The following is a 56,768-nucleotide window of genomic DNA, read 5'->3' as shown; positions in this document are numbered from 1 at the left end:
ACGCCGCGGGCGCGTACCAGGTGTTCGTGCCCGCCAAGCGCACCAACGCCTCCGGGATCACTTGGGGCGCCGGCCAGCCAGGATCCTCGCTGCCGATCAGCCGGTTCTTCATCGCGAAGCCCGGCACGACGGCGGCGCAGCTCAACGCCGCCCTCGCCGAGGGCAAGGACCTCCTGATCACCCCGGGCGTCTACCACCTCGACGAGACGCTCCGCGTCACCCGGCCGGACACCGTCGTGCTCGGCCTCGGCCTGGCGACGCTGATCCCGGACAACGGCATCACCGCGATGACGGTGGCCGACGTCGACGGTGTCAAGATCGCCGGGGTGCTGATCGACGCGGGCACGACGAACTCGAACACGCTCATGGAGGTCGGCCCGGCGAACTCCGCGCAGGACCACGCGGCCAACCCGACCTCGCTGCACGACGTGTTCTTCCGCGTCGGCGGAGCGGGCGTCGGCAAGGCCACGAACAGCCTGGTGGTCAACAGCGACGACGTCATCGGCGACCACCTGTGGATCTGGCGCGCCGACCACGGCAGCGGGGTCGGATGGAACACCAACACCGCCGACACCGGCCTGATCGTCAACGGCGACGACGTCACGATGTACGGCCTGTTCGTCGAGCATTACCAGAAGTACCAGACGATCTGGAACGGCGAACGCGGCCGGACGTACTTCTACCAGAACGAAATGCCTTACGACCCACCGAATCAGGCCGCCTGGATGAACGGCTCGACGCGGGGCTACGCGGCCTACAAGGTGGCGAACTCGGTGACGAACCACGAGGCGTACGGGCTCGGCAGCTACTGCTACTTCAACGTGAATCCGAGTGTGGTGGCCGATCGCGCGATCGAGGTGCCGAACAACGCGAACGTCCGGTTCCGCAGCATGGTCGCCGTCTCCCTCGGCGGGAACGGGACCATCGCGCGGGTCATCAACGACCGCGGTGGACCGGCCAATTCGGGATCGACCGTGGCCAACCTGGTCGCTTATCCCTGATGACCCCGGTGCGCGCCGTGATGGCGGTCGCGGCGCGCACCGGCCTCACCCCAACGGGTGGCGTGCCGCGCGGCGCCGCGCAGGCGCTCCGATACTCGGGACATGCCTCTCGTCGGTCTCACCGTCGTCGAACCCCGCCTGGCCTGGCCGCTCGCCGCCGTACGCGGGGTTTTCGCCATCCTGTTCGGCATTCTCGCGTTGGTCTGGCCGGGCGCCACCGTCCTCGCCCTCGCGATCATTTACGGCATCTACGCGATCATCGACGGTATCGGCGGCCTGATGCAGGCCTTCCGGCCGGGCGACGCCGCTCATCGCGCCGCCTACGGTGTCCTCGGCGCGTTCGGGATCATCGCCGGTGTCCTCGTCCTGATCTGGCCGGGGATCACCGTGCTCGTGCTGGCGCTGCTGGTGGGCTTCTGGGCGATCTTCACCGGCATCGTCGAGATCGTCGCGGCGATCCGGCTGCGCAAACAGATCGAGGGCGAGGCGTTCCTCATCGCGGCGGGCGCGCTCTCCCTGATCGCGGGCATCGTGATCGTTTTCAACCCGATCGCCGGCGCGTACGGGATCGCCCTTCTGGTCGGGATCTACGCCTTGCTGTACGGCGTGATGCTGCTCGTGCTGGCCTTCCGGCTGAGGAAGCTCACCCAAGCCTGAAGGCCCGCCGGACCTGGACCCGTGCTCCGATACGGCGCAGGTTCGACAGGCTCGGCGAACCTTCCACCGCGGTCGCGACGGCGAACCGGTGACCTTCGCGAGCGGCCACCGCCAGACCGTGGACGAGCAGCCTGGCCTGCGCGCCCTTGCCGCGGTGAGCCCGTGGCGTGGCCGAGCCGCCGAGGAGGACGCCGTACCCGTGCGAACTCAGGGCCGCGGCGGAGATCGGCACCCCGTCTTCGACCAGCAGCGAGCGGCGGATCCGCGGGTCGGCGTGCTCGGCGGCCACGAACGCCTTCACGGCTTCTCCGCTTTCGTATCCGTCGAGCAGGACACGGAGGAAGACCTCTACGTCGGGAGAGTCGTCGACGTCCGATTCCGACTTCGCCGAGGTGAGCGGAAGTGTCGCGATCGGACGGACACCGGCGGGCACGAGACCGGTGCCGCGGGGGACCAAGCCCTCCGGGAGCACGAGCGTCGGCGGGTCGCCGTCCCAGCACGACGCCTCGGCCAGCCGGACGGCCCGCGGCAGGTTCTGCTCGGTGATCCCGGAGATCGTGCGCAGGAACCGCAGGTCCGGCGCCGTGGCCAGGACCGCCAGCAGGCCGTCTTCACGCCATGCCTCGAAACGGCCGGGAAGGCCCGCCGCGGTGGCCGCCTCGCAGGCGACGGCGGCACGGGCGTGGATCACTTCTTCGGCTTCGGTCAGCACGCTCCCAACGTAATAGGCTGATCCGGTGAGCCAGCCGATCCTGTTGACCGTCGACGACGATCCCGCCGTATCCCGCTCGGTCGCCCGTGACCTGCGCCGAAGGTACGGAAAGGACTACCGGATCATCCGGGCCGATTCCGGTGCCGACGCTCTCGACGCGTTGCGCGAGATCAAGCTGCGCGGCGACGCCGTGGCCGCGATCCTCGCCGACTACCGGATGCCGCAGATGGACGGCATCGTCTTCCTCGAGAAGGCGATGGACCTGTTCCCGAACGCGCGCCGCGCGCTGCTGACCGCCTACGCCGACACCGACGCCGCGATCCAGGCGATCAACGTCGTCGACGTCGACCATTACCTGCTCAAGCCGTGGGACCCGCCGGAGGAGAAGCTCTATCCGGTCGTCGACGCGCTGGTGGAGACGTGGCGCGCGGTGGGGGAGCGGCCGGTCGACGAGATCAAGCTCATCGGCCACCGGTACTCCTCGCCGTCGTTCCACCTGCGCGACTTCCTGGCGCGCAACGCCGTGCCGTACCGCTGGTACTCCGTCGACGACGACGAGGGCCGCCGGATCCTCGAGGCGGCGGACGCGGCGCCGCACGACATCCCGGTGTTGGTCACCCCGGGCGGCACGGTGCTCCGTCAGCCGTCGGGGCCGGAGCTCGCCGACGCCGTCGGCCTCTCCACCCGGCCCACCCAGGACTTCTACGACCTGATCGTGATCGGTGGCGGACCCGCCGGGCTCGGAGCGGCCGTATACGGCGCGTCGGAGGGCCTGCGCACGGTCATCGTCGAGCGCAAGGCGACCGGCGGACAGGCGGGCACCAGCTCCCGCATCGAGAACTACCTCGGCTTCCCGGACGGCGTTTCGGGCGCACAGCTCACCGACCGCGCGCGGCGGCAGGCGCTCAAGTTCGGCGCCGAAGTGCTCACTGCCCGCGACGTCGTGGGCCTGGAGGCCCGCGGTTCCGCCCGGGTGGTCATGTTCGGCGACGGCACCGAGATCTCCGCGCATTCCGTGGTGCTGGCAAGCGGCGTCACCTACCGGGCGCTGGAGGCCCCCGGCGTCGCCGAGCTCGCCGGCCGCGGCGTGTACTACGGCTCGGCCGCGACCGAGGCGCCCGAGTGCAAGGGCGAGCACGTCTACATCGTCGGCGGCGCGAACTCGGCGGGGCAGGCGGCCGTGTTCTTCTCCAAGCACGCCGCCGACGTCACCATCCTCGTCCGCGGCCAGTCGCTCGAAGCGTCGATGTCGCACTACCTGATCGAGCAGATCGCCGGGATCGAGAACATCCACGTCCGCACCCGGACCACCGTGGTCGAGGCGCACGGCGACGATCACCTCGAACGGCTGACCCTGTGCGAGAACGGCGGCGCGACCGAGACCGTGCCCACCGGGCACCTGTTCATCTTCATCGGCGCCGCCCCGCGCACCGACTGGCTCGGCACGGAGATCCAGCGGGACGACCACGGTTTCGTGCGCACCGGGCCCGATCTGCTCACCGACGGCGGCCCGCCGCCGGGCTGGCCGCTGGACCGCGACCCGCACTACCTGGAGTCGTCCATCCCGGGCGTGTTCGTGGCGGGCGACGTGCGGGCCGCGTCGGTGAAGCGTGTCGCGTCGGCCGTCGGCGAAGGCGCCATGGCGGTCACCCTGGTCCACCGGTACTTGGAGGAGCAATGAGCGTTCTGCCCAGGGAAGAACTGCGCGGGCTCTTCCTCTTCGAGCACCTCAGCGAGGAACAGCTCGACTGGATCGACGAGCACGCCGTGCTGGAGCAGTACACCGGCGGCACCACGGTCATGCGCGAGGGTGAACCGGCCACCTGCTTCTATCTCCTGCTGTCGGGCGCGCTGCGGATGACGCGGCTCGTCGGCGGCACCGAGGTCGAGACGATCCGGTCCGATCAGCGCGGCGCGTACTGCGGCGCGACGCAGTTCTTCGTGCACCAGGAGACCGAACACACCTACGGCGCTTCGGTGCACGCGGTCAGCGACCTCACCTTCCTGACCCTGCCCGCGGCCGAGTTCGCCACCGAGTTCCGCCGCTGGTTCCCGATGGCGACGCATCTGCTGGAGGGCATGTACCTCGGCTGGCGCAACAGCGACACCGTCATCGGTTCGCGGCGGCGGCTGCTGGCGCTCGGTGAGCTGTCCGCCGGGCTCACCCACGAGCTCAACAATCCGGCGGCCGCCGCCGTCCGCGCGACGGCGTCGCTGCGGGAGCGGGTCGCCGGGATGCGGCACAAGCTCGCGATGCTGGCGAAGAAGAACGTCGACCCGGCGCTGCTGGAGCAACTGCTCGACATCCAGGAACAGCTGGTCAAACAGGTCGCGTCGGCGCAGAAGCTGACCGCGATGCAGCAGGCCGACCGTGAGGACGAGATCGGCGACTGGTTCGACGACCACGGCATCGACCAGGGCTGGGATCTCGCCGACATCTACGTCCGCGCCGGGCTGACGGTGCCGGATCTCGACCGGTTGCTCGACGCGGTCGGCGAGACCTTTCTCGACGGCGCCGTCCGCTGGCTCGCGTACGCGCTCGAGACCGAGATGCTGATGGGCGAGATCGAGGATTCGACCACCCGGATCTCGGTGCTGGTCGGCAAGGCCAAGCAGTACTCGCAGATGGACCGCGCCCCGCACCAGTGGATCGACGTCCACGAAGGCCTCGACTCGACCCTGGTGATGCTGGCGGGCAAGATCGCGCCCGGGATCCGCGTCGTGAAGGAGTACGACCACACGATCCCGAGGATCCCGGCGTACGCGGGCGAGCTGAACCAGGTGTGGACGAACGTCATCGACAACGCGCTCGGCGCCATGGGGGCCGAGGGCACGCTGACCCTGCGGACGGCCAGGGTGGACGACCATGTGCACGTCGAGATCGGTGACACCGGGCCCGGTATCCCGGCGGAGGTGCGGCAGCGGATCTTCGAGCCGTTCTTCACCACGAAACCGGTGGGGCAGGGGACCGGCCTCGGCCTGGACATCTCCTGGCGGATCGTCGTCGAACGGCATCAGGGCGACCTGCGGGTCGAATCGGCGCCGGGTGACACGCGGTTCACCGTGTGCCTACCGGTCTCGGAGCAGTCCGTGATCTGATTTTCCTTACGCCCCAGCACTTCGCCAGAAACTACCGACGGCTTCCGTTCATCGATCGTTCACTTCGAAATGGCTCGCCCGCGCGTCAAAAGAGTCGAACGGGCTGAAAGATCGAGCCTGTGAACGAGGGGGTGGGCGGGTGAAACGCCGTCTGTCGATCGGCCTGGCCGTGGTGTTGCTGCTGGCCGTGGCCGCGGTGATCGTCTGGGGCCGGGACGGTGACGAGAACACCGCGCAGGGCACGGATCTGACCACCGTGCGCGGGGTCATCGGTTCGGAGAAGCTCGCCTTCTTCTCCGACAAACGGGTGGCGGACGCGTTCGCGAAGCACGGGCTGAAGGTCGAGGTCGACACCGCGGGCTCGCGGCAGATCGCGAGCATGGACCTCGGGAAGTACGAGTTCGCGTTCCCGTCCTCGTCGCCCGCCGCGCAGCGGATCCAGCGCGATCACCAGGTGACCGGCGTGCACACGCCGTTCCAGTCGCCGATGGCCGTCGCGACCTTCGAGCCGATCGTGAACCTCCTGAGCGCCAACGGGACCGTGCGCAAGGGTGCCGGCGAGTACCAGGTGCTCGACATCGCGAAGTACCTCGAAGCCGCGCAGAAGGGCACGCGCTGGGACCAGCTTCCCGGCAACACCGCGTTCCCCGCTCGCAAGAACGTGCTGGTCACGACCACGGACCCGCGCGAATCGAACTCGGCGGCGATGTACCTGTCGATCGTCTCGTTCGTCGCCAACGGGAACAACGTCGTCAGCACGCCGGAAGCCGAGGCGAAGGTGCTGCCCGCGGTGTCGAAGCTGTTCATCGACCAGGGTTACACGCAGAACAGCACCGAAGGCCCGTTCGAGGACTACCTCGCGGCCGGGATGGGCAAGACGCCGATGGCGCTGATCTACGAGTCGCAGTTCGTCGACAGGCTGGTGCGCGCCGACGGTTCGATCCGGCCGGACATGCGCCTGCTCTACACGGCACCGACGGTGTATTCCAAGCACACGCTCGTGCCGCTGAAGCCGAACGGCGACCAGGTCGGCAGGCTGCTCGCGACCGACCCGGAACTGGGGAAACTCGCCGCCACCTTCGGTTTCCGCACCGGGGATCCGCGCCTGTTCGCCGACGTCGTCGCCGCGGCCAAGGCGCCGGTGCCCGCGGATCTGGTGGATGCCGTCGAGCCGCCGTCGTACGAAACGCTGGAGCGGCTGCTCGACGCGGTGAAGAAGCAGTACTGATGGACGATTTCACGCTCACTCCACCCGAACCGGTGGAGGCGATCCCGGCCGAGCGGGCCGCCGGCCTGGTCACCCTGGCGCCGGAGGTTCACGCTGAGATCGCGAAGCGCGCGGAGGGGTTCGCCCGGCGTCTCGAAGCGCTCGACGTCCGGTCGCCGGATTTCACGCGCGTCTTGGACGAGCTGCTCGCGGTCGGCGAGTCCGACATGCGTGCGGCGGCGACCGTCGCCGGAGCGCTGCTGGACCGGTCGACGCGGGCGCTCACGGAAATCGGGTCGCCACAACACCAGGCGACGGTGAGCCTGGCCGGGCTCCGGCGGGCCGTGGCGGAGATCGACCCGGCGAAACTGCCGATCACCGGCCGGAAGCTGATGGGACTCATCCCCGTCGCGGGCAGCGCGAAGAAGGCGCTGGACCGCTATCGCGCGGCCAACGAGCCGGTGAACGCGCTCGTGCTGGACCTGCGTGCGCGGCAAGACCTCCTGCGACGGGACAACGCCGCGCTCAAGGGCGAGCGAGAACGCCTGTGGGCGACGCTCGGCAAGCTGTCGGAAGCGGCCGCGTTCGCCGAAGCCGTGGACACGGCCGTCGACCGCCAAGCCGGGATCTTCGACTTCACCGATCCCGTGCGGGCCAAGGCCTTGCGGGCGGACGCGCTGCATCCGATCCGGCAGCGGCATCAGGATCTGCTGACTCAGCTCGCCGTCAGCGCGCAGGGTTACCTGGCGCTGGATCTGGTGCGGCGCAACAACGACGAGCTGATCCGCGGGATCGAGCGGGCGGTGTCGACCACGGTCGCGGCGTTGCGGGTCGCGCTGGTGGTGAGCGGAGCGCTCGCCGGGCAGCGCGACGTCCTCGACGAGATCCAGGCCGTGCAGGCGACCACCGACGGGCTGATCAGGGCCAACGCGGAAATGCTGGAACTGCGCAGCGCCGAGATCCAGCGCGCGGGCAGCGATCCGGCGGTGGCGGTGGCGACGATCCGCGAGTCGTTCGAGCGGATCTACCGGAGCATCGACGCGATCGACGAGTTCAAGGCGGGGGCCGTCTCGACGATGGCGGCGACCGTGGAGGCGCTGTCCGGGGAGATCCGGCGGGCCGAAGACCATCTGCGCCGGTCTCACGAGACGGCGGCGGCCGAGGGGGCATCGTGAAACGCTGGGCTGTGCTCACGGTGGCGGCGATCTGCGCGCTGTCACTTGTTTCCTGCGATTCGAGCGAAGGCGGGACGGGACTGGGGGAGGCCGAAGCCGGCACCTTGCGGGTGCTCGCGGGCAGCGAACTGGCCGACCTGCGGCCGCTGCTGGAGCAGGAGGCGGCGGCGACCGGCGTCCAGGTCAGATTCCAGTTCACCGGCACACTGGAAGGCACCGAGTCGCTGGCGAACGGCAAGGCGGACGGCCAGTACGACGCCGTCTGGTTCTCGTCGAACCGGTATCCGGCGGCGGTTCCGGAGGCCGCGAAACGGCTGGGCGAGCAGGTGAAGATCATGAGCTCGCCGGTGGTACTCGGGCTGTCCGCGTCGTCGGCGCAACGGCTCGGCTGGACCGGCAGGCCGGTGGGCTGGGGCGAAATCGCCGAACAGGCCGGGAAGAAGGCCTTCACCTACGGCATGACCGACCCGTCCGCGTCGAACTCCGGGTTCTCGGCGCTCGTCGGGGTGGCGTCGGCGCTCGCAGGGGCGGGCAACGCGATCGACGCGCAGCAGATCGCTTCCGTCACCCCGAAACTGACCGAATTCTTCAGCGCGCAGGCGATGTCGGCGGGTTCGTCGGGCTGGCTTTCCGAGGCCTACCAACGACGGGCGAGCGGCCAGGATCCCGGCAAGAAGGTCGACGGCCTGATCAACTACGAGTCCGTCCTGCTGTCGATGAACGCGAGCGGGAAACTTCCCGAACCGCTGACGCTGGTGTATCCCTCCGACGGTGTCGTGACCGCGGACTACCCGCTGACTTTGTTACAGAGCGCGAATTCCGACGCGCGGGACGCGCACCGCAAGCTCGCCGAGAGGCTGCGGACGCCGGACGCCCAGCGCAAGATCATGGAGACCACGCAACGCCGTCCGGTCGTGCCTGGGGTCCAGCTGGGGCAGCAGTTCGCGCGGAAGGACCTCGTCGAACTGCCGTTCCCCGCGACGCAGCAGGCGGTCGACGCGTTGCTGGGCGCCTACTTCGACAAGATCCGGCGGCCGTCGCGGACGCTGTACGTGCTCGACACCTCCGGCTCCATGGCGGGCGACCGGATCGAGTCGCTGCGCGCCGCGCTGATCGGGCTGACCGGCGCCGACGGTTCGCTGACCGGGCGGTATCGCCGGTTCCGCAGCCGGGAGGAGGTCACGATGCTGCCGTTCGACACCGTGCCCGGCAGCCCGGAGACGTTCACCGTCCCGGACGGCGATCCACAACCCGCGCTGGACAAGATCAAGCGCTTCGCCGAGGGCCTTGACGCGAACGGCGGCACGGCGATCTACGACAGCCTCCGGCGCGCGTACGACATCATGGGGCCTTTGATCGCGCGCGACCCCGATCGCTTCAACTCGATCGTGCTGATGACCGACGGGCAGAACGCGAACGGTTCGAAGTTCTCGGACTTCCAGCTGACGTTCCCGTCGCTGCCGGAGGCGATGCGGCAGATCCCGGTGTTCACCGTGATCTTCGGCGAAGGCGACTCCGCCGAACTCGGCGAGGTCGCGAAACGCACCGGGGGCAACGTGTTCGACGCGCGAGGCGACGTGCTGCCCAAGGTGTTCCAGGAAATCCGCGGGTACCAGTGATCGGGTACCTCGGCTCCACGAAGAACCTCGCCGGTTGCGTCGGCGGGCTGATCGGGCTGGCGCTGTACCTGACCGGCGTCGTCGGTGGGTTGTGGCCGCTGGTCGTCGCCGGGCTGTACGCGGTGTTCGCCCTGCTCGCGCCGCCCGAGCGGGTCCGGCTGGTGTCACCGGACGCCGTCGCCGAGGCCGGGCAGCTGCGGGCCGACCTCGAATCGTTGGTGGGCAAGGTGACCGAGCGAGCACAGCGGATGCCGGGGTCCTCTGTGGACAGTGTGCGACGGATCGCCGAAGTGCTCGAAGACCTGCTTTCGCGGCCGGAGCGGTGGGCGGCGAACCCGGACGTCCAGCACGCCGTCACCCGGTTGGCGCGCACGGATCTGCCGCTTTCGGTGGAGACCTATCTGAACCTGCCGTGGTGGTTCGCCGCTAAAAGGCCGGCCGACGAACTCCTCGCGCAACTGGAGCTGCTGGAAACCGAAGCGCACCGGATAGCGGAACGTTTCTATGCCGGCGACGTCCATCAGCAGGCCGACCACACGCGATATCTGCGCGAGCGCGGGGAATCGGCCTAGCGGTCCCGTTCAGTGGTAAGCGAAAACAGTCTGCCGGTCATTCTGCATGGGCAAACCGGTTTTCCCGTGGTGAACTCGTGACGCCGATCCGATCATGGTCGGTGATCCGTCTTCCCCAGGGAGTTCAGACGTGCACAAGTACAGACTCGGGGCGGCCTTCCTGGCCGCTGTGGCGATGTGTCTCGCCGTCGTCGTCCCGGCGAACGCCGCGGAACGTGACGAGCACTGCGTCGCCGACACGATCACCGGAGCCTTCCGGTGCTTCGACAGCGTGGGCGAGTCCCTCGCCGCGGCGTCGGCGGGCGAGGTCGGCGCGTCCGCGACAGTGATCAGCGTTCTCTACGAACACGCGAACTTCGGCGGCGCGAGTGTCGCCGTCACCGGAGCGCCGTGCGTCGAGGGGACGAACCAGACCATCGGCTACCTCGGCTCCATGAACGACAAGGTCTCCTCGTTCAAGACCTTCCACAACTGCTACATCACGATGTACGAGCACGCCGAATACCAGGGCGCCACCCAGGAGTGGTATGCCAACGACAGCGCCAACTACGGGTCGGACATGAACGACAAGGGCAGCTCCGTGGTGTATTCGCGCGGGCCGTCCCGCGCCGAACTGCTCAAGGACTGCGGCCGCGCCACCAAGACCTGCAACGCCCACGTCGACCAGCGCGGCCAGGACTTCTACGGCGAGTGGAACCGGGTGGACACGGTCTTCAACTGCAGCGCGAACAAGATCACCCAGGTGATCGGCAAGCGGGACACCCGCAGCGGGAAGAACACGGTGTCGAACGAGATCAGCGTGAGCGCGGGCTTCGAATTCCTCGTCCAGTGGACGGTCGCCTACAAGCGCACGTGGGGCCAGGAATGGGGCTGGGAGACCAGTGAGAACGTCGAGACCCGGATCGAGGTGAATCCGGGCTATTGGGCGGGTCTGGACCGCTCTCCGGTGATGCGCGTGGGCTACGGCTCGTACGACATGTGGTACGACAAGCGTCGCTGGGGCCACCACCAGTGGTACGTCTGGAACTTCAGCGGTGAGGGCCCGGCGCCCGGTGTCGTCGGCCAGACCAGGACCGTCGGCAAGAAGATGACCACGGACGAGAAGAAGAGGGTGTGCGGCAAGAAGACCGGTCTCGTGCGGTCGTCCGCCCTCGCGGAGGCGGAAACCGCCGCGGCCGTCGCGAAGCCTGCCGCGCCCGCGGTGAGCGTCGCGCAGGGCGCGTTGCACAGCTGACCCGATGATGGCCCTCGTCATCGCGGCGAGGGCCATCGCCGGTCAACGTCCGGCGAGCCGCGGCAGGGTCAACGTGGTCACGGCCGTCGTCACCCAGCCCAGCAGGTCGCCGAGCGGGATGGTGGACAGCTTCTCCGGCCATTCCTCGGCCAGTGCGTGCAGGACCAGGTGGCCGTCGTGCGCCTCGACCGCGGTGAGCCGGATCCCTTGCGGGAGTTCGGGTAGCGGCAGCACGATCGGTTTGAGCCGGGACGGCGGGCCGAACCGGCGGCGTCCGATGTGGACGGACATCGGCCGGAGGACGACGGTGTCGTGCTCCACAGTGGACTCCAGGGTGAGGTGACCCCAGCGGGGCCGCTTTTCCCAGCGGATGTGGAAATGCCCGTCGTCGCCGGGGGTCACGATGATGCCCGGCCGGACCTCGGCCACACGTGCCTGGAGGACTTCCGGTGCTACCCGGATCGCCATCTTCACCTGTTCGGGGATGGCGGCAGGGGAGGGGAGCGAGCGAAGGCGGACGTTGGACGCCAGCACGGTGATGCGTTCCAGCGGGGTGTCCGGCCAGTCGACGTCCTCGACGACGATGCGGACGTCGCCGACCCGGCCGGTGGCGGCCAGGCTGAGGCTGTCGGCCTGGTAGTCGAGCCCGGTCAGGGTGAGGCCGACGTCGTGCCCGTCCACCTTGGCCGTGAGCCTCCTCCCGACCAGCTGCTCGGTCACGGTCTTCAGGATCGCGGCCGGGGTCACGGGCACGTTCGGCAACAGCGCCCGCCCGGCGGCGGCCAGGCCGAACAGCTCGGGAAGCGGGTTCAGGTCGAACCATCTGCCGTCGCTCATCCGTCCAGTGTCGCCGAACGGGACGCCGATCGCCGCCGCAGGGGGTCAGCGGGCCGCGAAACGGGCGATCACGCCCGCCAGGATCACCCAGAACGCCGCGGCCAGGCCGTAGTCGAGGATGACCGCGAGATTCGGGTCACTCACCGGGAAGAGGCCCGGCCAGAACAACGCCAGCGGCCTGGCCAGCGCCTGGATGAAGATGAAGAAGCCGTTGCCCGCGTTGGCTCCCGCGAGCACCATCACCATGTACAGCAGCTCGATGAAAGCGAACAGCGCGCCGATGCCGGTGATGACGCGCACGGCGGTGTTGCTCCTACTGGTGGTTCGCCATCTGGACATACTGGAAAAGTTCCCGGCCTTCGTGGCGGCAAACGCGTCAGTAGCCAAGTTGCGCCGATCGGCCGCACCTCGGCTACTGCCTGGAGACGCTTCGCGACACAGCGCTTACTAAGTGATATCGATTATCATTACTGATATGACTACTGGGGACTGGAACGACAGCTGGGAACGCCTCATGGCGAGGTATCAGCCGGGCCGTGAGCAGGCGATCGAGCGGGTGATCGACCTGATCGCGGCGCGCTGCGACGGCCGGGCGCCGCGGGTTCTGGACGTGGGTGGCGGCACGGGCACTCTCTGTTCCCGTCTGCTCGCGCGTTTTCCCGAGGCGGAGGTCACGCTGGTCGATCTCGACCCGGTGATGCTGGCGATCGCCGGCGCGTCGCTGCCGTCCTCGGTGGAGGTGGTCCGGGCCGATCTGCGTGATCCCGGCTGGACCGGCTTGCTGCCGCACAGCGGCTACGACGCCGTTCTGGCGATCATGGCGTTGCACTACCTGCCGCCGGACCGGTTGACCGCGTTGTACGCCGAACTCGCCGGGCTGGTGCGGGCGGGCGGATTCGTGGCCAATGTGGACGACATGCCGGAGACGGAAGCCGTGGCGTCCGCGAGTGACGACGGCTCCTGGGACGCTTGGTGGGACCAGGTCGCGGCGGATCCGGTGCTGGGCCCGGCCGTGGTGGAACGGGCCCGGCTGTTCGGCGATTCGTCTTCGGCGGAATGGCATCCGCCCGCCGCGTGGCATCTGCGGGCCTTGAAGGCCTGGCCGGTCGGCGAGCCCGCCGTGGCGTGGCGGGACGGCGCCCAAGCCGCTGTGGTGGCCTTCAGGCCTCGCTGAACGGTGGATCGTCGAGCGGGGCGCCCCGCCATTGCCACCCGGCCCGCGACGGCCGCCCCGGTAGCTCCACGCGGTCCGTCGCCCACAGCAACGCCGTCCAGGGATCGACGCCGGCGACGTCCACTTCCGGGAACATCCGCGCGAGCACGCGCGAACAGACGTCGCGCGGCGGATCGAGCGTGACTTGGAGGCCTCTGGCCATGTCCTCGCCGTGGACGAGGACTTCGACACAGCCCATCCCGGCGAAACCTTCGAGGTCGGCGCGACCGCTCGGGTGGTACGCGCGGACGTCCGGGGCCACCGTGCGGAGCGTGGCGCCCAGGATGCCGCCGGCGACCGTGACGAACTCCAGCATCTCCGACGGAGTCGCGTCCTTGTCGGCGACGGATTCGAAGCAGACGAAACGCGGTGTCGACGGCCGCGCGATCAGCAGGCCCGCGTAGGAGATGAGGCAGTCGCCGAGGTGTTCGGCCGTGCGCCAGGCGTTCAGCTCGCCGGTGCCCGGCGCCGCCGACCAGTCACGGCCCGACGCCTGGCGCAGTTCGCCGACCACGCTCGTGATCGCGGCGTCGAGGTCGCCGGGGGTGACCGTCATCGTGGCATCAGCTCAGCGACCTCAACTCAAGGGCGTCGGAAACGCGACCGGACCGCGGTGGCCGTTCTTCCCGACCGCGCGGACACCGAAGAACACGTTGTCCTTCGACAGATCCACCTTAGCCTCGGTCGTGTCGCCGACCCTGACGACGTGCGTCCAGTCGGCCGCCGTCGTCTCCCGCCAGACGACCTCGTAACCGGCGAGGTCCGGGTCTGTCCCGCGCCGCCACACCAGATCCGTCTCGTTCGTCAGCCGGTTCGTCCGGATCCTGACGTCTTCGGGGGTACCGGGCGCGGTCGCCAGCGACCACATCGTCGCGGCGTTCACCCGCGCGACCCTGGCGATGAACGGGAAATCGCAGAACTGGGGCAGATCGCCGAATTGCTTGCCGTTCTCCACCCGGACGTCCTGGTGCTGATGGGCGTAGTCCTCATGCGGTTCGGTGAACCGCGCTGCTGGAAATCCCTGCTCCAGGAAGGGGATGTGGTCGCCGCCGCGGAGGTAGCGGTCGCGCCGGTGGATGACCCGTACGGTCATGCCGGTCGCTTCGTTCTCCGCGACCGAGCGCACGAACCGCGCCAGCTGACGGGAGGGCGAATCGTTTTCCCCGCCGACCGCGCGCCGGATGTCGGCCTGCGCCGGGGTTTCCGATGTCGGCACGCCCTCGGCGAACAACCGGATCGTGCGCGGGTCTCGCGTCCCGTCGTCGGCCCGGCTCGAACCGACGATGTCGTTGGTGAACATCGCCTGCACTTTCGTGCCCGCCGCCTTGAACAGCGTGGCCATATGCCGTGCGCCGAACAGGCCCTGTTCCTCACCGGCGACCGCGGCGAACACGATGGTCGCGGCCGGACGGCGAGTGGCGAGCACCCGGGCGAGCTCCAACGCGACCGCTACCCCGGAGGCGTCGTCGTCGGCGCCCGGCGCGTCCTTCGTCGCGTCGAGTGGATCCGAACAACGCGAGTCGTAGTGGCCTGACACGACGTAGACCCGTTCCGGGGTGGTGGAGCCGCGCAGGGTGGCGACGACGTTGGTGATGGTGGTCGCGACCGGGATCCGGGGCGGCGCGGGCTGTTGCAGATACGACTGTGCCTGGACCGTCATCCGGCCGCCCGATCGCTCCGCGGATTTCGTCATCTCCGCGAGGATCCAGTCGCGGGCGGCGCCGATCCCCCGGGCGGGGTCGGTCTGCGAGGACAACGTGTGCCGGGTTCCGAAAGCCGCGAGCCTGCGTACGGTGGCCTCGATGCGGTGTTCGTCTATCTCCCGGAGAATCGCCCGGAGTTCCGCGCCGGGGCGTTGTGGGGTGAGTCGTTCGCCTGGTTTTTCGGCGTCGGCCGGGACCTCGGCGCCGGCGGTCGGTGCGAGTGCCGTTGATGACAGTGCCGTTGATGACAGGGCGGCCGCCGAGAGCGCGGCCGACGTGGACAGGAAAACTCGTCTGGACCTTTCCTCAGCCATTCTCTCGTTCCTACGCGCCTTGTGGTCGGGCGTCTACCCGCGAAAAGGATGAGCGCGGTGGGCGGCGGATCGGGGAAGATCGCCGGGTGATCTTCGAGAGAAGGAAGTCCGTGGCCGAGGCACTCCAGGAAACGCTGGAGAGCAGGGGACATCGCGTCGGCGTACTCGTCGATGCGCTCATGCGCGTCGACAAGTCCGGCGACGCCGCCGAAATCAAGGCCGCCTTCGAGACGATCACCGAGACACCGGCGCTCGTCACGACTCTCGACGTGTATTGCCGGTCTCAGCGGGCCTTGGTCGACGTCGGTCTACGACTCACGGGACGTGGAGCCGGACCGTTGACCACGGCGATCGCCGCTTCACACGGTAACGGTCGGGTCCGGGAGTTCGCGATCACGAAGATGCTGGCGAGCCCGCGTCCGGAGATGCTTCCGTTTCTGCTGGTGCGCATGACGGATTGGGCGTCTCCGGTCCGTGATGTCGCCCGCATGGGTGTCGTCCGGCTGCTCCACGACGATCCGGCGACGTATTTGCGGCCAGCCGCCGAAACGATGCTTCACCTGAGGCGCCGTCGTCGCGGGGGCTTCGGCGTGCAACAGTTGTACGCGGCTGCTTACGACGCTCCCGTGGCGGTGCTCGACCAGTTGATGCGCTCGGTGACCTCCGCGGTGCCGAGGTTCGCGTTCGAGGTCAGAACCCGGCGTGGCGATCTCAAACTCGACGAGATGGTCCGGGTTGCCCTGGCGAATTCCGACAAGAGTCTTCGTGCCCGGGCCGGTGAGGCCGCCACCCGCGAGGCCGTGTGGACCGGCCGTGTGGACATCCTGCGCAAGCTGGCCACCTGCCGACACGGAGAGGTACGGATCAGCGCACTGACCGGACTCGCTCGTCTCGGCCACTGGAACGAAATCGCCGGTCTGCTGGACGACCGTTCCACGCTGATCCGTGCGCTTGCACGGGATGCTGCCCGGCGTACGGGCGTCGACGCCGTCGACTGGTACCGGTCGGCAGTTTCCGTTGCGAACCCTTCCTTGGGCGCCATCGCGGGACTTGCCGAGTCGGGGCGGCAAGAAGACGGGCGGCTGCTGTATCCGTTGCTGAGCCACCCCGCGGCCAGGGTGCGGGCGCAAGCCGTTGGAGCACTTCGGATTCTGGACGCCGTTCCGGTCGATTCGGTGCGGTCGATGCTTGAGGATCCTTCCCGTCGGGTGGTCAGGGCGGCCTTGAAGGCTCTGGGGAAACAGGCTCGGCGAACACAGGCTTGATTTTCGTTGTCATCGAGTGCCGAAGTCCTCGAACGGGTCTGTGGGGAACCTCCGCAGCCATCCGTTTCCGTGCTCAGGCCTGAGGTTCGTCGTCCTCGAGTCCTGCGCGCGGTTCGTGGAAGGGCTCTGGCGCCGTCTCATAGGTATGACCGCTCGGCGTGGTGATGATCATGCCGCCGTCGCCGGTGGGCACCGCCGACCACCCGGGTTCTTCTTTGAGCAGGTTGTGGTTCTTGCAGTGGATGTGACAGTTGTGATGATTGGTCTTTCCGTTGCGAGCCCGGGCGACGATGTGGTCGATCTCGGAGATCTCGGCCGGCAGATGGCAGCCCGGTTGTGTGCACTCGCGATCCCTCGCCTTGATCAATCGGGCCAAGGAGGCCGGTGACCGATACTTGTTACCGCCGGCTTCGAGCAATTGGCCTGTGGCGGAGTCGGTGATCAGCCGGGACCAGGTCGACCCGGGGCCGGAGGCGATTTCGCGGACCAGCCAGTCGGGGATGGGGCCGTACCCGGCAAGTGTCGCGGGATCGTCGCGCGCGCCGACGAGTGTCAAGAAGTCGACATAGACATGGATGTGCGCTCGCGGCTTGCCCCGGCCGTTCTCGGCCAGCAGTCGTTCGGCGAAGATATCGGCGCGATGCTGGTCGAGCGTCCGGGATTTGTCCTTGTTCCGCCGGGATCGCGCGGCGCGGCTCATCGAGGCGTAGATGGAACTGGCGACTTCCGTGGGAAGATGGCCGGAGAGTGTGGACATGGTCTCGTCGTCGTGTGCCAACGAGATATGGCGCAACGCGCGTTTCCTGGCGGCTCGTTCGCGATAGCCGTCGGGATCGAATTTCTGCACGGCGTGTCTCACCGAACCCCGGATCGCTCCAGGATCACGGTCGGCGAAACGCTTTGCCATCCAAGCGTCGACCTGTGCCGCGACTTCGTCCGACACTTCTCGTGTCAGCTGCATGACCTTGGAAGCCTTGTACAGGTCGATATCACCACGTTCCAACGCCGCCAGCGTGTTCGGCAGGCGGGCGACCAGTGCGCAGGAAGTCTCGACGAGCAGGAACGCGTGATTGCGGGTGACCGAGAAGCGCAAGGCGACCTCCTCGGTCACGGATCTTCGGGACCCGCCGCGAGCGGCGAAGTCGGCTAACGCCCGCACCTGACGTCCCTGCGTCCGCCGAAGGGAAAGCTCTTCGTCGAACGCGGCGTCAAGAAAGCGAGCGGCTTTCGGGTTATAAGCGAGAGTTGTGGTCATGCCCATGATCATACTCGAACTCACGTTCGAATCGAGCTGAGATCGTGATCGGATTTGCGCGGAGAGTGAACGGGCCAGTCATGGCTGTTCGCCCAGACTGAAACACGATCGCCGCCGCGGCTGATTGAATGGGAGGGTGAGCGATTACCCGAGGCTGCTGGAAGACCGAGAAGTGTCGGTGGCGCGGGCCGGCGACACGCGACGAGTGCGGCTGCGGGGCTGGCTAGACGGCTACGACGGGCCGAGGCCGCTCTATCGGATCGAGCTCTTTCTCGACGGTGACCGGTTTACGGCCACCGCCATGGACATGTTCGAGTCACTCGCCCGGCTGCGTCGTCAGCTGGAACCCGGGGGTTGGGCGATCGCCGTTCAGGGCGCCCGCCGCGACACGTACCCGAGCGGGATGTGCAGGGACATGGGCGGCGGTATGCAGATCTACGTCATGCGCACCGGCGAGAAGACTTCGGAAGCCGACCTCGTCGATACGCTGGCCGATGCGGAGCTCGACCAGATCGTGAGTGTCGCGGAACAGGAGACCTGGCACGCCGAATGGTGGGAAGCGGCCACAGGGCGTCGGCTCTGAGCACAGGTGACGGGAACTGTCATGAGCCGGTCGCCAGCGCCTTGACCTCTTGGGCGATCTGCGACAGCTGCTCACCGGGTTCGATCGTCAAGTCACCGGTCGCGGTCCAGCCTTCGTTTCCCCAGTCGGGTTGAAACCTCTGGATGGTGACCCGTAGCTGCACGTGGCCGTACTGGTGGGACGCGTCGATTCTCAGGTCCCTTTCGAGCGACTCCCAGGTTCGGACTCCGTCCCATCCACGCCAGTCGTCCACGTGCCGCTGGAAGAACTCCGCGAGATCGGCGAACCCGGTCGCATAGTGGTGCACGACCTGAACCGACGCTGACAAGCCGTGGAGTCGCAGCTCGGCCAGCAAGGACTCTGGTGGACCGTTCTCGGCGACATCGGCAGTCAGCCGCAGGAATTCGTGGCCGGAGCCGATCCGTGCCTGGATCATGGTCGCAGCATGGCGTTTCGGGCGCTGAGACGACAACCGGAATTGCCGCATCGAGCGGTCAGGCCGCGTGGCGGCGCTGCCGATGCCGGAACAAGGCCACGTCCGGGACAACCTCGACGATTTGCCTCCTGCCCGGCGAACGAGCCTTCGCCGGGCGGGAAGAAGAAACCGGCCGTCGGCGAAGTGGTGGTGAAAGCCGACCGTCGACGGGAAGGAACCACATGTCAGAGGCGGGTATATGACAGCGGGAACGGGTGAGCAGGTGACCGACGCCGACCTGGCCGCCCGGTTGCCGCAGGACCCGGAATTGTTCACCGAAGTGCACGACCGCTACTTCGCGGCCATCTACCGGTATGTGGCCGGACGGTTGGACGCACAGACCGCGGAGGACATCGCCGCGGAGACGTTCCTCGTCGCGTTCGACCGGCGCGACACGTTCGACCCCGAACGCGGTGAGGTGCGGGTCTGGCTGTTCGGCATCGCCACGAATCTGGTGGCCAGGCACCGTCGCAAGGAGGCTCGCCACTATCGGGCGCTGGCACGGGTGAGCGTCGCGCCGGCGGTCGAGGGGCACGAGAGCAGGGTGGTCGCGTCGGTGGCCGCCCGAATGCTGCTTCCTCGGCTCGCGAACGCGCTGTCGCGGCTGTCCGCCGGGGAACGGGACGTGTTGCTGCTCGTGGCGCTCGGCCAGCTCGGGTACGAGGAAGTGGCCGCGGCGCTCGGTATCTCCTCCGGCACGGTGGGTTCCCGGCTCAACCGTGCACGCAAGAAGCTCAACTTCATCCTCACTCCGGAGGCACTCGATGAATGACCTGCAGACGCTGCGCGCCGCGATGACCCCGGACGAGCCGTCCCAGGACGTGATCGACCGCAGCCGTCACCGGCTTCAGAACCGGATCCGCGGTGGCCGCGCCTCCGGGCGGAGGAGCGGATGGCTGATCGCGGGGGCCGGGCTCGCGGCGGCGGCCGCTGCCGCCGTCGCGATCGCGGCCATGCCGGCCGCACCGGTCGACGGTCCGCCGGTGCGGACGGTCACGGGGCAGGAGGTCCTGCTCGCCGCCGCCACCGCCGCTGAGCGTTCCCCTGAAGGGGCCGGCACGTATTGGCACGTGAAGGTGAGCGGGGCGGACGAGTATGAGTACTGGATCAAGCCGGACGGTCGATCGTGGATGCGGGGAGCGAAGACGGGAGGCAAGGTCATGTCGCTGAAGGCGCTTTCGGCCACCCCGTTCTCACTGGTCGCCGTCGATCTGACCCTCGAGCAGTTGCGTGCCCTGCCGACGGACCCGGGCGGGTTGAAGGCCTGGATCGCCGATGCGCTCGAGCGCAGCGACGTCAGGACGAGCGCGGGTGAGCTCACCGCTAGCGACCGGGAACAAGCCGGCTTCCAGTCGTTGATCTCACTGGTGTCCACCCTGCCGGCCACGCCGGGGGTCCGGGCCACGGCCTTGCGCGCGATCGCCGAATATCCAGGTGTCGAAAACCTCGGCACGGTGCCGGGCGGGCAAGGCTTGCGGCTGCCGACGGGCGAGCGGCTCGTCGTCGATCCGGCGACCGGCCGGGTGAACGGGACGTCGATCTTCGTCGCCATGGACGGGGCGGTGCACAAGGTGGCCGACCCCGCCGGCGCCAGGGTCGACGCCGAATGGACCGACACCCTGCCCGAGTAAGCGGATCGGTGGCCGGGAGCGCGTCCCGCTCCCGGCCACGGGGTGTTCACTCGCCGGCGGCGCTGTCCCAGAGCGCGTAGAACGCGGCTCGGGAAACAGGGGTGAGGCCGGAGTCGAGTGCCTGGTCGGTGAGTCCGCCGGCGTCATCCTCGATGTTCCGCCACCAGTAGCGGCGAACGGCCCCGGACGAATCCTGCTCGATCTGCTTGATGGCCACCGTCTCGTGGTCGACCACGATCGCCTCCCACAGCCAGCGGGCTCCTTCGTCGACCAAGCCTTCGTGATCCACGTACTCGTAGTAGCGGCGAGGCTCGGAGCTTTCGTCCAACATCCGGTACCTCGCGACGCTCGCCCGGAACGCGGCTTCGGTCTCCGCCGGCCAGTGCCGTCGTGCTGCCAGGCGTCGGTAGTGCGTCTCCACGTCCGCCGGAAAGTCGGTCACTGCACTTGCCCAGTGCGCGTCCGTGGAACGGATCCGCCCTTGTGCATGCGCAGGATCAAAGCGACCGCGGCCTCCGAGTGGCCCGCCGGGGTCAGGACCTCCTGGAGGAGCAGGCCACGCATCGCGGCAATGGTGACGGTGGCCAACGTCAGCGCTTCCTCGGCCTCAAGCCCTTCGCGTTCCGCGAGCGAGGCCAGCATCTTGGTCAGGTCGTCGAGCGAGTCGATGAACTCACGAAAGTCCTCTGGGCCGTACGCGGCCAGACCGACGACGTGAAAGAAGCCGCGGACGCGGGACAACTGCTCTGGGCTGGTGTACGCCCGCCAGATCGCCACGACGAAGTCGTCGAAGGTGCCCTGCTGGGCGGTCTCGAAAAGCACCTCGTTGTCTCGGGTGCGCTGCGCCTTGAGCATGGCCGCCAACACGCCCGGGAGTGACCCGAAGTGGTATCGCAGGTGGGCATGGTTGGTCCCGGCCCTGGCGGCGATCTCACGGAGCGACACCTCCGGGGCGGGCAGGTCCTCATCGAAGGCGTCGAGAAGCCGAGCCAGGAGACGCTCGCGTGCGTCGCCCTTGCGTTCCTTGCTTGACAGGATCACTCCCACAGTTTATCCATTGGATAAGAGACGGCGGCGCCGTCGCTTGCACATGATCGCAGTCACGCCGGCGGAGGGAACGACTCGTGGGACGTGTTCAAGTGGTCGGCGCGACGGTCGTCGACGGATCGGGTCGCGACCCGGCCGACGTCGACGTCGGTATCGAAGACGGGCGAATCACGCAGGTCGGCGCCTTCGCCGCACACGGCGAGCGCCTGGAGGCCGATGGTCTGACGATGACGCCCGGCCTGATCGACGCTCACGTCCACTTGGGCCTGTCGAGCCCGATCCAGCCGCAGTTCTCGTTCCGACTGAGCGCCGCCGAGCTCGCGGCGGACATCTTCGCCACGGCGGGCGCGGCGCTTGATGCAGGCTTCACCACCGTCCGGGACACCGGCGGGATCGACGGCGGTGTCGTCACCACGATCGCCAAGGGCAAGGTCCGAGGACCCCGCGTCCTGTCCTGCGGGCCGGTTCAGTGCCAGATCGGTGGACACGGCTACTACGGGGCCGAGTGGGAACCGACCGAGCTGTGGAGCAGCCATCACGTTCCGGGTCTGTGCGCCCTGTCCATGATGTCGGGCAACGCGGACGAGCTGCGGCACAACGTGCGCGAGGCCTTCCGCCGAGGAGCCTCCTTCCTGAAGCTCTGCGTGACCGGCGGCGTGGTCGGGGCGCACGACCGGCTGACCGACACCCAGTTCACCGTCGAGGAGATCGCCGTCGCCGTCCAGGAAGCAGTGGCCCGGGGCACCTATGTGACGGTCCACGCCCACAACAACGACGGCATCCGGAACGCGGTCGAGGCCGGGGTGCGCTGCGTCGAGCACGGCACCGACCTCGACGAGTCCACGGCCACCCTGATGGCCGGTCGCGAGGTCGCCCTCGTGCCCACGTTCGCCGTCGTCGAGCAACTGCTGCACGACACCGCCGGAGCCGGCCTCGACGAATCGACCCGCGATCGGGTGCTGGGTGTCCGCGAGCGGATGACCGAGGCGCTCGCCGTCGCCAAGGAGGCCGGCGTACGGATCGGGCTGGGTTCCGACCTCATCGGTCCGGTGCAGCACCGCCGCGGCGAGGAGCTCAGGCTGCGCGCGAAGCTCGAAACACCGATGGAAGCCCTCGTGGCGGCCACCAAGACCAACGCCGAGATCCTCGGCCTGTCCGGCCAGGTCGGTGTCATCGCTCCCGGCGCGCAGGCAGACCTCGTGTTGTGGAACGGCAACCCGGTCGAAGACCCGGAGCTGTTCGCTGATCCCGCCAATGCCGTCCTCGTTCTCAAGGCCGGCCGAATCATGAAGGACCTTCGATGAGCACCATGTGGCAAGGCTGTCTCGCCGACACCGAATACTTCGAGACGCGCTCCAGCGGTGGGAACGACTACGGCGTCTGGGTCACCACACCACCGGGTTATGACCCCGCCACGACGCCAACGCCTGCCGTGTACGTGGTCGACGGCAACTTCGCCGTAGGCCAGACGGCTCCGCTCATCGTCACCCAGGCGGACCCCATGCAACGGATACAGCCCTACATCCAAGTCAGCGTCGGCTACGCGGGCGAGGAAGCACAGCACTGGGACCGGCTGCGCAACCGGGACCTCGTGCCGCCCGGCGAACCGACGCGTTCCTGAGCTTCCTCACCGCGGAACTGCACCCGCGGATCGAACGCGACTACGGCACGGCCACGAGCGGCCACGGCCTTTTCGGCTACTCCTACGGCGGCCTGTTCAGCCTCTACGCCTGGCTCAGCGGCATCACGCTTTTCGGGAGCATCGGAGCGGGCAGCCCCGGTGTCATCGGCGAAGTTCGTCGATCGCCCTTGAGCTCGCGCGGTCGGGGGTACCGGGTCATCGTGCTGGATCGGCCCGCGGGGCCAGGACAGGGCATCGAGTGCGATCGTCCGGTTCAACTTCTCCACCACCGCCGGGGTGGTGACGGCGTGGGAGGCGCATTTCGGCTGGCTCGACCGGGCAAGTCACCTTCCGGGGCCCCGCGCACCGGCCCGGAGACCGACCTGGGTGCGTTCTCCCGTAAGCGCAACCGGAACACCGCGAACTCGGGCACAGTGCTGGGCTGACCGTCACGGGTCGTCGAGGTCGAGCGGCGGCATCGGCGCCGCGTCCTTGGCCCACGTGTCGCGAAATCCCGGCTGGACCGCGAGATCGACCAGTTCGATCCGCGCTCCGATGCTGTCGAGCCGGTGGTAGGTGAAGGAGCGACCATAGGGGCAGGAGTCGAACTCGATCGGCGCGCCTCGATCCGCCAGGCGCTGTTTGTCCGTCATGACGTCCTTGGACCAGTAGCCGATGTGGTCGAAGCGGGACCCCTCGGTCGCATCCCATGGACTGCCGGCGGGTCCTTGGATCACCTCGAAGAACGGTGGCCCGTCGGTCGAGAACACGATTTCGTAGTCCCAATCCCCGAGGGTGCCCGCGCGGACCGGACTCCAGGTCACGCCGAGGGTGCGGGTGAGGTCCTCGGTCGCCTGTCCGATGTCTCGGACGACGAAGCACAGGTGGTAGAAGGCGTTCACCCGTCCTGTCTATCAACCCTCAGCGGACGTAGGGCGTTATCGTTGATCGATGTCGCACGCGGTCGTTCTTGGTGGGACCGGGCTGATCGGTCGCGCCGTGGCACGCCGGTTGCTGGCCGCCGGGTGGGAGGTGACCGTCGCCGGCCGGGACTCCTCGCGTATGCCCGAGGACATCGCGGTCGCGGGTGGCCGGTTCGCCGCCGGGGACCGCGGCGAACCCGGCAGTCTCGCTGCCGCGCTCGGGGAGGGCGCGGATCTGGTGGTCGACTGCCTGTGCTTCACCGCCGCACACGCCCGTGATCTGCTGCCGCTGCTGGACGATGTGGGGTCCACGGTGATGATCTCCAGCAAGGCCGTGTACGTCGACGCGGCGGGCAACCACGTGAACTCGGCCGTCGCGCCGGTTTTCGACGGGCCGATCCACGAGTCGCAGCCCACCATGGCCCCACGCGACGACGTCGATTACCGCACTCGTGACGGCTACGGGGCCAACAAGGTGGCGGCGGAACGTGTCCTGCTCGACAGCGGATACCCGGTCACCGTTCTGCGTCCGTCCAAAGTCCATGGAGAGGGGTCGGCCAAGCCCGGCGAATGGGTGTTCGTCAAACGCGTGGCCGACCGGCGCGAAGTCCTTCTCCTGTCCCGCGGTGGCCGCGGCGTCGACCACCCGAGTGCGGCAGGGAACATCGCCGCGCTGATCGAAACCGTCGCGGGAAACCCGGGCAGGCGTGTCCTCAACGCCGCGGACCCGGACGCGCCCGACGCCCTGTGCATCTCGAGAATCGTCGCGAACCACCTCGGCCATCGGTGGGAGGAAATACTCCTTGACGACCACGCCCCCGCCGGACTCGGCCGGCACCCTTGGGACCGCCTGCCGGGTATCCGGCTGGACATGTCCGCGGCCGGGCGACTGGGCTACCGGCCGGTCGGCGACTACGCCGCCACCGTGACCGCCGAGCTGGACTGGCTCGGCTCCACCGATCGGCTCCCGGCAGGCTTCGACCACGATTATTTCGCGCCGATGTTCGACTACGCCGCTGAGGACGCCTACCTCGCGGACCGGTAGCCAGGCTCCGGACCAGCCTCAACCCTCGCCCGCCGCGAGCAACTCCCGCAGCATCGCCAGCAGTTCCCGCCGGTCCCCGGCCCCGAGTTTCCCCCGGATCCGCGCCATGTGGTGTTCCACGGTCTTCGCCGAGATGAACAGTTCGCTCCCGGCCTGCTTGTACGTCAGCCCGCCGACGACGAGGCGGGCGACTTCCAGTTCCCGTTCGCTCAAGGCGTTCAATCCCGTGGCCGCGACGGGTTCCGGTGCCCGGCCTTGGAATTGCCGGGCCGCTTCGAGCAGCTGGACCATCGCCTTGCGGTCGGAGGTCCGGATCGCCGCCTGCCCGGCCAGCCGGGAGGCGTCCCAGCAGAGCCCGAGTTCGTGCAGTTCCGACGCGGCCGCGGTGATCGTTTCCGGATCGAAGCTTCCGGTCAAGACCGCGAGCCAGCCGGTAGCCGCGGCGGCGAGGGCCGCGGGATAACGGCCGCAGGGCGCGAAATCGTTCAACGCGGCCAGATGTTCTCCCGCCGACGTGTGGTCCTCGACGGTGATCGCGGCGTGCAGTTCGTGCCAGCGCAGCGTGGCTGTCCACAGTGGAGGGTTGCCGAGCGCGTCGAGCACCGCGTGTGCCCGCTCCAGCTGTCCGGCCAGTTTGGCGCTCGCGCCGCCCCGCGCGGCCGCGATCGCGAGTTCTCCCAGCGGCAGCAGCGAATACAGGTCCGGCTGTTGCCGCATCGACGCCTGATACGCCCGGTCCCAAGATCGTTGCAGGCCGGGAAGATCGCTCGCGCGCCGCGCCAGGCCCAAGTGCAGGGTGGCGGCGAAGAGTTCGTCGCGCGCTTCGAGGCCGTCCGGGGGCATCAAGGCTTCGGCGGCCGTCTTGAGGTCGCCCGCGGTCATCGCGACCCAGCCGAGCAGCAGCCGGTGCCGTTTCGCGAGCAGGTCGCCGCCGATCCGGCCGTTCGCCGCACGGCTCAACACCGACTCCGCCAGCGCGAGTTCGCCGGAATGCAGGCCCACCAACGCCGCCAGGGCCGCCGGGCTGTCCGGGAGCGGTGCCGGCGCGCCCGCCGATTCCAGCATCGAGGCCGCGCCCAGCAACGCGGACAGGGTTTCGGCGCCGCAGCCCGACACCGAGCCGGTGATCGCCCGTGCCATCCGCGAGACGGCTCCGGCGAACAACGTCGGGACTTCGGGGGTTTCCAGGACACCCCGGGCGGCCTCGAGTTTCCCGGTGCCCAGCAACGCGATCGCGGCGAACGCCTTCGATTCGGCCCGCCCGGACCATTGGTACAGCTCCGCGCTGTGCGCCAGTTCGCCGCGATGCGCCAGCACCGTCCCGGCCACTTCGGCGCCCGCGGCCCGGGCGTCGGTGTCCGAGGTGCTGCCGAGCATGCCGTCCCCGAGCCGCAGTGCGGTGTCGAGATCCCCGGCCAGTGCCGCGGCGTGCGCCCAGCCGACGGTGAGCGCCGCGCCGCGCCCACCGGCCTCGGACGCGGCCTCGTAGAACCGCGCCGCGAGTTTCGTGTCGTCGGGCATCGCCTCGCGGGCGGCCGCTTCGAAGGCCGCCGCCGCGCTCGCGCCCGAACTTCCCGTTCCCAGCAACGACCGGGCGAGGTCCAGCACCGGAAGCCCGTCACGCAACTGGAGTTCCACCAGCCGCTGCAGCACGGTCAGCCGTCGCCCCGGCGAACCCCAGGTCCGGATGGCCTCGGCGGCGATCGGCAACAGGACGTCGTCCTCGCCGAGGAGACCGGTCGCCCTGGCGCTGTCGAAGACTTCGGTCAGACTTTCGCGATCACGGTTCAGGAGCGCGGCGAGGAGATCGAGATTCCGGCCCGCACCCGCTTCCGCCGCGATCAGGAAGCGGTGCACGTCGTCGTCCAGCTGCTCCAGTTCGCCGCGGAAGTCCGCGAGCCGGCCGGTGACCGCGCGCACCACGAGTCCTGGCACGCCACCGGTTCTGACGTGGACCTCCGCCGCGGTGGCCGCGTCGCCACCGGCGTGCTCGACTAGCCGCCGGACGTCGTCGACGCCGAAGGCGCTCAAGGACACCGACCTGCCGAAGGAATCGGCGAGGGTGCGCAACGCTTTCGTGCGTGCCGCTGTCCGGAAGGCCAGGACCACGGGTGCCGTCGTTTCCTCCGTCCGCGCCTTGATCTTCGCGAGCTCGTCGTCGTCGAGCTGGTCGGCGTCGTCGATCAGCAACGCTTCGACACCGGCGTCGGCGTAGCGACGTCCGAGCAGGCCGAGCAGATGGGTCTTGCCGTGCCCGCCGGGGGCGACGACGGCGACCCGCACCGGGGCTTCCGGGGCGGTGGTCACCTCGTCGAGCAGGCGCCGGGCACCCGGATGGATGATGCCGGGCTGGTCGAGCAGTGCGTTCAACAGCGACCTTCGGGGGTGGACGGCGTGGCACCGGGGGTGGGCGGCGCGCACGAGCTCGAAGTGGTGGGAGGGGCTTCGGGACCCTTGTCGGCGGTGGCTTCTCGAGTGGTCAGGGTGAGCAACAGGGTGGTCGCGGCCAGAACCACGACCGCGGCTCCGGCGACGAGGGGCTTGCGCCGGCTGAGCAGTTTCGCCGCCCCGGTGCGTTCTGGCAAGGGGAACGGGGTGATGTCCACCGGCGGCCGTTCGGGCCGCTCGGTGAGCTCTTCGGACACGTCGACCCGGGGGAGCAGGGTGGTTTCGATGGTCGCGACGGCGTGCGATCCCACCCCGCCGGGTTGAGGAAGGTCACGTCGCGCGGCGATGTTGGCCGCGCCGGTCGCCACCGTCAGCACCGGGTCGCTCGACGCGAAGAGGGGGCACGGTGTCCGGCCGGGAACCGGGGGTGCCTCCCCGCAGAGCACGATGCCCGCCAGCGACTGGGGCGGGACGCCGGCGCCGTGCGCGAGCTCGAAGACCTTGCCGACGGCCTCGGCGGGGTCGACACCTTCCAGGGTTTTGATCGGTTGCCAGCCGTTGACGGCGGTGGCGGCGGCGATCGTGACGACCGCGCCGTCCGGGCCGAATTCGCAGACACCGGCGGTGACATCGCCGTGCGGGGCGAGGTACGCGTGCAGCGCGGCGACGGGCGACGCCACCAGCGCGGCACGGGGGAATCCGGCTTCGGCCAGGGCCCGGCGCAGCAGGTCCCGGCGGAACGAACCCCAGCCGACGGGGTGTGTGAGCACGATGTGGTGCGGTTTCTCACCGAAGCGTTCGGCCGCTTGATCCACCGCCGCGTCGACGAGGACCGCGCTGAGGGATTCGGCAGGGAACCGTTCGCCGCCGACGATCACGGGGACGTCGTCGCCGACCCGTTCGTGGAACCCGGTGAGCAGGCGGGCGGGCGCGGACCGGCCCGCCTCGACCGCGGCGTCCCCGGTGAGCAGGTAGCCGTCGTCGTCGAGGAACACCGCCGACGCCGCCGCCGGGCCGCGCGCGCCGAGCCACGACGGCTCGGGCACGCCCCAGCCGTCGCCGGAGTTCACGCAGGTGGCGGCGGTGGTGCGGGTCGAGGCGATATCGATGCCGAGGACGTAGGGCAACGAGCATCCTCCTTCGCTTGACCAGCCCCTAAGGACCAAATAGGGCCACTCACCTGAACGGCTTGACCCATCCGGGTGAGGGTTGGCATTAAACCCAACCGAGTGCGTCTCGGTTAAGCCCCTAACGCCCTAACGATGTCATACCGATCCCCTATTGGCTGAGTGAGCGACGACCAGGAGTGATCCCCGATGTGCCCAGCGGCACCGGCTCACTAACTTCGGTGACCTGCGCTCAGCCGTGCCCTCCGGCCGCTGGGCGCGCCCCACCGACCTAGACCCCCAGGAGAGTCCTTTCATGGGTTCCGTCCAGACCCTGCACGACTTCACGCTGAACCTGCTGAACGACACCGCGGCCCGCGCGGCGTTCGCCAACGACCCGCAGCAGGTGCTGGCCGACGCCGGCCTCGGCGACATCAACGCCGCCGACGTGCACGAGGTCGTCCCGCTGGTGCTCGACTTCGTCCCGGTCGGCACCGCCACCGACCTCACCGGAACCACCGCCGCCACCGCCGACAACCTGGCCGGCTTCGGCGGCATCACGAACGCCGTCAACGGCACCGACGGCGAGTGCGCCGACGGCGTCCAGGGCGCGATCGACCAGCTCACCGCGCTGACCGCCGGCCTGCCGGTCGCCATCCCCGGCGCCGACGCCCTGCCGGGCCTGCCCGAGCTGCCGGAGCTGGGTGGCCTCCCGGCCGTCCCGGCCGTGGGTGACCTGCCGGTCGACGTCCCGGGCCTGCCCGCCGTTCCGGCCGTCTCCGACGTGACCGACGTGTCGAACGCCGCCGCCGGCGTGACCGCCCTCGCGCAGAACACCGTCGGCAGCTTCGGCCTGACCGACGACCTTTCGCGTGGCCTCGACGCCGCTTCCGTCGGCCAGGCCGGAGACATCGCCACCGGCGCCGTCGACACCGCGACCGACCTGGCCCACGGCGTCCCGGCCGTGGACACCGCCGGTCTGCCCGCCGTCGACTCGGTCCCGGCCGTCGGCGACCTGACCAGCGACCTGCCGCGTGCCGACGGTGTCGCGGGCGACGCCCCGAACTTCCTGTCCACGGTCGGCGACCTGACCAGCGTCATCGGTCAGACGACGGGCGTCGCGGACGTCACCACCAAGGTGCACGACATCGCGGGCAAGGCGCACGACATCGGCAACGGCAACGTCGCGAGCGACGTGACCGACAACGTCGCGACCGACGTCACCGACAACGTCGTGAACGATGTCGCGAACCACGCGGGCGTCAACGACGTGCACGACGTCGTCTCCGGTGTGGCCAACAACATCGGCCACGTGGGCGACATCAACCTCGGGGCAGGCGACATCGCCTCGAACAACGACATCCACATCGGCTGATCCGAATATTCTTCATATCTGTGCCAGGGCCCCGCGACCGCACCAGGTCGCGGGGCCCGCACGGCATGTTGGCCCATGCCACATTGATTCCGCGCTTGGTTAAGGGAACACTGCATCCCCGTGACAGCCCCCGCCTGGCTCGACGTGCTCAACGAGACCTTGGACGCCTGTGCCGCCCACGGTCGCGCCGACCTGGCCGAACGACTCCGGCGCAGACGGGACCAACGGGCGCCGGGCACCCGGATCGCGGTGGTCGGTTTTCCCAAGCAGGGCAAGGGCTATTTGCTCAACGCGCTGCTGAACGCGCCGGTCTGCGCGGTCGGGGACGCGAGTACGCCCGCCGTGCCAACGGAGATCGGGTACGCCGCCGATCCCGCCGCCACCCTGGTCGGGCACGCCAGGGAGAACGTGCCGGTCGGTGACCTCGCCAAGGAACTCGAGGTCCGGCCGCCCGGGTCGCTGCGCCGGGTCGAAGTCGGCCTGCCGCGCGAACTCCTCGGCACCGGGCTGGTGCTGGTGGACACCCCGGCGATCGGGGACCCGCGCTCCCCGCGCACGGCGGCCACCCTCGACGTGCTCGCCGACGCGCACGCGGTGATCCTCGTCTCCGACGCGACACAGGAACTCCAGCCCGCCGAACTCGCGCTGGCGCGGCATATCCGGACCTGGTGCCCCGCTTTGGTGCTGGCACTGACCAAGATCGACGTGAGCCCGGACTGGCGGGACCTCGCCGCCCGTAATCGTGCGGCGCTGTCGGAGACCGGTGTCGTCGCCGACGTCTTCCCCGTGTCCGCGACGGTGCGTCAGGCCGCCGCGAAAGCCGGCGACGCCGCCCTCAACGGACGGTCCGGCTTCCCGGAACTCCTGAACTGGGTGGGAGAACAGGCCGCGCGCCCGATCGAACGCACCCGCGCGCTCGCCGCCGCGGTGAGTGTGCGCGCGGCGGCGGTCGAACTGGTCGAGACGCTGCAGACCCGGCTGAACGCGGTCTCGCAGGACAACGGCGTGGATCAGGTCACCCTGCTGCACCAGGCACAACGGCGCACCGAGGAGCTGCGGCGGCAGAACGTCCGCTGGCAGAACATGTTGTCCGACGAGATCACCGACCTGATCTCCGACGCCGAATACGATCTACGCGAGCGGACCCGGGTGATCGTGCGGCATGTCGACCGCACCTTCGACGAAGGCGACCCGGTGCAGATCTGGCCGGATTTCCAGACCTGGCTGGAAGAAAACCTCGCCGAGGCCGTCGAGACGAACTACAACTGGGTGTCCGACCGGTCGGAGTGGATCGCGCAAGCGGTCGCGTCGACCTTCGGGCCGCATTACGGCCACGCCCCGGAACTGCCGCTGACCGGGTCCGGAGTGGACTCGATCCCCGAGGTCGGCGCCCCCAAGATCGAGCGGTTCAAGATCGGCCAGAAACTCTTCACCGGCTTGCGCGGTTCCTACGGCGGCGTGCTGATGTTCGGTCTGGTCACCAGTCTCGCCGGGCTGCCGTTGATCAACCCGGTGTCGCTCGGCGCCGGTGTCGCGTTCGCCACCAAGAGCGTGCGCGACGAAGGCGGGATGCGGTTGCAGCGCCGCCAAGCGCTCGCGAAGGCCGCGGCGCAGCGCCACGTGGACGACGTGTTCATCCGGTTCAGCAAGGAGATCAAGGACGAGGTCCGTCAGGTGCAGCGGCGCCTGCGCGACCATTTCGCCGCGCTGTCCGACCAGCTTTCGGAAGAGCTGACGCGGCAACGGGAACTGATCATCGCCGGCTCCGCCGAACGGGACCGGCGTACCCAGCGGGTCAAGAAGGAGATCGACCGGCTGGCCGCCCTGCACCGGAAGGCGGGGGCACTGGGCACCGGCGCCGCGCCGCGCCGGGAGCTGTCGGCGTGACCACCCTCGATGTCCGGGAGTTGCTGAACGAGGCCGCCGCGCACTACCGGGACCGTCCGCACGCGGTGGCGATGCTGCGGGAATGCCTGGAGCGGCTGGACGAACCGCTGCGCGTCGGCTTCATCGGCACACCGGGGACCGGAAAGTCCACTTTGGTCTCCGCGTTGGCGGAATGGCCGACGCGGGCCTTGCGCGAGATCGATCTGTTCGACACCCCGGCCTTCGCCGAACACGTCGACGCGACGGTGCGGTTGGTGCGCCATCTCGAACCCGACGAACTCGCCGGCACCCGGCAGGTGGGCGGTTCGGCGTTCGCGCGGCAGACGGCGGTGAACTCGGTGCTCGTGCTCGGCAGGGCGGACGAGGTCGGCGCGGGCCGGATCGACGCCCTGCTCACCGCGAAACAGCTGGCCCGCCGGGCCTGGCGCGAGAACCCGGATTGCGCGGGATTCCAAGGAGTCATCGCGGTCGCCGGGCAGCTGGGCTACGCGGGGCGAGCGCTGCGGGACGACGAATTCGAGGTGCTGCGCGCGCTGGCGTCGATCTCCCGGCCGGAGCTGGAACGGTATCTGCTGTCCGTCGATTCCTTTGTGGACGATCCGTTCCCGGTGCGGGTCTCGCCGGAATCGCGGAAGCACCTGGTGTCGCGGTTCGGGCTCTACGGGGTCCGGCTGGCGATCACCCTGATCCGCACGGGCTGCGACAGCAGGCTCAAACTCTCGGCGGAACTCGTGCACCGCAGTGGTCTCGGTGACCTGAGGGACACGCTCGCCGGATGCTTCGTCGCGAGGGCCGACGCGTTGAAGGCGCGCACGGCGGTGTTGCGCTTGGAAGGCCTTCTGGCCGCGGAGCCCCTTCCGCACGGTGACCGGCTGGCCGCCCGCGTGGAACGGTTCGCCGCGGCAGCGCACGACTTCCGGGAGCTGCGGCTCATCGCGGGCATCCGTGGTGGCCGCACGGCGTTGTCGGGGGAGACCGCCGAGGAGGCCGTCCGGCTGCTCGGCGCACAGGGACTCGCGCCCACCGAGCGCCTCGGTCTCGAACCCGACGCGGATCCGGCCGAGATCCACGCGGGAGCCGAAAGCGCGCTCGTCCGCTGGCGGCACGAGGCGGAACGGGCCGACGCCGCGCACGCCGAACGTGCCGCCGCCCGGGTGATCGTGCGTTCGGTCGAGGGGCTGCTCAGCCTGTTCGTGGCTTGACGCCTGCTGGTCTCCGAGTCACCATAGAGCACTCTATGGCGGCTCTGACCAGGCGAAAGGGGTCCGGCATGCCCGACGACGCGCGTCCGGATGTGCGGCTTCTCGGTGAACTTTTCGCGCACTGGGCGAAGGTGATCCCCGAGCGGGAGGCCCTCTCCTTCCAAGGGCGGCGGCTCACCTGGGCCGAACTCGACGACCGGGCGAGGCGCGTCACCGGCGCGCTCGCGGCCGCCGGAATCGGCAGAGGCGACCGGGTGGCGTTCGTCGACAAGAACACGCCCGCCTGCCTGGAGGTGACCTTCGGCGCGTCCTCGCTCGGCGCGGCGAACGCGGTCGTCAACTGGCGTCTCGCCCCGGAGGAACTGGCGTACGTCCTCGGCGACAGTGGCGCGCGGATCGTTTTCGCCGGGCCGGACATGCTGCCCGCCGTCGAGGCGCTGCGCGATCGGCTGCCGTCGGTCGAGCGGGTGATCGTCGTCGGGGGAGAAGACGACCAGTACGAGGACTTCCTGGCGGCCGCGACACCTGCCGGGCCCTCACCCGAGGTCGACGAACACGACGGCGCGCTGATCATCTACACCAGCGGTACCACCGGTTTCCCCAAGGGCGCCGTCCTGACCCACCGCAACCTGCTGGCGCACAGCCGCAACGCCGGGGCCGCGTTCCCGATGGGCGACGGCGACCGCAACCTGGTCGCGATGCCGCTGTTCCACGTCGGCGGGAGTTGTTACGCGATCATCGGTTTCCACTACGGGCAGCCGACGACGATGACCCGCGAGCCCGACGGCAAGTCTTTGCTGGGCGCGCTCGCCGAAGGGGCCACGCACGCGTTCCTGGTGCCCGCGGTGGTCGCCGGCATCGTGCAGGCGGGGGAGCAGGCCGTCGCCGCGTTCGCGCGGTTGAAGTACCTGGGCTACGGCGCTTCGCCGATGCCGCTCCCGTTGCTGCGCAAGGCGCTCGCGGCCTGGCCGGACACGCGGTTCGTGCAGGTCTACGGCATGACCGAGCTGTCCGGCGTGGTGACGACGCTCGGCCCGGACGCGCATCGCGACCCCGCCCGGCCGGAGCGGCTGGCGTCGGCGGGCACGGTGCTGCCTGAGGTGGGGATGCGTGTCGTCGACCCGGCGACCCTCGAAGACACCGCACCGGGGACGCCCGGCGAGCTGTGGTTCCGTACCGATCAGGCGATGGCGGGCTATCTGGGCAAACCCGAGGCGACCGCCGAGACGATCGTCGACGGCTGGGTTCGCAGCGGTGACGTCGGCAGGGTCGACGACGGCGGTTTCGTGTTCATCGAAGACCGCGTGAAGGACATGATCATCACCGGTGGCGAGAACGTCTACTCGCCGGAGGTGGAGCGGGTCATCGCCGAACATCCGGCGGTCGGCGAGGTCGCCGTGATCGGGGTCCCCGACGATCGCTGGGGAGAGCAGGTCAAGGCCGTGGTCGCCCCGGCTCCTGGAGAGCGCGTCGACGCCGACGAACTCGTCGAGTACTGCCGGGAACGCCTGGCGCACTACAAATGCCCGCGCACGGTCGAGATCGTGGAGGCGTTGCCGCGCAACGCGACCGGCAAGATCCTCAAGCGGACCCTGCGGCGCCCGTACTGGGAGGGGCGGGAGCGCGCCGTCTGAGAGCCTGTTGGCGGAGCTGAGACTATGTTCGGAAAAGTGACCATGCGTGTGAACCCGCCTCGGCCGAAGGCCCCGCTATCGCGGTGGCAGGGCACCCTGTCCGCATCCGTGCCGTGGACGACCAGGCAGTGCCCTGCCGACGTCGATCGCGGTCGCGGGTTCACCACCGGACACTGATGCCGTCCACGGTTAGCCGCGAGCAGTACTTCGACGCGGCGCTGGAGATCCTCGCCGAGTCCGGGTTCGCCGGGCTCAACGTCGGCGCGCTCGGCAGACGCCTCGGCGTCACCAGCGGATCGTTCTACCACCATTTCGGCGGCTGGCCCGGGTTCGTCGGCGCCTTGCTCGACTTCTGGGCGCAGCGGCAGGTGCGGATCCTGCGGGAACTGGACTTCGGCTCCGGCGGCCCCGAGGCGGATTTCGCCGCGCTGATGAGCCTGACGCGCGGACTCCGCCATCGCGCCGAGGCGGCCATCCGCGCCTGGGCGGCGAACGACGAAACCGTTCGCGTGGCGCAGAAACGCGTCGACGACGCCCGGGTCAAGACGGTCGGGAGGGTGGTGGCCGAGCTGATCCCCGACCGGCGTCGCGCGGAGGTCGTGACTTCGCTCGGGCTGGCGATGCTGGTGGGCTACCAGCAGGTGGCCTCGGCGGGCGGATTCACCGACCTCGGCGACATCCTGGACGAATACACCCGGCTGGTGCTCGCCGGTTAGGCGTTGCCGAGCACCCGCGTCACGGTGATCTCGATGACCACGCGTTCCGGGTTCGGCTTCGGCTGCCGGTAGCGTGCGGCGTAGCGATTCTCCGCGTCGCGCACGGACTCCGGGTCTTCACGCAGCACGGCTCGACCCTCCAAAGTGGACCACCGGGGCCCGTCGATCTGGCAGGCGGCGACCGGAATGCCGCCTTCGCCCGCTTCCTTGACCAGACGCGCCTTCTTGGACGAGCGGAACGTGATCACCCGGGCGATCCCGGCTTCGAACTCCACCGTGACCCCGACCGCGACGACGTGCGGGGTTCCGTCCGGGCGCACGGTGGTCAGGGTGGCGAGATGCCGTTCGGTCCAGAATTCCCGGAAGGCTTCGCCGCGTTCGCTCAGGTCGATCTTCATGGTGTCAACGCTAAGGCACCGGTCGGGCAGGCGTCATTTGAGGTAATAGTAAGGAAACTTTCTTAACTCTCTTGTTTTTGCCCGACCCGGATGTCACTCTCGGAACGCGCCGCCGCCACCAACGATGTTTCCCGGAGGAGCCATGAGAAAGACCGTTCGGACAGTGCTGGCCGCGGCCGCGCTGACCGCCGGGCTGGTCGCCACGACCGCCCCCGCCACCGCGGCGACCGCTCAGGGGACCCCGTACCTGCCGGGCGTTCTGCGCCCGTCCGTCTCCCAGTCCGCGCAGGACGCGGCGCTCGCCAAGTACTACGACTACTGGAAGAAGAACTTCCTGACCACCAAGTGCGGCGCGGGCACGTACGCGGTCAAGGCGCCGGACGCCGACCACGCCTTCGTGGCCGAGGGGCAGGGCTACGGCATGACCATCGCGGCCATGATGGCGGGCAAGGACTCGCAGGCGCGCACGGTCTTCGACGGCATCCTGAAGTTCGTGAAGGCGCACCCGTCCGTGATCGACAAGGATCTGCACGCCGCCGAGCAGGACGAGAACTGCAAGAGCGTCAACGGCAGTGACTCGGCGACCGACGGCGATCTCGAGATCGCATACGGCCTGCTCCTCGCCGACAAGGTCTGGGGCAGCGGGGGTTCGGTCAACTACAAGGCCGAGGCGCTGCGGATCATCAAGGCGATCAAGCGCAGCGAGGTCAACCCCGACACCAAGTTCATGCGGCTGGCGGACTGGGCCGACAGCGGCAAGTACATCAACAGCTCGCGCTCCTCGGACTGGATGCCCGGACACCTTCGCGCGTTCGAGAAGGCCACCGGCGACTCCTTCTGGGGCCAGGTCCGGACGCGGCAGGAGAAGGCGGTCACGCAGCTGCAGCAGCAGTACGCGCCGAAGACCGGCCTGATCCCGGACTTCGTGGTCAACACCAACTCCACGCCGAAGCCCGCTCCGGACGGCTTCCTCGAGGATCACGACCCGCACTACGGCTACAACGCCTGCCGTGACCCGTGGCGGCTCGGTGTCGACGGGATCACCGTCTCGGGCAGTCCGGCGCAGGGGCAGGTGCGGAAGATGAACACCTGGATCCAGCAGAACACCGGCGGCAACCCGGCCAAGATCACCTCCGGCTACACCCTGTCCGGGTCCAAGCTGCCGGGTGAGACCGGGCAGCACCCCTGCTTCACCGCGTCGTTCGCCATCGCGGCGATGAACGACCCGGGCAGCCAGGCCTGGCTGGACAAGCTGTGGACGTCGATCACCACCTGGTCGCCGAACGCCAAGGACTACTACGGCACCGGCATCACCGTGCAGGTCCTGATCATCCTCTCGGGGAACTACGTCGCGGTCTGATCCGGCGGTGACCACCGCTTACTGAAGTGTCATGAAAGGGTCGTTCAGGACATCTTTTGTCCTGAACGACCCTTTCATGACATCTGACCGGACAGGATTTCAACACCCAGTTGACCTCTTCAACACGCAGTTGTAGCGTCGGCGACCACCCGAAGCCCCCGTGGAGGTCCGTCATGCCGTCGACGCCGCTCACCCTGAACCGAACCTGGCGCTTGGCCGTGCTCACCGGCCTGGCCGCGCTCGTCACCGCCGCCTGCGGAGGCGGGCCCGACGGCGCCGGCGGCCAGGAACCCGCGGCCCCGGGCGCGCCGGCCGCGATCCCGGACACGACCGCGCTGATCGAGTCCGTCCAGAAGGACGCCGCCGTCGCCGGTACCCTGCCCGCGAAGTACGCGCAGGCCGGGATGCTGCACCTGGCCTCGAACCTGCAGTCCGCGCCGAACAACTTCTACGCCGCCGACGGCAAGACCCCGATCGGCTACGAGGTCGACCTCGCCAAGGCCATCGGCAAGAAACTGGGCGTCACCGTGCACCACCAGGACATGGCGTTCGGTTCGCTGATCACGAGCCTCCAGTCCGGCCGCGTCGACCTCACGATGGCCGCGATGAACGACACGAAGACCCGGCAGGCGCAGATCGATTTCGTCGACTACTTCTCGTCCGGCATCACGATCATGGTCCGCAAGGGCAACCCCGACCAGATCTCGGGGCCGGACACGTTGTGCGGCAAGAACGTCGCGGTGGTGCAGGGGACGAGTCACCAGAAGTTCGCCGAAGAACAGAACGGCGAATGCGCTCAGGCGGGCAAGCCCGCGTTGACCGTCACCGCGACCGATTCCGATACGCAGAACCAGAACCAGCTCCGCACCGGCCGGGTCGCCGCCATCCTCAACGACCTGCCCAGTGCGGTCTACATCTCGCGGACCGCGGGTGAGGGGAAGTTCTTCGAGGTCGTCCCCGGTGAGCCGATCAACGGCGGGCCGTACGGGATCGGTGTCAACAAGGAGAACAAGCCGCTCGCCGAGTCGATCCAGAAGGCACTGCAGTCGCTGATCGCCGACGGCGGCTACGGCAAGATCCTCCAGGCCTGGGGCGTCGAGCAGGGCGCGCTCAAGGAGGCGAAGCTCAATGGCGGAAGTTGAGCCGCTGCCGATCGTCCGGCGCAAACACTGGGGCAGGTGGGTCAGCGCCGCGATCATCCTGGCGCTGCTGATCCTGCTCGGGATCGCGCTCGGCAACGCGCAGATCCAGTGGGATTCGGTCCCGGAGTTCCTTTGGTACCGCGTGATGGCGGTCGGCCTGCTCAACACCGTGCTGCTCGCGGTGATCGCGCAGGGTTCGGCGATCGTCATCGGGATCGTGATCGCGTTGATGCGCCGGTCGGCGAATCCGGTGGCGCGCTGGTTCGCGGCCGGCTACATCTGGCTGTTCCGCGGGCTTCCGGTGCTGCTGCAGATCCTGATCTGGTACAACCTGGCGCTGGTCTTCGAGTTCATCTCGATCCCGCTGCCGTTCGGCGGCTACCTGCTGCACGAGCAGACCAACGTGCTGATCACCGCGTTCACCGCCGCGCTGCTCGGCTTGGCGCTCAACGAAAGCGCGTACATGGCGGAGATCGTCCGCGCCGGGCTGAACAGTGTCGACAGTGGACAGACCGAGGCGGCGAAGTCGATCGGGATGTCGCCGGGCGCGACGCTGCGCCGCGTGGTGCTGCCGCAGGCGATGCGGGTGATCATCCCGCCGACCGGCAACGACTTCATCAACATGCTCAAGGGCACGTCGATGGCCTCGGTGATCGGCGTGACCGAGCTGATCCACGCCGCCAACAACATCTCGTCCAACAACCTGCTGGTGATGGAGACCCTGCTGGCCGCCGCCGTCTGGTACATGGTCGTGGTGACCGTCGCCGGGGTGGGGCAGCACTACCTGGAGCGCGCCTTCGACGCCGAAGACCGGTCGCGGAGCCCGTTCTCCCGCGCCGCCAAGGCCTTGCGCACCGCGCCACTGGTGAGGAGTGAACGTGTCTGAGCCACTGCTCAAGGCCGTCGGCGTCCGCAAGAGCTACGGCCACACCGAGGTACTGGGCGGCATCGACCTCGAAGTCCACAAAGGACAGGTCGTCTGCCTGCTCGGCCCGTCCGGCGCGGGGAAGAGCACCTTCCTGCGCTGTGTCAACCATCTGGAGACGATCGACGCCGGGCAGGTCTGGGTCGACGGCGAGCCGATCGGGTTCCGGCTGCGTGACGGCAAGCTGTACGAGCTGAAGGAACGCGAGGTCGCCCGGCAGCGGCGCGACATCGGCATGGTGTTCCAGCGGTTCAACCTGTTCGGCCACCGTACCGCGCTGCAGAACGTCGTCGAGGGGCCGGTGCGGGTACTCGGTGTCCCCATGGAGGAAGCCCGGGAGCAGGCGCTCGACCTGCTCGACAGGGTCGGTCTCGCGCATCGCGCCGACGCGTACCCGGCGCAGCTTTCCGGCGGGCAGCAGCAGCGGGTCGCGATCGCGCGGTCGCTCGCGATGAAACCGAAGCTGATGCTGTTCGACGAGCCGACGTCGGCGCTGGACCCGGAACTCGTCGGCGAGGTGCTGGCGGTGATGGGTACGTTGGCCGAGGAGGGGATGACGATGGTCGTGGTGACGCACGAAATGGGATTCGCGGCCGAGGCCGCGGACGAGGTGGTGTTCATGGCCGACGGCGTGGTCGTCGAGACCGGCCCGCCGGGGGAGCTCCTGAGCGACCCGAAGCACGAGCGGACCAAGCAGTTCCTGGCACGGGTCCTCGCATGACGCGGATCTCGCCGCGGTACCTGCTGCAGTTCGACGAGCCGGCCGGGTACCTCGACTTCGCCCGGTTCGGCCCGCCCTCGCACGCCGTGCTCGACACGACGGCGAGCCTGCTCGACGCCTCGACCAAGGCCGGTCCGTCCACAGTGGACGAACTGATGCGGCAGGAGACCAGGGCCAAGGCCGCCGCGGCACGGCTTTCCGGTAGCGACACCGACCACACGGTGCTGTTGCCGCACACCAGTCTCGGCTTGTTCCAGGCCGCGTTCAACGCGCCGCGCGGCGAGGCGCTGGTGTCGGCGGCGGAGTTCCCGGCCAACACCTACCCGTGGGCGCGCGCGGAACAGGCGGGACGGCTGACCGTGCGGCGGCTGCCGTTGGGCAACGTCACCGCGGACGCGGTCAAGGCGGCGCTGACCCCGGAGACGTCGCTGGTGAGCGTGAGCGCGGTCGACTTCCGCACCGGGTACCGGGCCGATCTGGCGGCCATCCGCGAGGTGGTGGAGGACCGGCTTCTCGTGGTCGACGGGATCCAGGGCTTCGGCGTGACCGAGGCGCCGTGGGAGGTCGCGGACGTGCTCGTCGTCGGCGGGCAGAAGTGGCTGCGGGCGGGCTGGGGCACCGGTTTCGCCGTGCTGTCCGACCGCGCGCTGGAGCGGATGGAGCCGATCCTTTCCGGCTGGACCGGTGCCCGCGACCCCGGCCTGTTCGACGACGAGATCCACCCGGCCGACGACACCGCGGCCGCGTGGTCGATCTCGAACCTGAGCCCGATCACCTCGGGTGCGTTCGCGGCCGCGCTGGAACTGGTCGAGGAAGCGGGCGTCGGCGCCATCGCCGGGCGGATCGCCGAGCGGGTCGGCGAACTCGAAGACGTTGTGAAATCCGTGGGTGGCGAGGTGGTTTCGGCCGTCGAGCGACGGGCCGGGATCCTCGCCTTCACCCTGCCGGGGCACGCGGCCGAACAGGTGGGGTCCGCGCTGGCGAACGCCGGGATCGCGGCGACCGTGCGGCCGGAACACGTCCGGCTGTCGCCGCACGCGTCCACTCCGGCGAGTACGGCGGAACAGGTGCGTTCGGCGTTGGAACGGCTGAAGAAGCCGGCTCGTGTCTTCGAGGCGCCCGTTGTCGCGTCCGCGGCGTCCGGCGATCTGCTCACCGCGCTCGTCCCGGCGGTGCACGCGCTCGCGGCGATGCTGGGGCCGGGCAACGAAGTGCTGCTGCACGATCTGAGCAGGCTGCCGGATTCGATCGTCGCCATCGCGGGCGACCTCACCGGCCGGACGGTCGGCGGGCCGATGACGGATCTGCTGCTCGGGCTCGTCCGCCGCGGCACCACGCAGGATCTGACGAACTACGAGACCCACGGCCCCGACGGGCGAGCGATCCGCTCGTCGACGTTGTTCCTGCGGGACGCGGACGGGGTCGCGATCGGCTGCCTGTGCGTCAACCGGCTGTCCGACGGCGCGCCGAAGGCCGACGGGCACGAACCCGAGACGTTCCCGCCGGACGTCGACAGCCTGCAGCGGTTCCTGGTCGGGCGTGCGGTGGCGAAGGCCGGAATCCCGGTGGACCTGATGAAGAAACGGCACAAGGCGGCCGTGGTCCGGGAACTGGACGAGGCGGGGTTCTTCCTCATCAAGGACTCGGTGGACCACCTCGCCGGGGAACTCGACGTCACGCGGTACACGATCTACAACTACCTGAACGAGATCCGGGGCACCTGACGCGCGTGCCATGAACGGTCCGTTCCTTGCAAAATTTGCAAGGAACGGACCGTTCATAGCAGTGGGGAGCTACGCGAGGAAGGACTCCACCGCATCGGCGGCCCGGTCGATCCCGCCGTTCCCGCGAGTCTCGGCCCGCACCTCGGCCAGGCGCGCGGCCACCTCGGGGGACCCGGCCACCCGCTCGACAGCGGCCCGCAGCGAAGAAGCCGTCACGTCGTCGGCAGGCAGCTGCTCACCGACGCCGAGTTCGGCCAGTTTCGCCGCGTTGCCGAAGCCGTCGGTGGCCAGCGGGATCGCGACGGTCGGCACGCCGTACCACAGCGATTCCGTGCTGCCGCCCATACCGGCGTGCGTGATGAACGCCGACGCGGCCTCCAGCACCGCGAGTTGCGGAACGAACTGGTGGACCTCGATGTGCTCCGGCAGCGGTCCGAGCGCGGCCGGATCGGTCTGGCCGATCGAGATGACCACGTGCCAGTCCGAGTCACGGAACCCCTCCACGCAGGCGCGGAACAGGTCCAGCTGGTCGGTGAACGCCGTGCCGAGCGACATCAGGAGGACTTTCCGGCCGTTCGACGGCGGGGTCCAGCTCCGGTCGGCGAGGCGTTCCGGGTCCAGCGCCGGGCCGACGAACCGGACCGTCGACGGCACCCGTTCGACGTTCGGCTGCATCGCCCTCGGCAGCAGCGCGAGCACCTGGGGCGGATGGGAGATCCAGTCCCAGGCGTCGGCCTCGATGCCGTTTTCGTTCAGCCAGCGGGTGAACGTGGCGAAATAGTCCTTTCCGGACGGTGAGGTCCGGATCGCGGTGACGATCTCGCCCATGTCCTCCTCGTAGCCTTCCCAGGCGACGTACGTCGGGGAAAGCTGCACCGCCGGCACGCCGTAACGCCTGGCCAGCAGCGGCGCCGGAAGCCCGCCGATGTCGTACAGCAGCAGGTCCGGGCAGTTCTCGTCGTAGAAATCGGTGAGCACCGGCATCGCCTGGATGCCCTCGTCGAGGAAGACCCGCATCTGCGACGCCGGATCCTCCGGCCACGCCGCCTGGTCGCCGAGCGGGAGGATCGACGGGTGGGCGACGACCTCGGCCCCGGTCGGCTCGATCAGCCCGGTTAGCGGCTCGCCCACGGCGTAGCTGACCCGGTACCCGCGAGCGACCAGCTCACGGATGATCGCCAGCGAGGGATAGATATGACTCGGCGCGGTGGAGCCGATCATGGCGATGTGCTGGTTCTGCATGATGTCCTGTCTGAATCCGTGGAGGAACGTCAGACGGCGTGCAGAAAAAGGGGCCTCCCGATCGCGGGCGGCCCTGCGGTCACGCCGTCTCAGGCGGTGCGCAGGCGGATGAAGTAGATCATGATCGACATCCTAGCGAGGTCCACGAAGCATCCCAACCGATTAACCGGTTGCCCGGTTTGCCGCGATCGGGACCCGCCGTTGGTAGGGACCTTCGCCGGAAGGCTTCCGCAGGTCATGGACGTGGATAGGGTTTCGGGGCTTTCACCTTTGGAGGGAAAGGGAGAAACCTTGAGACGTGTTCTCATCACCGCGCTGGCCGCGGCCACGCTCGCCTCGGTCGCGGTGACCGCGCCCGCCGGCGCGGCGGAGGCGGCACAGCCCGTCGAGACGATCACCTGGGGAGCGTGCACCGACCCGACGTTGATCAACGCCGGCGCCGAATGCGGTTACCTGTCCGTTCCGCTGGACTATTCGAGGCCGCGCGGCGAGAAGATCCAGCTCGCGCTCAGCCGCGTCAAGCACAAGACGCCCGACGCGCAGTATCAGGGCGTCATGCTCACCAACCCCGGCGGTCCGGGTGGCTCCGGGCTGCTGCTCGCCACCCGCGGCACCCGCGTGCCGAACCGCGCCGGCGACGCCTACGACTGGGTCGGCTTCGACCCGCGCGGCGTCGGCTCCAGCAAGCCCGCGCTTTCGTGCATCCCCGACTACATGGACTACAACCGGCCGAACTACGTGCCGACCACGCGGCAGCTGGAGAAGACCTGGCTGCAGCGCTCGAAGTCCTATGCCGACGCGTGCGCGGAGAAGAACAGCCGCGCGCTGCTGGAGAACATCAAGACGACCGACACGGTCAAGGACATGGAAAGTATCCGCAAGGCGCTCCGCGTGGAGCAGCTGAACTTCTACGGGTACTCCTACGGCACCTATCTCGGCCAGGTCTACGGGACGCTGTTCCCGCAGCACGTCCGGCGGATGGTCCTCGATTCCACTGTGGACCCCCGCAACGTCTGGTACCAGGCGAACCTCAACCAGGACGTGGCCTTCGACGTCAACCTGAACATCTGGTTCGGCTGGGTCGCGCAGCACGACGGCGTCTATCACCTCGGCAAGACGCAGGCCGCGGTCAAGCAGGTCTTCAATGAACAACTGAAGAAGGTGGCCGCCGTCCCGGCCGGTGGTTTCATCGGGCCAGACGAACTCCTCGACGTCTTCCAGCAGGCGTCGTACTACCAGCTGCGGTGGACGCTGCTCGGTGACGCGCTCGCGAAGTTCGTCAACAAGGGCGACTGGCAGACGATGAAGGGCTTGTTCGAGGCCTTCGGCGGCCGCGGCGACGACAACGGGTACGCCGTCTACCTCGCCGTCCAGTGCACGGACGTGAAGTGGCCGCCGAGCTGGCAGCAGTGGAAGCGCGACAACTGGCGGACGTACGAGAAGGCGCCGTACTTCACCTGGCAGAACGCCTGGTTCAACGCGCCTTGCCTGTTCTGGCCGGCGAAACCCGCCAAGCCGGTCAAGGTCGACGGCTCGAAGGTGCCGAGCGTGCTGATGATCGGCGAGACGCTCGACGCGGCGACGCCGTACGAGGGCAGCCTCGAGGTGCGCAGCCGGTTCCCCGGCGCTCGCCTGATCGGTGAGCCGGGCGGTACGAGCCACGCCATCACCCCGCGCGGAAACGCTTGCGTCGACAACCGGATCGCCGATTACCTGGCGACCGGGGCGCTGCCCGACCGCAAGCCGGGGCGCACGGCCGACGTCGAATGCGCGCCGCTGCCGCTCCCGGTGCCGCCTCCGGCACCCGCTTCGGCCCCCGGCACGGCACTCTCCCGGGTCCCCGCCTAACCCCAGTCCGTGAAGGCCTCCTTGAGGGACCCAGAGTCCCTCAAGGAGGCCTTCACGGACTTTGGGACTTTCTGCGGTAGGGGACTTTGTGTTACAAAGTGCGAGTGAGCTTTGTATTTCAGAGTGCTCGAAGGGGGAGAGTCATGGCGGACGCGTTCAGCCTCGAAGGGCTGGTCAAGCGCTTCGGTGACGTCCTGGCCGTCGAAGACGTCAGCGTGCGGGTCGCGCCAGGGGAGGTGGTGGCGCTGCTCGGCCCGAACGGCGCGGGCAAGTCGACCACCATCGACATGCTGCTGGGGCTGAGCAGGCCGGACTCCGGCCAGGTCCGGGTCGCCGGGCTCGGCGCGGCCGAGGCGATGGACCGGGGGATGGTCGGCGCGATGGCGCAGAACGGGACGCTGCTGCGGGACGCCACGGTCGCCGAACTCGTCGGCCTGTTCGCGTCACTGCACCGGAATCCGCTGCCGGTCCGCGATGTGCTCAAGCGGGCAGGCGTCACCGAATACGCGAACCGTCGCTGCGGCAAGCTCTCCGGCGGCGAACAGCAGCGGGTCCGGTTCGCGCTCGCGCTGGTCGGCGATCCGGATCTGCTGGTGCTCGACGAACCCACCGCGGCCATGGACGTCGACGGGCGGCGCCGGTTCTGGGCGTCGATGCGCGAGTACACCGAGACGGGCCGCACCGTCCTCTTCGCGACGCACTACCTCGCCGAGGCCGAGGATTACGCGGACCGCGTCGTGCTCATGCGGCACGGCCGGGTCGTCGCGGACGGTCCCGTCGGCGACGTGCGGGCCGCGGTCGCCGGGCGGGTGCTGCGCGCCGTCGTCCCGGACGCCACCCAAGCCGCGCTCGCCGCGCTGCCCGGGGTCTCGCGGGCCGTGTTGCGTGCGGGGCACGCGGAACTGAACTGTGCCGACTCCGATGCCGCCATCCGCGGCCTGCTGCGCGAGTTCCCGCTCGCCGCGAACATCGAAATCACCGCTGTGGGACTGGAAGAAGCCTTCATCGCGCTGACCGCCGACGAGGCTGAAGGAGCCTTGAGATGAACCTGGACTATCTCGCGCTGGAGATCAAGCGCATCGTCCGCAGCCCGCAGTTCGCGTTGTTCACCATCGGTATGCCGCTGGCGATGTTCCTGTTGTTCGGCGGGATCTTCGGCGCCCGCGACATCGCCCCGGGGATCTCGACGGCGACCGTGACCATGGTGAACATGGCCGCGTACGGCGCCATGACCGCCGCGCTGTTCACCGGCACCCGCGTCGCCACCGAGCGCACCGACGGCTGGCAGCGCACCCTGCGGCTGACACCGTTGCGGGCGCCCGGCTACCTGATGGTCAAGGTGGCGGCCGGATTGTTCGTCGCCTTGCCCGTCCTGCTGGTGATCTTCGCGGCCGGGATGATCCGCGGCATCCGGCTCGAAATCGGCCAGTGGCTCACGATCTTCGGCACGCTGTGGCTCGGGACGCTGCCCTTCGCCGTACTGGGCTTGATGATCGGTCTGTTCGGCAAGGGCGACACCGTCCAGGCCGTGACCGGCGCGCTGATGCTGCCGCTGGGCATGTTCGGCGGATTGTGGATCCCGCTGCAGGTCCTGCCCGGCTGGATGAACACCGCCGGGCACCTCATGCCGACGTACTGGCTCGGCGAGATCGGCCGTGCGCCGGTGCTCGGCGGTTCGGGCCTGCTGACCGCCGTCGGAGTGCTCGCGGCGTGGCTGGTGGTGCCCGCGCTCGTGGTGATGGCGAGGTTCCGGCTCGACACGGCGAGGCTGTGAACCCGTGTTAGTTTTCCCAAGTGGTGGAGGATGAACGGGACGGCGACGAGCGGCCGATGACGCCCGAGGAGTCGCTCGCGCTCATCGCCACGCAGGCCGAGCGGACCCGGCGCGAGATCGGGCCGAATCCGGCCGTGCTGCTCGGTATCTGGGGTCTGGTGTGGCTGTTCGGTTTCGGGCTGATCTACGTCTCCGCCCCGCCGACCGCCCTGATGCCGCTGTGGGTCGCCGCCGTGCTCACCGTCGTCGGTTTCGCCGGGGCCATGACGTACTCGGCGATCTACGGCATCCGTTCGAGCCGCGGCGTACACGGCCCGTCGCGGCTCGTCGGCGCGATGTACGGGTGGAGCTGGATGATCGCGTTCGGCGGGCTGACGGTGGTGAACACCGCGCTGATCCGGCTGGGCATCGACGCCGACCTGGTCCCGTTGCTGTGGTCCGGGACCGCGCTCATGCTGACCGGCTTGATGTACCTCGCCGGCGGAATGCTGTGGCAGAGCAAACTGCAGTACGGCCTCGGCGTGTGGATCATCGCGTGCGGCGCGGCGAGCGTGCTTGCCGGGGGACCGTACAACTTCCTCGTGCTGAGCGTCGCGGGCGGCGGTGGCTTCCTGGTGGCGTCCCTGGTCTTCCTGGTACGGGCGCGATGACCGACGACGGGCTGCCCCAGCTCGATCCGGTGATCCACGCGCAGGCGCGGCTGCGGGTCACGGTGGCCCTGTCGAGCCTGGGGCCGGGGGACAGCATCACCTTCCCGCGGTTGCAGCAACTGCTGGACATGACGCCGGGCAACCTGTCGACGCATCTGCGCAAACTCGAGGACGCCGGCTACGTCGGGATCACCAAGGCCTTCGAACATCGCACGCCGGTGACGCTGGTCGAGCTGACCACCCGCGGCCGGGCCGCGTTCGAGGAGTACACGAAGGCCCTGCACCGTCTTCTCGAGGTGCCGGGCGATGGGCGGGCATGACCGGTGGGTCATCCACCTGGACATGGACGCGTTCTACGCCTCCTGTGAACAGCTGACCCGGCCGACCCTGGCGCACCGTCCGGTCCTGGTCGGCGGCGCGGGCCCGCGCGGCGTGGTCGCCGGGGCGAGCTACCAGGCGCGCGAACACGGGATCAAATCGGCGATGCCGATGTCGCAGGCCCGGCGGCTGCTGCCGCCGAACGGGGTCATCCTGCCGCCGCGGTTCAAACTGTACGAACTGCTGAGCACGCGGGTGTTCGACCTCGTCGCCACGTACGCGCCCGTGCTGGAACGGATCTCCCTCGACGAGGCCTTCGCGGAACCGCCGTCGCTGGTCGGCGCGTCGTCGGAAGGCGTGCGGGAGTTCGGCGCGCGCCTGCGGGAGCACATCCGCTCCGACGTCGGCCTGGTCGCGTCGATCGGGGCGGCGTCGGGGAAACAGGTCGCGAAGGTCGCTTCGGATCTGGCGAAGCCGGACGGGCTGCTCGTCGTCGACCAGGGCACCGAACGCGATTTCCTCGCCCCGCTGCCGACCAGGGTGCTGTGGGGGATCGGCCCGGTGGCGGAGGGGAAACTACGGGCGATCGGCGTCCGGACACTGGGGCAGCTGACCGCGCTCTCCGACGCCGACGCGGTGTCCACTTTGGGCAGTGTGGTCGGGCGGGACCTGCGGCGGCTGGCCACCGGCGTCGACGACCGGCCGGTGTCCGACCGCGCGGAGCTCAAGCAGGTCAGCGCGGAGACGACCTTCGACCGGGACCTGATCGACCTGCCGAGCCTGCGGCGCGAGGTCCGCGACCTCGCCGTGCACGCGCACCGGCGGCTCGTCAACGCCGGCCGGGTCGCGCGGACGGTGGTGGTGAAACTGCGGCACACCGACTTCAGCACGGTGACGCGTTCGGAGACGATGGCCTCGCCCACCGACGAATTCGACCAGCTCGCCGCGATGGCGGAACGGCTGCTGATCGACCCGGCCGAATTCGGCGGTGTGCGGCTGGCCGGTGTCGCGTTGTCCGGGCTTTCGGTGCCGCATCAGGATCCGCTGTTCACGCTTTCCGTGCAGGCTCCGGACGTGCCGGTGGTCGAGCGGGCGCCCGCGCCGGCGCCCGTGGTCGCGTCGAGCTGGCGGCCCGGCGACGACGTCGTGCACGACGAGTTCGGCACCGGTTGGGTGCAGGGCGCCGGACACGGCCGGGTGACCGTCCGGTTCGAGACGCGATCCAGCGGGCCGGGGGTGGCGCGGACCTTCACGCAGGAGGATCCGGCGCTACGCCGGGGCGAGCCCGGCGACTGCCTGGCCTGAGGCCCCGTGATCAGACGGCGAACTCGCGTGATTGGACGCCGAACTCGCGTGATTGAGCGGCGAACTCGCGTGATTGAGGAGCGATCACGGTGTGCGGCCTCTGATCACGCGAGATACGTCTCTGATCACGCGAGTGCGGAGTTCGATCACGCGACATCGGCCGGGTCAGCCGCGGCAGACCGTCACGAAATTCGAGCTGGTCACCTTCACCTCGCGCGGGCAGTTGCGGAAGCCGAAGATGCACCAGTTCCCGTCGTCGCCTTCGATCAGCAGCGCGCCGTATGCGCGCTTCTCGTTCCGCTGGTCGTTCAGGACGACCATCGCGGCCTGTCCCTTCTGATCCACGCTGCCGACGGTGACCGGTGTTTCGCCGGAGACCAGCTCGTCGGGAGCGGCGGGCTTGTCCGGCGTGCGCGGGCAGGTCAAGGCCAGTAGCGCGGGATTGTCGCCATCGGTCATCGCGTTCGCGATCGCCCCGGCGGTGCCGTCCGCCGTCGTCCGGTCGGGCGACGATCCGCAGGCCGCGGTCAGCCAGAACACGGCGACGACGAAAGCGATCAGGCCGAACCGGGGGCGCGCGGTCATGGCAGCGATACTGCGCGACCAGGCGTGACGCTGTCCAGTGACCGCGCGTAAGGCAGGATGGAGGGGACTGTCACCCGATCGAGGGAATCGATGTTCAGCTCGCACGTCCGTCAAGCCACCGCCCTCCTCGGCGCCGCCGTCCTGCTCGCCGCGTGCAGCGGCACCCCTGAACAGCGGGAACCGCCCGCCGCGCCCGCTGCGCCGCAGACGAGCCAGGCGCCGGACGGGTCGTTCACCGTGGTCGCCACCGGTGACGTGCTGATCCACCCCGCGCTGACCGAGCAGGCGAAGGAGGACGGCGGCGGCAAGATCGACTACCGGCCGCTGCTGGCCGGGATCAAGCCGCTGATCTCCGGGGCCGACCTCGGCATCTGCCACCTCGAGACCCCGCTCGCGCCGAAGGGCGGGCCGTACAGCGGCTACCCGTCCTTCAGCGCGCCGCCCGAAATCGTCGACGCGCTCAAGGACACCGGGTACGACAACTGCTCGACGGCGTCGAACCACACGATCGACCAAGGTGTGGACGGCGCGACCCGCACGCTCGACAAACTCGACGAAGCGGGGATCAAGCACACCGGTTCGGCTCGTTCGGCCGAAGAGGCGAAGAAGCCGCTGATCGTCGACGTCAACGGCGTCAAGGTCGCGCAGATCTCCTTCTCCTACGGGTTCAACGGGATCAAGGTGCCCGCGGGCAAACCCTGGCTGGTCAACCAGATCGACGCCGAAGACGTGATCGCCCAGGCCAAGGCCGCGCGGAAGGCGGGCGCCCAGGTCGTCCTCGCGAGCCTGCACTGGGGGACCGAATACCAGCACGACCCGACCGCCGAACAGCGCACGCTGGCGAAGAAACTCCTCGGTGACGACTCGATCGACCTGATCATCGGCCACCACGCGCACGTGGTGCAGCCCTTCGAGCAGATCAACGGCAAGTGGGTCGCTTACGGTCTCGGCAACAGCGTCGCCCGGCATTCGGAGCCGAAGGGCTCGACCGAACAGGGCGCCGCGGCGCGGTTCCGGTTCGTGCGGGACGGCGAACGCTGGAAGGTCGACAAGGCCGAATACGTTCCGACGCTGGTCCAGCTCGGTCCGCCGATCCGGCTGCTCGACCTGACCGCGGGACCGGCCGGGAACGACGGCGCGGAAGCGCTCAAGGCCACCGACGAGGTCGTCCTCAGCCGTGGTGCCGCGGACAAGGGCCTGACCCGGCCCGGTCGCTGACTCGAGTGTCTATCGGTGAACCCGCGTCCGCGATCGACGTCGGCAGGACGCTGCCTGGTCATACACCTCACGATGTCGGATCAGGCGTTCTGCCACCGCGATAGCGGGGCCTTCGGCCGTGGCGGGTTCACGCGTTCGGGCCCTTTTTCGAGGTGTGTCTTCAGCTCCGCCAACAAGCTCTGAGGGGACAGGGGTGGGCTCTTCCCGCCCACCCCTGCCTTACCGCGCCCGCCTTCAATATCGTCGCCGCACCACCAGTTTCGCGAGGGCCGCGAGCTCGGCGCCTGGGCGGGGCGCCGGGTTCGAGACGGCGAGATGGTGCAGCGCGCCGGTCAGGAGCGCGTCGGCCTGCTCCTGGCTCCACGTCCGGCCGCCCGCCCGTTCCACCAGCTCCGCCGCGTGGGGCAACTCCGCGGCGTCGAGGTTTTCCTTGCGGTACAAGGCGTCCAGCTCTCGCCCGGCGTCCGTCCCCGAGTGGAGCGCGGCCACCACCGGCAGGGACTTCTTCCGGTTGGAAAGATCCGAGTGGACCGGTTTCCCGGTCACCGCCGGATCACCCCAGATCCCGAGGAGATCGTCGATGTGCTGGAACGCCAGCCCGAGTGCCCTCCCGTACTCGGTCAGCCGGTCGACCTGATCCTGCCTCCCTTCTCCGGCCAGCGCCCCGAGCGTGCACGACGCCCCGAGCAACGCGCCGGTCTTCCCCTCGGCCATACGGACGCATTCGGCGGTGTCGACGTCACCGCGTTCCTCGAACTTCAGATCCGCGCTCTGCCCTTCCAGCAGGTCGATCACGGCGGTGCTGAGCACCCGCAGCGCGGTCTGCCCGAACGGGGCCAGCACCTCGAAGGCCCGGCACAGCAGGGCGTCCCCGGCGAGGATCGCCGCGCCGGTGCCGAACACGGTCCAGGCCGTCGGCCGGTGCCGCCGCGTGGTGTCGGAGTCCATCACGTCGTCGTGCAGCAGGGAGAAGTTGTGCACCATCTCCACCGCGACGCCCACCGGGACGGCGATCTCGGCGTCCCCGCCGACCGCTTGAGCCGACAACAACGCCAATGCGGGCCGCAAGGCCTTCCCGCTGTCCGAAGTGGACGGACGGCCGTGTTCGTCCCACCAGCCGAAGTGGTAGCCGGCGATGAGCCGCATCGATTCGGGCAAGCCGTCGACGGCTTCACGCAGTGCCGGATCGAGCAGATTCCGGCTCCAGGTCAGTACCTCGCCGGCGGGCCGGGCGCCGGTATGGGTCTCGATGGTCGTCAACGGACTCCCTTTCATTCGACCCGGTGAACCGCGATTTTTCGCAATTCGCGGATACCCATTCGAGTGGGGTGGGCGCAAAATCAACATAGCAAGGGGTAATGCCGGGTCAAACAACTCGATCGGGTCTGTGGAGAGGTTCACCTGTTTGCCGGATTGGGCCGGATGCGCGGTGCCGGGCGGCCGATCGGGTGCCCGGTACTGCGCGAAACCCCGGTATGGGACGAGGGTGGTGACGTCTCGTGGTGGCCGCTCACTCGGTCGTGAAGCCGGGTTCTCCGACCGGTGACGAGCCTTTCCGGCGCGTGTCGGAAATTGTTTCGAGTCGTGGGAAATTGGGCCGAGCCGGTGATGATCGACTGGCTCACGTCCGCCGCTGGTATGAATTGATTCAACCGGTCTTTTCCGTTCGGTGAAGCGTGAACTAGTTTCAGCAGTCTCCGCCTGGAAGGACTCGAATGGGCATTTACCTGACCGGCATCGCCTGGGTCGTCGGCGCGGCGGCCCTCGCGGGACTCGTCGGCTACCTCGTCCGCAAATTCGGCTGGGACGAAGGACGGCCAGACAACAACGACGCCGCCGGCCAGGTGTTCACCATCGTCGGCGGGCTGCACGCCGTCCTGGTCGCGTTCATCCTGATCTCCCTGTTCGACTCCGCGAGCGCGGCGCGCGAAGGCTCGTATCACGAGGCGGACAGCCTGGTCGCCGCCGTCTGGGCCGCCGACTCGCTGGGGACCGAGGTCAAGGACGAGGTGCGGAAGCTGAGCACCGAATACATGACCACGGTCGAGCAGAAGGAATGGCCGCTGATGGCCGGGGGCCAGACGACCCTCCCGGACACCGGCTGGACGCAGCTCGACCGGTTGCGCAAGGCGGTGGACAAGGCCCCGACGGACGACGACTGGCTCCGCGAGCGCAAGACCGAGGCGAACACGCAGCTCTGGCAGGTCTACGAGGCCCGGCAGGAGCGGCTCAACGCGGTCGTGGGCGGCCGGGTCGGCGGCGTCGTGTGGTTCGCGCTCATTCTTGGCAGCCTGATCTCGGCGCTGCTGCCCAACCTGTTCGGCGGTACCCGGCTGGCCGCGCATCTGGTGATCGTGTCCACCCTGGCCGGCACGGTCACGTTGCTGCTGTTCGCGATCTACCAGCTGCAGAACCCGTTCGGCGGTGGGGTGCGGATCCCGCCGGACGCGTTCACCGCCGCGCTGGCGAGGATCTCTTGAGCCGGTGAGCACAGTGGACCGGGTGACCCGGGGCGCGGCGACGGTGGCCGTCGCCGGGCTGGTGGGGGCGTCGGCGCTCCTGGCGCCGATGGCCGCGCGGGCCGCCGAGTCGTGCCTGGTGGTGCAGGCGGAGACCGGGTCGTACGGGAAGTCGAAGCTGCGCTGGCTCGACGTCGGCTCGGGTACGACGTCACGGGTGACCGAGCCGGGCTACCGGCTCAACGCGCTCGGCTACTCCGCGACGCGGAATCTGGTCTTCGGTGTCGCCGAAGGACTCAGCCGGGGCGCGCACGCGGTGACGATCGACCGGGAAGGGAAGACCCAGGACCTCGGCCCGATCACCCGCGCCGGGAACCGGCTGCCGCTGTGGAGCCCCGTCGCGGGCGTGACCGCCGGCGCGATCGGCGGGGATTCCTGGTACCTGCTCAGGAACGGCACACTGTACACAGTGGACTTGACGCCGGGGGAGCGGTATCTGCGGGTGATCAGGACGGTGTTCCTGCGGCCGATCACGCTCGCCCACGACGTCAACGATTTCGCGTACCACAACGGATTGCTGTACGGGGTTTCCACCACCTGGCGCGGAAAGGGCGCCGTGATCACCATCGATCCGGAGACCGGCAAGGTCCGCGAGGCCGAAGACGCGCGTTTCCCGCCCGCCGACGTCTACGGCTCGGTCGTGCTGGGCCGCGACGGTGCCCTGTACGCCACGGCGAACCGGATCGGCGGGCGCAGCGTGCTCTACCGGCTGGACCGGAGCGGGCGGGTGACCGTGGTGCTTTCCGGACCGCCGCTGGCGGGTTCCGACGCCGCGGGCTGCCTCACCGCGCCCACGCCGCCCAAGCCCGAACCGCCAAAACCTGAGCCACCGAAGCCGACACCGGCACCTACGCCGACGCCGTCTCCTTCCCTCACGCCTACTTCCAGTTCTTCGCCGCCGTCGCCCAGTCCGTCTTCTTCGCCGAGCCCTGCGCCGTCGTCGAGCCCGGCGCCCACGTCCGCTTCGTCCGCTCCTCAGGTGATGCCGCAGCCGCCGGTTTCCGCGCCGAGGCCCTCTCGTTCGGTGGCGCCCAGGGAACGGAAGGAAACGGCGGAGGAGGTCGACGCGCACGCCCGTACGAAGGAGAAACGGCGCTGGGGATTGACCGCGCTGGTCCTGATCCTCGGCGGTGGTGCCGCGGCCGGTGCCGTCCGGCGGGCCCGGTGAGTCAGTACTTGAACTGGTCCACGTTCTCGCGCGTGATCAGGAGCGGGTCGCCCAGCAGCAGGGTCTTCGTGCCTTCCTCGTATTTGATCGCGGGGAGTTCGAGGTTGACCTTGTTCGACAGGCCTGGCCGTTTGCCCTCGGCGATCTGCTTGCCGGCCCAGGCGGTGAGGTAGCCGAGCGATTCGACGTTCCACAGCACCGAAAGCGACGCGGAACCGTCCAGCAGGTACGGCTTGATCGCCTGCGGTGTCCCGACGCCGACGGTGAAGACGCGGCCGATCTTCTGCTGCGAGCGGACCGCTTCGGCGACACCGGGCGCGGACGTCGTGCATTCACCGACCAGGCCGGTGAGGTCCGGGTACTTGGTCATCAGCTGTTTGGCCAGTGCGGTGGCGTTGTCCTTGTCCTCGCCGGCGTAGACCGTCTCGACGAGCTGGGCATGGGGGTACGCGGTAGCGGTATAGGCACGCTGAACGGCGATCCACGCGTTGAGGTTCTCGGCGGTCTCGCCGCAGGAGACGATCGCGTACTTGCCCGCGTTCCCCATCTTCTTCATCAGCGCGTCGGTGAGCGCCTTGCCGATGCCCTCCGGGGTCGCCTGATTGACGAAGAGTTCGCGATCGGTGCCGGGCGCGTCGGTGTCCGAAGTGATCACGTGGACGCCCTTGGCCCGCGCTTCGGTGATCGCGGGAGCGATCGCCCTGGGGTCGTTCGGCGCGATCGCGATGACGTCCACCTGCTGCTCGACGAGCCCGCGGACGATCGAGACCTGCGCCGCGGGGTCCACCGTGACCGGACCGGTCGAGCTCCATTCGACACCGAGCTGCTTGGCCGCGGCCTGCCCACCGGTGTTCATCGCCTCGAAGTACGGGATGCCCGCGACCTTCGGCACGAACGCGATCCGGATCGGCCTGGCCGCCATGCCCGCCGGTTCTTCGCCGTCACAGCCCGCCAGCCCGAACACCATGCCCAAAGCGAGCACAGTGGCAACGACGAGCGTCTTCGTCGGCCCTCGCATCTCCACCCCATAGTCACGGAACCATCTGAACCAGCCGATCGGTCTACGCGCGGTGGAGACCTCCGGCGAAACTAGGGCTCCTGGTTACCCCGGTCAACCGGATGAGCGCAAAGGGTTACGGAAGTGAGTTCATCGACCTGGGCCGATTACCCAGTCGGCCTACGGGGGTGACGGTGAGCGACGGCTCATCGCGCGTTTCATACGGGCGGGGGGTATGGTCTGCGGCATGGATGACGCAAGGCGTGGAGCAAGCTGGTCGATGGCGGTGTCGGCGACCCTGCACTGCCTCACCGGCTGTGCGATCGGTGAGGTCCTCGGCATGGTCATCGGTACGGCGCTCGGCTTCGGCAACCTGGCGACGATCGTCCTCGCGGTGGTGCTCGCCTTCGTCTTCGGCTACGCGCTGACCATGCGCGGCGTGCTGAAGTCGGGACTGCCGTTCGGCGCCGCGCTCAAGGTGGCGCTGGCCGCGGACACCGTGTCGATCGCGGTCATGGAAATCGTCGACAACGCGGTCATGCTGGTGGTGCCGGGCGCCATGGACGCCGGGCTCGGAAGCCTGCTGTTCTGGGGCGCGCTGGCGTTCTCGCTGGCTGTCGCGTTCGTACTGACGGTGCCGGTGAACAAGTGGATGATCGGGCGGGGACTGGGGCACGCGAAGGTCCACGCGCACCACGAAGGTCACTGAGCCGGCCTTCGGAGTTCCCGGCTGCATCACTGGTCACGCGCGGCCGCGCCAGGACGCGTTGCGAAAGCCACTTTCGCAACCTCCAATGTTGCGAAAGTGGCTTTCGCAACACAAGGCTGCACAGCCGCGGAAACCCCGGGTTCAGACGCTCGACAGATCGATGGCCCGGTCGATCTCCCGCGGCATCAGCACCCGCAGAATCCCCTCCAGCAGGTAATAGTCGCCGTACGGCAACGAAACCTCGACGCCGTCTTCGGCCCGCCGGTTGCGCGTGCCCCGCGCCATGATCGCCTCGGCCCGCGTGGAGTTCGCGGTCAGGCACGTGTCACACAGCGCGGTGAGGATCCGGATCGCCGCTTCGCGGTACTGCGGCCGGTTCGCCACCTTCGCCAGGTCGAGCAGCCCGCACGCCATCACGGCCCCGGCGGAGGAGTCCTTGATGTCGTAGGGCGCCTGCGGTGCGAGGTAATCCCACACCGGCACGTTGTCCGGAGTCAGCGCGCGCAGCGCGAAGTCGGCCATGCGTCGCGCGGTCCGCAGGAACAGCGGGTCCCCGGAGCGCCGGTACATCGTGGTGAACCCGTAGATCCCCCAGGCCTGGCCACGCGACCAGCACGACGTCGGGCTGTAACCCTGCACGGTGTCCGGTCCGATCCCGGCGCCGGTGTC

Annotated in this window: 56 protein-coding genes (2 of these 56 only partly in view); 38 read left to right on the top strand and 18 right to left on the bottom strand. The window is 69.0% G+C overall.

The annotated features are described in order from the left end of the window. Both AVR91_RS16490 and AVR91_RS16485 read left to right on the top strand, forming a co-directional pair. A protein-coding gene (locus AVR91_RS16490; protein WP_063277092.1) for an RICIN domain-containing protein crosses the window boundary here: on the top strand, positions 1-1,001 show its 3' end. The gene continues 1,153 nt to the left of window position 1, outside the view; 1,001 of the gene's 2,154 nt are visible here — the last part of the coding sequence; its start codon lies beyond the left edge, outside the window; it ends in the stop codon at positions 999-1,001. 102 nt (positions 1,002-1,103) lie between these two features. Continuing rightward, complete coding sequence (locus AVR91_RS16485) at positions 1,104-1,658, top strand: HdeD family acid-resistance protein (protein ID WP_063277091.1); 555 nt, start codon at positions 1,104-1,106, stop codon at positions 1,656-1,658. Here AVR91_RS16485 and AVR91_RS16480 read toward each other — a convergent pair. Next, on the bottom strand, positions 1,645-2,370 hold the full coding sequence (locus tag AVR91_RS16480) for a hypothetical protein (protein WP_063277090.1): 726 nt from the start codon (positions 2,368-2,370) through the stop codon (positions 1,645-1,647). The genes AVR91_RS16485 and AVR91_RS16480 overlap by 14 nt on opposite strands. A gap of 25 nt (positions 2,371-2,395) precedes the next feature. Between AVR91_RS16480 and AVR91_RS16475 the strand changes: the two genes are divergently transcribed. The 7 genes from AVR91_RS16475 to AVR91_RS16445 all read left to right on the top strand — a co-directional run bounded on the left by AVR91_RS16475 (position 2,396) and on the right by AVR91_RS16445 (position 11,276). Then, positions 2,396-4,051: an FAD-dependent oxidoreductase gene (locus AVR91_RS16475; RefSeq protein WP_016331961.1), complete on the top strand. Its 1,656-nt coding sequence runs from the start codon at positions 2,396-2,398 to the stop codon at positions 4,049-4,051. Beyond that, complete coding sequence (locus AVR91_RS16470) at positions 4,048-5,469, top strand: ATP-binding protein (protein WP_063277089.1); 1,422 nt, start codon at positions 4,048-4,050, stop codon at positions 5,467-5,469. Before AVR91_RS16475 ends, AVR91_RS16470 begins: the two co-directional genes overlap by 4 nt. Positions 5,470-5,608: 139 nt before the next feature. Next, the gene (locus tag AVR91_RS16465; RefSeq protein ID WP_063277088.1) at positions 5,609-6,697 is read left to right on the top strand and encodes a hypothetical protein; all 1,089 of its coding nucleotides are present in this window, start codon (positions 5,609-5,611) and stop codon (positions 6,695-6,697) included. Beyond that, the gene (locus tag AVR91_RS16460) at positions 6,697-7,851 is read left to right on the top strand and encodes a toxic anion resistance protein (RefSeq protein WP_063277087.1); all 1,155 of its coding nucleotides are present in this window, start codon (positions 6,697-6,699) and stop codon (positions 7,849-7,851) included. Before AVR91_RS16465 ends, AVR91_RS16460 begins: the two co-directional genes overlap by 1 nt. Then, complete coding sequence (locus AVR91_RS16455; protein ID WP_063277086.1) at positions 7,848-9,470, top strand: VWA domain-containing protein; 1,623 nt, start codon at positions 7,848-7,850, stop codon at positions 9,468-9,470. Before AVR91_RS16460 ends, AVR91_RS16455 begins: the two co-directional genes overlap by 4 nt. Beyond that, a complete protein-coding gene (locus AVR91_RS16450) occupies positions 9,467-10,042 on the top strand; it encodes a hypothetical protein (protein WP_063277085.1) in 576 nt (191 codons plus the stop codon). The genes AVR91_RS16455 and AVR91_RS16450 overlap by 4 nt, the downstream gene beginning before the upstream one ends. Before the next feature lie 130 nt (positions 10,043-10,172). Further along, positions 10,173-11,276 (top strand): peptidase inhibitor family I36 protein, encoded by a 1,104-nt coding sequence (locus AVR91_RS16445; protein WP_063277084.1) that lies wholly within the window; start codon positions 10,173-10,175, stop codon positions 11,274-11,276. A gap of 42 nt (positions 11,277-11,318) precedes the next feature. Here AVR91_RS16445 and AVR91_RS16440 read toward each other — a convergent pair whose 3' ends face one another. Both AVR91_RS16440 and AVR91_RS16435 read right to left on the bottom strand, forming a co-directional pair. Then, positions 11,319-12,113, bottom strand: a complete 795-nt coding sequence (locus AVR91_RS16440; protein WP_063277083.1) for an LmeA family phospholipid-binding protein — start codon at positions 12,111-12,113, stop codon at positions 11,319-11,321. Between the two features lie 45 nt (positions 12,114-12,158). Beyond that, a complete protein-coding gene (locus AVR91_RS16435; RefSeq protein ID WP_016331969.1) occupies positions 12,159-12,413 on the bottom strand; it encodes a hypothetical protein in 255 nt (84 codons plus the stop codon). Between the two features lie 175 nt (positions 12,414-12,588). Between AVR91_RS16435 and AVR91_RS16430 the strand changes: the two genes are divergently transcribed. Next, the gene (locus AVR91_RS16430; RefSeq protein ID WP_063823224.1) at positions 12,589-13,287 is read left to right on the top strand and encodes a class I SAM-dependent methyltransferase; all 699 of its coding nucleotides are present in this window, start codon (positions 12,589-12,591) and stop codon (positions 13,285-13,287) included. Here AVR91_RS16430 and AVR91_RS16425 read toward each other — a convergent pair. Further along, on the bottom strand, positions 13,274-13,882 hold the full coding sequence (locus AVR91_RS16425) for a maleylpyruvate isomerase mycothiol-dependent enzyme family protein (protein WP_063277081.1): 609 nt from the start codon (positions 13,880-13,882) through the stop codon (positions 13,274-13,276). The genes AVR91_RS16430 and AVR91_RS16425 overlap by 14 nt on opposite strands. Positions 13,883-13,903: 21 nt before the next feature. Further along, positions 13,904-15,343, bottom strand: coding sequence for a M20/M25/M40 family metallo-hydrolase (locus AVR91_RS16420; RefSeq protein ID WP_063277080.1), 1,440 nt, complete (start codon positions 15,341-15,343; stop codon positions 13,904-13,906). 110 nt (positions 15,344-15,453) lie between these two features. On the opposite strand from AVR91_RS16420, the gene AVR91_RS16415 reads away from it, so the two are divergent. Further along, positions 15,454-16,608 (top strand): HEAT repeat domain-containing protein, encoded by a 1,155-nt coding sequence (locus AVR91_RS16415; protein WP_063277079.1) that lies wholly within the window; start codon positions 15,454-15,456, stop codon positions 16,606-16,608. Positions 16,609-16,681: 73 nt separating this feature from the next. Here the strand turns inward: AVR91_RS16415 and AVR91_RS16410 are convergent, their stop codons facing one another. After that, positions 16,682-17,863: an HNH endonuclease signature motif containing protein gene (locus AVR91_RS16410; protein WP_076857362.1), complete on the bottom strand. Its 1,182-nt coding sequence runs from the start codon at positions 17,861-17,863 to the stop codon at positions 16,682-16,684. A 136-nt stretch (positions 17,864-17,999) separates the two neighbouring features. Between AVR91_RS16410 and AVR91_RS16405 the strand changes: the two genes are divergently transcribed. Then, positions 18,000-18,446 carry a hypothetical protein gene (locus AVR91_RS16405; RefSeq protein ID WP_063277077.1) on the top strand — a complete coding sequence of 149 codons (447 nt, stop codon included), beginning with the start codon at positions 18,000-18,002 and terminating at the stop codon, positions 18,444-18,446. A gap of 19 nt (positions 18,447-18,465) precedes the next feature. Here the strand turns inward: AVR91_RS16405 and AVR91_RS16400 are convergent, their stop codons facing one another. Then, positions 18,466-18,882: a DUF6228 family protein gene (locus tag AVR91_RS16400; protein WP_063277076.1), complete on the bottom strand. Its 417-nt coding sequence runs from the start codon at positions 18,880-18,882 to the stop codon at positions 18,466-18,468. Positions 18,883-19,120: 238 nt separating this feature from the next. Here AVR91_RS16400 and AVR91_RS16395 point away from each other — a divergent pair, with 238 nt between their 5' ends. Both AVR91_RS16395 and AVR91_RS16390 read left to right on the top strand, forming a co-directional pair. Then, positions 19,121-19,693 (top strand): RNA polymerase sigma factor, encoded by a 573-nt coding sequence (locus tag AVR91_RS16395; RefSeq protein ID WP_063277075.1) that lies wholly within the window; start codon positions 19,121-19,123, stop codon positions 19,691-19,693. Continuing rightward, positions 19,686-20,552: a CU044_5270 family protein gene (locus AVR91_RS16390; RefSeq protein ID WP_063277074.1), complete on the top strand. Its 867-nt coding sequence runs from the start codon at positions 19,686-19,688 to the stop codon at positions 20,550-20,552. The genes AVR91_RS16395 and AVR91_RS16390 overlap by 8 nt, the downstream gene beginning before the upstream one ends. A gap of 46 nt (positions 20,553-20,598) precedes the next feature. Here AVR91_RS16390 and AVR91_RS16385 read toward each other — a convergent pair whose 3' ends face one another. Both AVR91_RS16385 and AVR91_RS16380 read right to left on the bottom strand, forming a co-directional pair. Next, on the bottom strand, positions 20,599-20,994 hold the full coding sequence (locus AVR91_RS16385; RefSeq protein WP_063277073.1) for a hypothetical protein: 396 nt from the start codon (positions 20,992-20,994) through the stop codon (positions 20,599-20,601). Next, positions 20,991-21,599: a TetR/AcrR family transcriptional regulator gene (locus AVR91_RS16380; RefSeq protein WP_228708367.1), complete on the bottom strand. Its 609-nt coding sequence runs from the start codon at positions 21,597-21,599 to the stop codon at positions 20,991-20,993. Before AVR91_RS16380 ends, AVR91_RS16385 begins: the two co-directional genes overlap by 4 nt. A 77-nt stretch (positions 21,600-21,676) precedes the next feature. Here AVR91_RS16380 and AVR91_RS16375 point away from each other — a divergent pair, with 77 nt between their 5' ends. The 3 genes from AVR91_RS16375 to AVR91_RS44595 are packed head-to-tail and all read left to right on the top strand — an operon-like array spanning position 21,677 to position 23,666. After that, positions 21,677-22,903 (top strand): metal-dependent hydrolase family protein, encoded by a 1,227-nt coding sequence (locus AVR91_RS16375; protein WP_063277071.1) that lies wholly within the window; start codon positions 21,677-21,679, stop codon positions 22,901-22,903. Next, a complete protein-coding gene (locus tag AVR91_RS44600) occupies positions 22,900-23,220 on the top strand; it encodes a hypothetical protein (RefSeq protein WP_427846406.1) in 321 nt (106 codons plus the stop codon). Before AVR91_RS16375 ends, AVR91_RS44600 begins: the two co-directional genes overlap by 4 nt. Beyond that, the gene (locus tag AVR91_RS44595) at positions 23,163-23,666 is read left to right on the top strand and encodes an alpha/beta hydrolase-fold protein (RefSeq protein WP_455577835.1); all 504 of its coding nucleotides are present in this window, start codon (positions 23,163-23,165) and stop codon (positions 23,664-23,666) included. The genes AVR91_RS44600 and AVR91_RS44595 overlap by 58 nt, the downstream gene beginning before the upstream one ends. A gap of 3 nt (positions 23,667-23,669) precedes the next feature. Here AVR91_RS44595 and AVR91_RS16365 read toward each other — a convergent pair whose 3' ends face one another. Then, positions 23,670-24,122: a VOC family protein gene (locus AVR91_RS16365; RefSeq protein WP_063277070.1), complete on the bottom strand. Its 453-nt coding sequence runs from the start codon at positions 24,120-24,122 to the stop codon at positions 23,670-23,672. A 49-nt stretch (positions 24,123-24,171) separates the two neighbouring features. Between AVR91_RS16365 and AVR91_RS16360 the strand changes: the two genes are divergently transcribed. Next, positions 24,172-25,188 (top strand): NAD-dependent epimerase/dehydratase family protein, encoded by a 1,017-nt coding sequence (locus tag AVR91_RS16360; protein ID WP_063277069.1) that lies wholly within the window; start codon positions 24,172-24,174, stop codon positions 25,186-25,188. Positions 25,189-25,206: 18 nt separating this feature from the next. Here AVR91_RS16360 and AVR91_RS16355 read toward each other — a convergent pair whose 3' ends face one another. Beyond that, positions 25,207-27,558 carry a helix-turn-helix transcriptional regulator gene (locus AVR91_RS16355; protein WP_063277068.1) on the bottom strand — a complete coding sequence of 784 codons (2,352 nt, stop codon included), beginning with the start codon at positions 27,556-27,558 and terminating at the stop codon, positions 25,207-25,209. After that, positions 27,555-28,703, bottom strand: a complete 1,149-nt coding sequence (locus AVR91_RS16350; protein WP_063277067.1) for an Hsp70 family protein — start codon at positions 28,701-28,703, stop codon at positions 27,555-27,557. Before AVR91_RS16350 ends, AVR91_RS16355 begins: the two co-directional genes overlap by 4 nt. 295 nt (positions 28,704-28,998) lie before the next feature. Between AVR91_RS16350 and AVR91_RS16345 the strand changes: the two genes are divergently transcribed. The 5 genes from AVR91_RS16345 (at position 28,999) to AVR91_RS16325 (ending at position 35,496) form a co-directional block, all read left to right on the top strand. Continuing rightward, positions 28,999-30,057 carry an IniB N-terminal domain-containing protein gene (locus AVR91_RS16345; RefSeq protein ID WP_063277066.1) on the top strand — a complete coding sequence of 353 codons (1,059 nt, stop codon included), beginning with the start codon at positions 28,999-29,001 and terminating at the stop codon, positions 30,055-30,057. A 120-nt stretch (positions 30,058-30,177) separates the two neighbouring features. Further along, entirely contained in the window at positions 30,178-31,944 is a 1,767-nt protein-coding gene (locus tag AVR91_RS16340; protein ID WP_063277065.1) for a dynamin family protein, read from the top strand. Next, positions 31,941-33,146: a GTPase gene (locus AVR91_RS16335; protein ID WP_063277064.1), complete on the top strand. Its 1,206-nt coding sequence runs from the start codon at positions 31,941-31,943 to the stop codon at positions 33,144-33,146. The genes AVR91_RS16340 and AVR91_RS16335 overlap by 4 nt, the downstream gene beginning before the upstream one ends. A gap of 68 nt (positions 33,147-33,214) precedes the next feature. Continuing rightward, positions 33,215-34,780, top strand: a complete 1,566-nt coding sequence (locus AVR91_RS16330; RefSeq protein ID WP_063277063.1) for a long-chain-fatty-acid--CoA ligase — start codon at positions 33,215-33,217, stop codon at positions 34,778-34,780. Between the two features lie 176 nt (positions 34,781-34,956). Then, positions 34,957-35,496, top strand: a complete 540-nt coding sequence (locus AVR91_RS16325) for a TetR/AcrR family transcriptional regulator (protein WP_063277062.1) — start codon at positions 34,957-34,959, stop codon at positions 35,494-35,496. Here the strand turns inward: AVR91_RS16325 and AVR91_RS16320 are convergent. After that, the gene (locus AVR91_RS16320; RefSeq protein ID WP_063277061.1) at positions 35,493-35,894 is read right to left on the bottom strand and encodes a PPOX class F420-dependent oxidoreductase; all 402 of its coding nucleotides are present in this window, start codon (positions 35,892-35,894) and stop codon (positions 35,493-35,495) included. The genes AVR91_RS16325 and AVR91_RS16320 overlap by 4 nt on opposite strands. Before the next feature lie 142 nt (positions 35,895-36,036). On the opposite strand from AVR91_RS16320, the gene AVR91_RS16315 reads away from it, so the two are divergent. From AVR91_RS16315 to AVR91_RS16295, 5 genes are all read left to right on the top strand, one after another. Next, a complete protein-coding gene (locus AVR91_RS16315; protein WP_063277060.1) occupies positions 36,037-37,254 on the top strand; it encodes a glycosyl hydrolase family 8 in 1,218 nt (405 codons plus the stop codon). Between the two features lie 173 nt (positions 37,255-37,427). Then, complete coding sequence (locus tag AVR91_RS16310; protein ID WP_063277059.1) at positions 37,428-38,396, top strand: ABC transporter substrate-binding protein; 969 nt, start codon at positions 37,428-37,430, stop codon at positions 38,394-38,396. Beyond that, entirely contained in the window at positions 38,383-39,282 is a 900-nt protein-coding gene (locus AVR91_RS16305; RefSeq protein WP_063277058.1) for an amino acid ABC transporter permease, read from the top strand. The genes AVR91_RS16310 and AVR91_RS16305 overlap by 14 nt, the downstream gene beginning before the upstream one ends. After that, positions 39,275-40,042, top strand: a complete 768-nt coding sequence (locus AVR91_RS16300; protein ID WP_063277057.1) for an amino acid ABC transporter ATP-binding protein — start codon at positions 39,275-39,277, stop codon at positions 40,040-40,042. Before AVR91_RS16305 ends, AVR91_RS16300 begins: the two co-directional genes overlap by 8 nt. Then, positions 40,039-41,766 carry an aminotransferase class V-fold PLP-dependent enzyme gene (locus tag AVR91_RS16295; RefSeq protein WP_063277056.1) on the top strand — a complete coding sequence of 576 codons (1,728 nt, stop codon included), beginning with the start codon at positions 40,039-40,041 and terminating at the stop codon, positions 41,764-41,766. Before AVR91_RS16300 ends, AVR91_RS16295 begins: the two co-directional genes overlap by 4 nt. A 69-nt stretch (positions 41,767-41,835) precedes the next feature. Here AVR91_RS16295 and AVR91_RS16290 read toward each other — a convergent pair whose 3' ends face one another. After that, on the bottom strand, positions 41,836-43,008 hold the full coding sequence (locus AVR91_RS16290; protein WP_063277055.1) for a macrolide family glycosyltransferase: 1,173 nt from the start codon (positions 43,006-43,008) through the stop codon (positions 41,836-41,838). A 291-nt stretch (positions 43,009-43,299) separates the two neighbouring features. On the opposite strand from AVR91_RS16290, the gene AVR91_RS16285 reads away from it, so the two are divergent. From AVR91_RS16285 to AVR91_RS16260, 6 genes are all read left to right on the top strand, one after another. Continuing rightward, positions 43,300-44,856, top strand: a complete 1,557-nt coding sequence (locus AVR91_RS16285; protein WP_063277054.1) for an alpha/beta hydrolase — start codon at positions 43,300-43,302, stop codon at positions 44,854-44,856. Between the two features lie 143 nt (positions 44,857-44,999). Next, positions 45,000-45,902 (top strand): ABC transporter ATP-binding protein, encoded by a 903-nt coding sequence (locus AVR91_RS16280; protein ID WP_063277053.1) that lies wholly within the window; start codon positions 45,000-45,002, stop codon positions 45,900-45,902. Next, complete coding sequence (locus AVR91_RS16275; RefSeq protein WP_063277052.1) at positions 45,899-46,630, top strand: ABC transporter permease; 732 nt, start codon at positions 45,899-45,901, stop codon at positions 46,628-46,630. Before AVR91_RS16280 ends, AVR91_RS16275 begins: the two co-directional genes overlap by 4 nt. 20 nt (positions 46,631-46,650) lie before the next feature. Beyond that, positions 46,651-47,280, top strand: a complete 630-nt coding sequence (locus AVR91_RS16270; RefSeq protein WP_083737589.1) for a hypothetical protein — start codon at positions 46,651-46,653, stop codon at positions 47,278-47,280. After that, positions 47,277-47,600 (top strand): transcriptional regulator, encoded by a 324-nt coding sequence (locus tag AVR91_RS16265; RefSeq protein WP_063277051.1) that lies wholly within the window; start codon positions 47,277-47,279, stop codon positions 47,598-47,600. The genes AVR91_RS16270 and AVR91_RS16265 overlap by 4 nt, the downstream gene beginning before the upstream one ends. Then, entirely contained in the window at positions 47,587-48,903 is a 1,317-nt protein-coding gene (locus AVR91_RS16260; RefSeq protein ID WP_063277050.1) for a DNA polymerase IV, read from the top strand. Before AVR91_RS16265 ends, AVR91_RS16260 begins: the two co-directional genes overlap by 14 nt. Before the next feature lie 165 nt (positions 48,904-49,068). Here AVR91_RS16260 and AVR91_RS16255 read toward each other — a convergent pair whose 3' ends face one another. Then, the gene (locus tag AVR91_RS16255) at positions 49,069-49,488 is read right to left on the bottom strand and encodes a hypothetical protein (RefSeq protein ID WP_063277049.1); all 420 of its coding nucleotides are present in this window, start codon (positions 49,486-49,488) and stop codon (positions 49,069-49,071) included. Positions 49,489-49,578: 90 nt separating this feature from the next. On the opposite strand from AVR91_RS16255, the gene AVR91_RS16250 reads away from it, so the two are divergent. After that, a complete protein-coding gene (locus tag AVR91_RS16250) occupies positions 49,579-50,706 on the top strand; it encodes a CapA family protein (RefSeq protein ID WP_063277048.1) in 1,128 nt (375 codons plus the stop codon). A gap of 234 nt (positions 50,707-50,940) precedes the next feature. On the opposite strand, the gene AVR91_RS16245 is transcribed toward AVR91_RS16250, so the two are convergent. Continuing rightward, entirely contained in the window at positions 50,941-51,966 is a 1,026-nt protein-coding gene (locus tag AVR91_RS16245; RefSeq protein ID WP_063277047.1) for a family 2 encapsulin nanocompartment cargo protein polyprenyl transferase, read from the bottom strand. A gap of 455 nt (positions 51,967-52,421) precedes the next feature. Between AVR91_RS16245 and AVR91_RS16240 the strand changes: the two genes are divergently transcribed. After that, positions 52,422-53,186, top strand: a complete 765-nt coding sequence (locus AVR91_RS16240) for a bestrophin-like domain (protein WP_063277046.1) — start codon at positions 52,422-52,424, stop codon at positions 53,184-53,186. Positions 53,187-53,190: 4 nt separating this feature from the next. Continuing rightward, complete coding sequence (locus tag AVR91_RS16235; RefSeq protein WP_063277045.1) at positions 53,191-54,393, top strand: DUF6923 family protein; 1,203 nt, start codon at positions 53,191-53,193, stop codon at positions 54,391-54,393. A gap of 1 nt (position 54,394) precedes the next feature. Here AVR91_RS16235 and AVR91_RS16230 read toward each other — a convergent pair whose 3' ends face one another. After that, a complete protein-coding gene (locus AVR91_RS16230) occupies positions 54,395-55,417 on the bottom strand; it encodes an autoinducer 2 ABC transporter substrate-binding protein (protein ID WP_063277044.1) in 1,023 nt (340 codons plus the stop codon). Between the two features lie 253 nt (positions 55,418-55,670). On the opposite strand from AVR91_RS16230, the gene AVR91_RS16225 reads away from it, so the two are divergent. Further along, on the top strand, positions 55,671-56,099 hold the full coding sequence (locus AVR91_RS16225; protein WP_063277043.1) for a DUF4396 domain-containing protein: 429 nt from the start codon (positions 55,671-55,673) through the stop codon (positions 56,097-56,099). A 141-nt stretch (positions 56,100-56,240) separates the two neighbouring features. Here the strand turns inward: AVR91_RS16225 and AVR91_RS16220 are convergent, their stop codons facing one another. Beyond that, positions 56,241-56,768, bottom strand: partial view of a glycoside hydrolase family 88 protein gene (locus AVR91_RS16220; protein ID WP_063277118.1) — the end only. The gene runs 684 nt beyond the window's last position; 528 of the gene's 1,212 nt are visible here — the last part of the coding sequence; its start codon lies beyond the right edge, outside the window; its stop codon occupies positions 56,241-56,243.

Origin of the sequence: Amycolatopsis keratiniphila subsp. keratiniphila, from assembly GCF_001620365.2 — a bacterium.
Classification (GTDB): Bacteria; Actinomycetota; Actinomycetes; order Mycobacteriales; family Pseudonocardiaceae; genus Amycolatopsis; species Amycolatopsis keratiniphila.
Note: the sequence above shows the minus strand (reverse complement) of the source record. Positions and strands in the feature narration are given on the sequence as shown.

Bases quoted from the DNA above. Each gene is read 5' to 3' on its own strand.
- AVR91_RS16485 (WP_063277091.1), top strand. From the start codon at position 1,104: ATGCCTCTCGTCGGTCTCACCGTCGTCGAACCCCGCCTGGCCTGGCCG.
- AVR91_RS16470 (WP_063277089.1), top strand. From the start codon at position 4,048: ATGAGCGTTCTGCCCAGGGAAGAACTGCGCGGGCTCTTCCTCTTCGAG.
- AVR91_RS16460 (WP_063277087.1), top strand. From the start codon at position 6,697: ATGGACGATTTCACGCTCACTCCACCCGAACCGGTGGAGGCGATCCCG.
- AVR91_RS16440 (WP_063277083.1), bottom strand. From the start codon at position 12,113: ATGAGCGACGGCAGATGGTTCGACCTGAACCCGCTTCCCGAGCTGTTC.
- AVR91_RS16430 (WP_063823224.1), top strand. From the start codon at position 12,589: ATGACTACTGGGGACTGGAACGACAGCTGGGAACGCCTCATGGCGAGG.
- AVR91_RS16425 (WP_063277081.1), bottom strand. From the start codon at position 13,882: ATGACGGTCACCCCCGGCGACCTCGACGCCGCGATCACGAGCGTGGTC.
- AVR91_RS16420 (WP_063277080.1), bottom strand. From the start codon at position 15,343: ATGGCTGAGGAAAGGTCCAGACGAGTTTTCCTGTCCACGTCGGCCGCG.
- AVR91_RS16410 (WP_076857362.1), bottom strand. From the start codon at position 17,863: ATGACCACAACTCTCGCTTATAACCCGAAAGCCGCTCGCTTTCTTGAC.
- AVR91_RS16400 (WP_063277076.1), bottom strand. From the start codon at position 18,882: ATGATCCAGGCACGGATCGGCTCCGGCCACGAATTCCTGCGGCTGACT.
- AVR91_RS16395 (WP_063277075.1), top strand. From the start codon at position 19,121: ATGACAGCGGGAACGGGTGAGCAGGTGACCGACGCCGACCTGGCCGCC.
- AVR91_RS16390 (WP_063277074.1), top strand. From the start codon at position 19,686: ATGAATGACCTGCAGACGCTGCGCGCCGCGATGACCCCGGACGAGCCG.
- AVR91_RS44600 (WP_427846406.1), top strand. From the start codon at position 22,900: ATGAGCACCATGTGGCAAGGCTGTCTCGCCGACACCGAATACTTCGAG.
- AVR91_RS16360 (WP_063277069.1), top strand. From the start codon at position 24,172: ATGTCGCACGCGGTCGTTCTTGGTGGGACCGGGCTGATCGGTCGCGCC.
- AVR91_RS16345 (WP_063277066.1), top strand. From the start codon at position 28,999: ATGGGTTCCGTCCAGACCCTGCACGACTTCACGCTGAACCTGCTGAAC.
- AVR91_RS16330 (WP_063277063.1), top strand. From the start codon at position 33,215: ATGCCCGACGACGCGCGTCCGGATGTGCGGCTTCTCGGTGAACTTTTC.
- AVR91_RS16325 (WP_063277062.1), top strand. From the start codon at position 34,957: ATGCCGTCCACGGTTAGCCGCGAGCAGTACTTCGACGCGGCGCTGGAG.
- AVR91_RS16320 (WP_063277061.1), bottom strand. From the start codon at position 35,894: ATGAAGATCGACCTGAGCGAACGCGGCGAAGCCTTCCGGGAATTCTGG.
- AVR91_RS16315 (WP_063277060.1), top strand. From the start codon at position 36,037: ATGAGAAAGACCGTTCGGACAGTGCTGGCCGCGGCCGCGCTGACCGCC.
- AVR91_RS16310 (WP_063277059.1), top strand. From the start codon at position 37,428: ATGCCGTCGACGCCGCTCACCCTGAACCGAACCTGGCGCTTGGCCGTG.
- AVR91_RS16305 (WP_063277058.1), top strand. From the start codon at position 38,383: ATGGCGGAAGTTGAGCCGCTGCCGATCGTCCGGCGCAAACACTGGGGC.
- AVR91_RS16295 (WP_063277056.1), top strand. From the start codon at position 40,039: ATGACGCGGATCTCGCCGCGGTACCTGCTGCAGTTCGACGAGCCGGCC.
- AVR91_RS16290 (WP_063277055.1), bottom strand. From the start codon at position 43,008: ATGCAGAACCAGCACATCGCCATGATCGGCTCCACCGCGCCGAGTCAT.
- AVR91_RS16280 (WP_063277053.1), top strand. From the start codon at position 45,000: ATGGCGGACGCGTTCAGCCTCGAAGGGCTGGTCAAGCGCTTCGGTGAC.
- AVR91_RS16275 (WP_063277052.1), top strand. From the start codon at position 45,899: ATGAACCTGGACTATCTCGCGCTGGAGATCAAGCGCATCGTCCGCAGC.
- AVR91_RS16265 (WP_063277051.1), top strand. From the start codon at position 47,277: ATGACCGACGACGGGCTGCCCCAGCTCGATCCGGTGATCCACGCGCAG.
- AVR91_RS16260 (WP_063277050.1), top strand. From the start codon at position 47,587: ATGGGCGGGCATGACCGGTGGGTCATCCACCTGGACATGGACGCGTTC.
- AVR91_RS16255 (WP_063277049.1), bottom strand. From the start codon at position 49,488: ATGACCGCGCGCCCCCGGTTCGGCCTGATCGCTTTCGTCGTCGCCGTG.
- AVR91_RS16250 (WP_063277048.1), top strand. From the start codon at position 49,579: ATGTTCAGCTCGCACGTCCGTCAAGCCACCGCCCTCCTCGGCGCCGCC.
- AVR91_RS16240 (WP_063277046.1), top strand. From the start codon at position 52,422: ATGGGCATTTACCTGACCGGCATCGCCTGGGTCGTCGGCGCGGCGGCC.
- AVR91_RS16225 (WP_063277043.1), top strand. From the start codon at position 55,671: ATGGCGGTGTCGGCGACCCTGCACTGCCTCACCGGCTGTGCGATCGGT.